Source organism: Saccharothrix sp. DSM 118769 (assembly GCF_052936295.1).
Genome location: NZ_CP193627.1, coordinates 395,805 through 452,617 on the forward strand (window position 1 = coordinate 395,805; position 56,813 = coordinate 452,617).

Consider the following 56,813-nt stretch of genomic DNA (forward strand, 5'->3'; position numbering starts at 1 on the left):
GTCACCAGCACGACGAACTTCGTCGCGTTCGACCGCCACGTGCCGTTGAAGTCCGCGTTCTGCGGGCGACCGGCCGCCGCCCGGTTGTTCACGACCGTGTTCAGGGCCTCGTCGGACGCCTCGGGCTCGCTGCCGCCGGCACCCGCGGCGAGCGTGTTGGTGACGTAGTTGACCACCGGCGCCGCGTTGCCGGGCGCGAGGTTCGTGTGGACGGTGACGTTGTCCTTGAACGTCACCAGGCCGAGCTGGTAGTCGCCGCCGGACGCGGTGACCACGTCGCCGATGATCGAGTTGATGCCGGTCTTCAGGTTGGCGATCGCGCCGCCCATGCTGCCGGTGTCGTCGAGGACGAACGCGACGTCGAGGGGACCGCACCTGGACGCGGCGGGCGCGGCCGGGGCGGGGGCGGGCGCGGCCGGGGCGGCGTTCGCGGGGGAGGTGAGCTGGACGGCGGAGACGGTCAACGCGGCGACCGCTAACAGGACGCCGCGTCTGCGGGAGGGACGCATCTGATCTCTTTCCGCTCGCACTGCCGGGCGCAGGGGCCCGGGCGCCCGGACACCGGTGTCCGGGCACGTCAAGCGGATGGTCGGGAGGTCCGCCGAGTACGTGCCGAGCGGAGCAACTTCCGGGCCGGGCGAGTGCGGCGAACGGAAGCCGCGCGTGCCAAGGTGGGGAGGTGGCCCACCAACCCGCTGAACAGCGCTACGACCGGATGACCTACCGCCGCTGCGGGCGCAGCGGGCTGAAGCTGCCCGCCGTGTCGCTCGGCCTGTGGCACAACTTCGGCGACGACCGCCCCCTGGAGAGCGGGCGCGCCATCGTGCGCCGGGCGTTCGACCTCGGCATCACGCACTTCGACCTGGCGAACAACTACGGGCCGCCCTACGGCAGCGCCGAGACCAACTTCGGCCGGGTACTCGCCGACGACCTGCGGCCGTACCGCGACGAGCTGGTGATCTCCACCAAGGCGGGCTACGACATGTGGCCCGGCCCGTACGGGAACTGGGGCTCGCGCAAGTACCTGCTGTCCTCGCTGGACCAGTCGCTGGGCCGGATGGGCCTCGACCACGTGGACGTCTTCTACTCGCACCGCTTCGACCCGGACACGCCGCTGGAGGAGACGGTCGGCGCGCTGGCGAGCGCCGTGCAGCAGGGCAAGGCGCTGTACGTCGGCGTCTCGTCGTACTCGGCGACCAGGACGCGCGAGGCGGCCGAGCTGCTGCGCGCGGCGGGCGTGCCGCTGCTGATCCACCAGCCGTCGTACTCGATGCTGAACCGGTGGGTCGAGCGCGAGCTGCTCGACGCGCTCGGCGAGCTGGGCGTGGGCTGCATCGCGTTCTCGCCGCTCGCCCAGGGGATGCTGACCGACAAGTACCTGGGCGGCGTGCCGGAGGGGTCGCGGGCGGCGCAGGGCAAGTCGCTGTCCGGCGACCTGCTGAGCGAGGCGAACCTGGCGCACGTGCGGGCGTTGAACGAGGTGGCCGTCGCGCGCGGGCAGTCCCTCGCCCAGCTGGCCCTGTCGTGGGCGCTGCGCGACGAGCGCGTCACGTCCGTCCTGGTCGGCGCGAGCAGCGTGGCCCAGCTGGAGGACAACGTCGCCGCCCTCGACGGCCCGCCGCTGACCGACGACGAGCTGGCCCGCATCGAGGAGCACGCCGTCGACGCGGGCATCGACCTGTGGGCCGAATCCTCGAACGCCGGCTGACCACCCACCCGAGAGTCCAACGCCCAGGCCCCGAGAGTCCAACGCCCAGGACCCCTGAGTTCTACGTTCAGGCCTCACACCGTTAGGCGCGAACGTAGAACTCAGAGGGCCTGGACGTACGACTCTCGGGGCCCGGAGGTTGGACTCTCGGGGTCTGAGCGTTGGACTCTCGCGGGTCAGCGGGGGAGGTGGACGGTGAAGGTGGTCGAGCCGGGGGTGCTGGTCAGCGTCACGGCGCCGCCGTGGGCGGCGACCAGGGAGTGGACCACGGCCAGGCCCAGGCCGCTGCCGCCGCGGTCGCGGGTGCGGGAGTCGTCGACCCGGTAGAAGCGGTCGAAGATGCGCGACTGGTCGGCCCGCGGGATGCCGGGGCCCGAGTCCGACACCCGGAGCACGACCGCGCGCGGCGTCGTGGAGACCGACAGCTGCACGGCGGTGCCCGGCGGCGTGTGCACGGCGGCGTTGGTGAGCAGGTTGTCCACCACCTGCCGCAGGCGCAGCGGGTCGAACGCGAGCGGCACCGGGTCGGGCGGCAGGGACAGGCTCAGCGGGTGGGCGGGGCGGGCCGCGCGGAACGCGTCCGCCGCCTCGCGCGCCAGCGCCGCCACGTCGCCGTCGGCCACCCGCAGCGGGGTCTCCACCTCGGCCGAGTCGAGCCGGGCGAGCAGCAGCAGGTCGTCCAGCAGCACGCTCATCCGCGCCGCCTCCGACCGCAGCTTCTCCAGGTGCGACTCCCGCTCGCCCGGCTCGTTGGCCGCCGCGTACCGGAACAGGTCGGCGTACCCGCGGATCGAGGTCAACGGGGTGCGCAGCTCGTGCGAGGCGTCCGCGATGAACCGCCGCAGCCGCTGCTCGGCGACCGTGCGCGCGGCCAGCGACGCGTCGATGTGCTCCAGCATCGTGTTGAACGCCGAGCGCAGCTCCTCCACCTCCGCGCCGCCGTCACCGCCCTCCGCGCGCACCGCGAGCCGCGCCGAGTCGGTCAGGTCGTGCGAGGTGATGTCGTGCGCGGTGCGCGCCATGTCGCTCAACGGCTGCAACCCGCGCCGCAGCACGGCCCGCCCGATCACCACGAACGCGATCAGCGCCAGCAGGAACGCCGCCACCTCCACCAGCACGAGCTGCCGCACGGTGGTCGTGATGTCGTTCATGGGGGCCGCGCTGACCATGACCACGCCGTCGGCGATCTGGCAGCCGCGCAGCCGGTACGCGCCCAGGCCGTCCAGGTACTCGGTCCCGTACGCGGGCTCCTCGCCGCCCACCACGCGCAGCGCCACGTCCGCGAACTCGGCGAGGTCGCCGGGCAGGCCCTCCGGGTTCACCGGCCGCGCCTGGCCGTCGCGCACCTCGAACAGCACCGAGTACCAGCCGTAGCCGGAACTCTTGAGGCCGTTGTTGCGGTCGTACTCCTTCTTCAGCGATATCTGCGTGCTGGTCATCTGGTCGTCCATGCGGCGGGCCAGGTACTCCTGCATGCTGGTGGCCATCACCGTGCCGACGACCGCGAACACGGCGAGCGCCAGCGCGCCCAGGCCCAGCGCGAGCCGGGTGCCCAGGCGGGTGCGCTTCCACCGCGAGCGCAGGGTCACTCCGCGGCTCTCCGCAGCACGTAGCCGACGCCGCGGACGGTGTGGATGAGCGGTTCGCCGCTGCCGTCGTCCAGCTTGCGCCGCAGGTGCGACACGACCAGCTCGACGACGTTCGACCGGCCGCCGAAGTCGTACTCCCACACGTGGTCGAGGATCTGCGCCTTCGTCAGCACGGCCGGCGAGCGGCGCATCAGGTAGCGCAGCAGCTCGTACTCGGTGGGCGTGAGCGTGACGAGCCGGCCGCCGCGCCGCACCTCGCGGGTGTCCTCGTCCAGGGCGAGGTCCGACACCTTCAGCACGGACCGCTTCCACGTCGGCCCCGTCGACCGCCGCAGCACGGCCCGCAGCCGGGCCATCAGCTCCTCCACCGAGAACGGCTTGACCAGGTAGTCGTCGCCGCCGCGGGTGAGGCCCGCCACGCGGTCCGCCGTGCCGTCGCGGGCGGTGAGGAACACCACGGGCACCATCGCGCCCGCCGACCGCAGCCGGTCGAGCACGGTGAACCCGTCCAGGTCGGGCAGCATCAGGTCGAGCACCACGATGTCCGGGTGGAAGTCGGCGGCCGTCGTGAGCGCCGCCTCGCCGCTGCCCGCCGTCGCCGCCTGCCACCCCTCGTACCGGGCGACCGTCGCCACCAGGTCGGCGATGTGGGGCTCGTCGTCCACCACGAGCAGTCGAACCGGGTTGCCCTTGTCCACGTGCCCATGGTGCGGCACCGCTACGCGGGCGGGCGAGGCGATCCGCCGCCGCCGGGCGGATCAACAGCGTTTCGACAGGTCCGCGACAGCCCGGGCTCAGCTTCCCGAAGCAGGCTCGACCGGGGGACCCCCGCCAGCGAGGAGCGTGCACGTGACGACGACCCAGTTCCCGGCACCGGCCGCCCCGGTCGCGCGCCCACCCGCCGTGCGGCCGGCGGTGGTGGCCCGCGCCGGCCTGTACGGCCTGCTGGCCGCGAACGCCGCCGCGGTGGCGGTGCTGTTCCTCCAGGCGGGCCTCGGCGTGAACGCGCTGATCGCCGTCGGCCGCCTGACCGGGCTGTGCGCGGCGCTGCTGATGGCGTTCCAGCTGCTGCTCGTGGCCCGGCTGCCGTGGCTGGACCGGCGCCTGGGCATGGACCGGCTCACGTCGTGGCACCGGTGGACCGGGTTCTCGCTGCTGTGGCTGCTCGTGGCCCACTTCGTGTTCGTCCTGCTCGGGTACGCGCAGGTCTCGGAGCTGCCGCCGCTCGACGAGCTGGTGCTCGTCACGACCACCGTCGAGGGCGTCCTGCGGGCGGTCGTGGCGCTGGTGCTGATCATGGTGGTGGGCGGGGTGTCGGCCCGGTTCGCGCGGCGGCGGATGGCCTACGAGACGTGGCACTTCATCCACCTCTACACCTACCTGGCCGTGGTGCTGGCGTTCTCGCACCAGGTCGCGGTGGGCACGACGTTCACCGCGTCGCCGTTCGCCACCGCCTACTGGTGGGGCGTGTGGGGCGTCGCGCTGGGCTCGGTGTTCCTGGGCCGGCTCGTGCTGCCGCTGTGGCGCAACCTGCGGCACCGGCTGCGCGTCGAGGCCGTCGTGCCCGAGTCCGACGACGTCGTCTCGATCTACGTCACCGGCCGCGACCTGCACGGGCTGCCCGCGCGGGCGGGCCAGTTCTTCCTCTGGCGGTTCCTGGTCAAGGGCCGCTGGTGGCAGGCGAACCCGTTCTCGCTGTCGGCCATGCCCGATGGCCGGACGCTGCGGCTGACCGCCAAGGCCCTCGGGGACGGCAGCGCGTCGCTGCGGGCGCTGCGGCCGGGCACGCGGGTGTTCGCGGAGGGGCCGTACGGCGCGTTCACCGCGCTGCACCGCACGAAGCGGAACACGCTGCTCGTCGCGGGCGGCGTCGGCGTCACGCCGGTGCGGGCGCTGCTGGAGGAGCTGGACGGGCACGTCGTCGTGGTCTACCGCGTGTCCAGGCCGCAGGACGCCGTGCTGCTGCACGAGCTGCGCGGCCTCGCCCACGCCCGCGGCGCGGTGCTGCACGTCGTGACCGGGCCGTCGAACGCCCCCACGCCGTACGGGCCGCCGCTCGGGCCGGGTGCCATCGGCAGCGCCGTGCCGGACGTGCGCGACCGGGACGTGTTCGTGTGCGGCCCGCCCGGGATGACGAGTGCCGTGCTCCGGACCATGCGCGAACTGGGCGTGCCGAAGAACCAGGTGCACGCCGAGCGCTTCAGCCTGGCGAGTTGAGGGAGAACGACGTGAAACGAGCCGTGCCCGTCCTGCTGCTGACCGCGGCCGGCCTGGTCCCGCTGTGGCGGTTCGAGCCGCAGCCGCAGACCGTGACCGCGGTCGAGGCGACCACCGGGGCCCCGGCGCCCGCGGCGACCGGCGCGCCGCCGCCGTCGTCGTCGTCGTCCGGGGCCGACCCCACCGCGCAGGAGCCCGCACCCGCGAACGCCGTGCAGACCGTGGACGGTGCGCTGATCGGCACCCGGCACGGGGACGTGCAGGTCAGGGTGGTCTTCGAGGGCGACCGGATCACCTCGGTGACGATGCTCCAGCAGCCCGACAGCGCGCCGACGAAGAAGGCCGTGCCGATCCTGGTGCGGGAGGCGCTGACCGCGCAGAGCGCCGACGTGGACACCGTGTCCGGCGCGACCACGACCAGCGAGGCGTACGCGCGGTCCCTCCAGGCCGCCATCGACGCGAAGGACTGAGCCGTGCGCCGCGTGGAGCACGTCATGGGCCTGCCGGTCTCGGTCGACCTGCGCGACGGGGACCCCGCCGCCGTCGAGCGGGCGTTCGCCTGGCTGCGCGAGGTCGACGCGAGGTTCAGCCCGTTCCGGCCGGACAGCGAGGTGTGCCGGCTGGACCGGGGCGAGCTCGACCCGGCCGGGGTCAGCGACGACCTGGCCCACGTGCTGGACCTGTGCGCGCACTACGAGCGGGCCACCGGCGGCGCGTTCAGCGCCCGCGTCCCCGGCCGGCCCCTCGACCCGTGCGCCGTGGTCAAGGGCTGGGCCGTGCAGCGGGCCGCCGACCTGCTCACCGGCGCGGGCGCGACCCGCCTCGTGGTCAACGCGGGCGGCGACGTCGCCACCGCGGGCGGCCCGTGGCGCGTCGGCCTGCGCCACCCCCTCGACCCCACCGCCCTCAGCGCCGTCCTCACCGTCACCGACCGCGCCGTCGCCACCTCCGCCCGCTACGAGCGGGGCGACCACGTCCTCGACGCCCGCACCGGCCGCCCGGTCGTGGACCTGCTCAGCCTGACCGTCGTGGCCCCCGACCTCACCACGGCCGACGCCACCGCCACGGCGGCCTTCGCGATGGGCGCGGAGGGCGTCGAGTGGGCCGCCGCCCAACCGGGCTGCGAGGTCCACGCGGTCGACGCCGCCCACCGCGTGCACCGCACGCCCGGCCTGCCGGTGGCCACCTGACGATCCCGGCACGTGGGCCGCCTGTCACCGGCCGCATGCGCCCTGCTACGGTTCCGCCACGGGTTTTCCCGCTCCACGGCAGGTCAGCCGGGTTTCGCGCTCGGGGCGTGCCCCAGTGCAGACCGCGTGGAGAGCCGGCCTCGGTCGCACGCATTCGGGAACGTGCGTGCCGAGGCCGGCTTTTTCCCGTTACCGGTACCTGCTGTGGTCGAAGTCCTGGCCCGTCACCGAGCGACCCAGGTCCGAGCCCAGCTGGGTGAGCAGGTCCACCAGTTCCAGCCCGGCCAGCCAGTCGCGCGGCAGGGCGGCGGTGCCGTGCAGCGCGCCCAGGACGTTGCCGGTCAGCGCGGCCGTCGCGTCGCTGCCGCCGGAGTGGTTGGCCGCCGCGCGCAGCGCGTCCACGAACTGCGACCGCTTCGGGTACACGAGCACCGTGTGCACGGCGATGGCCAGCGCCTCGGGCCCGGTCCAGCCGCTGCCCAGCCGGTCGACGCGCACCGACTCGAAGCCGAGCGCCCGGTGCTCCTCGGCGAACACCACGGCCCGGTTGAGCGTGTTCGCGGTGTACGGGTCGTCGCGCAGCACCCGGCCGATGACCTGGTCCACGGCCTCCCGGAACGGCCGCCCGCGCACCGCGAGCAGGTGGATGAGCAGCGCGAACGCCCCGCCGGACACCCAGCCGCCGGTGCCGCCGTGGGTGAGCGCGGCGAACCGGCAGCCCAGGTCGTAGGCGATCTCGGCGCTCGGCGCGAACCCGGCGGGCGCGGTGCGGGTCACGCCGTTGCAGCCGGACGACTCGTTGTGCGGCTGCTCCGGGGTGGGCGGCGTGTCGGCGGCCAGCGCGCGCAGGCACGTCAGGCCCGGCGACCGGCTGGAGTACAGCCGCTCGTCGCCGATCAGGCCGGTCGTGCCGGGCTCGGGCGCGGCGAACTGCTGGGTCAGCAGCCACCGGCGGTAGCTGTGCCACACGGTCTCGATCGGTTCCCACTCGCCGGTGGCCTGCCCGTGCACCCACGCCCGCAGGTAGCCGTCCGCCGTGAACAGCGTCAGCTGGGTGTCGTCGGTGACCAGGGCCGGTCGCGGCGGTGCGAGCACGCCCTCCGGCCCGTGGTCGCGCTGGATGTCCGTCCACCCCAGGTACTGGACGGGCGCGCCCAGCGCGTCGCCCAGCGCCCCGCCCAACAGGCAGGCGGCGCCCCGGTCGACCACGGCCATCGCCTCGCGCGGCACTTGCCCTCCTGCACTCGCCCGGAACCCGGCCGGAGGCCGGGACTGTCGGGGCCAGAACCCTAGCCGTCGCGTCGCCGCCCGGTCATGGGAGCACGCTGGTTGAGCATGCAACATCTACTCGCAGGTATCCACCGGGCCCCTTGGTGCACCTGATCCAGTGACCGGGTCGTGAGCCAGTGGCGATGAACGCGGGGCGGGGGAGGGGCATGGCCGACCGGAGCAGGAACGGGCTGGAGTTCGGTGTCCTCGGACCGTTGCAGGTGCTCGCGGACGGCCGGCCGCTCGTCATCGGCCGCAAGGGGATGCGGGGCCTGCTGGCGATGCTGGTGCTGGAGGCCAACCGGGTCGTCACGATCGACGAGATCGTGGACAGCCTGTGGGTGGACGACCCGCCGGCCACCGCGAGGACGATCGTGCACGGGTACGTGTCGCGGCTGCGGCGGATGCTGGAGCAGGCCGACCCGGCCGGGTCCGCGCGCATCCTGACCACCCCGCCCGGCTACCAGCTCGCGGTGGACCCGTGGCGGCTGGACTTCCACCGGGCGCGGCAGCTCGTGTCGTCCGCGCGGGGCAAGCCGGCGGCGATCCGGGCGCAGCTGCTGCGCGAGTCGCTCGGGCTGTGGCGGGGGCAGGTGCTGGCGGACGTGCCGGGCGAGCCGATCACCACGGACCTGGAGGAGCTGCGGCTGGCCGCGCTGGAGGAGCGCGTCGAGGCCGAGCTGGAGCTGGGGCGGCACCTGGAGCTGGTGGGGGAGCTGCGGCAGCTGGTGACCGAGCACCCGTTCCGGGAGCGGCTGGTCGGGCACATGGTGCGGGCGCTGTACCGGTCGGGGCAGCGGGCCGACGCGCTGGAGGCGTACCAGCGGTTCCACCGGCGCGTGGTGGACGAGCTGGGCATCGACCCCGGTCCCGGCCTGCGGGTGCTGCACGAGCAGGTGCTGCGCGACGACCCGGCGCTCAGCTCGCCCGGCGTCGCCGAGCAGGTCGTGCCGCCGCGCGCCGGCGTGGTCGTGCCGGCCCAGCTGCCCGCCGCGGCCAGCGGGTTCGTCGGCCGCGACGAGGAGCTGGCCTGGCTGGACCGGCTGTGCGACTCGCGGAACCCGGCGGCGACCACGATCGTGGTCGTCAACGGCGCGCCGGGCATCGGCAAGAGCGAGCTGGCCGTCACGTGGGGGCACCGGCGGGCCGAGCAGTTCCCCGACGGGCTGCTGTTCGCCCCGCTCAACGGGTTCGCGCCGGACCGGGAGCCGGTGGAGCCGCCGGAGGTGCTGGCCCGGTTCCTGCTGGCGCTGGGCGTGCCCGCGGACGGCGTGCCGCGCGACCTGGACGACCGGGTCGGCCTGTACCGGTCGGTGCTGGCCCGGCGGCGCGTGCTGGTGGTGCTGGACGACGCGTGGGACCCGGAGCACGTGCGGATGCTGCTGCCGCCGGGCGCGGGCTCCGTGGTGCTGGTGACGTCGCGCCGCCGGCTGGAGTCCCTGGTCGTCAGCAACGGCGCGCGGATGCTGACGCTGGACACGCTGTCCGAGGACGAGTCGGTGCGGCTGGTGGACGAGGTGGTCGGCAAGCCGCTGTCGGACCAGGAGCCGGTGGCCACCCGGATGCTGGTCGAGCTGTGCGGGAACCTGCCGCTGGCGCTGCGGATCGCCGCCGCCAAGCTCGTGTTCAGCCCGGAGTGGACGGTCGAGGACCTGGTGGCGCGGCTCGCCGACGACGACTCCCGGCTGCGCGCCCTGGACCTGGCCGACACCGGTGTCGGCGTGGGCCGCGCGCTGGCGGTGTCGTACCGCAACCTGCCGCCGGAGCTGGCCGAGACCTTCCGCGCCGCCGGGCTGGTGCCGGGCCGCTGGGTGAGCCCGCACGCCGTCGCCGCCGTGTGCGGCATCGACCTGGGCACCGCCGCCGGGCGGCTGGCCGACCTCGCCGACGCGCACCTCGTCGTGGAGCAGTGGCGGGGCGGGTTCGTGCTGCACGACCTGGTGCGCCTCTACGCCCGCGAGGTGCTGGGGAAGGACGACCGGCACGGCGCCCTGCGCCGCCTGCTGGAGCACTACCTGGCGGCCTGCGACCACGCGCGGCGGCTCATCCGGCCGGTGTCGGACGGGCTGGAGTTCACCGGCCCCACGGCGGCGCGGCCCGCCACCGCGGCGCAGGCGCTGTCGTGGTTCGACAAGGAGTGGGCCAACCTCACCGCGCTGGTGCACGCCGGCGCCGAGGCGGGCCTGCACGACCACGTGTGGCGGCTCGTGCGGCTCGTGCACACCTACTGCGTGACCAGGCTCGTCGGCCGCGAGTGGCACGCCGTCGCCGAGTTCGGCCTGGCCTCGGCGCGGGTGGTGGGCGACCGGCGCGGCGAGCTGCTCGTGCTGCACGCCACGCAGGACGTCGACAGCCGCACCGGGTCGTTGCGCGGCAGCCTGGAGCGGGCCCGGTTCGCGCACCGCCTCGCCGCCGAGCTGGGCGAACCCCGCTACCTGGTGATGACGCTGGACAAGCTGGCGCTCGCGCTGCGCGCGGAGGGGCGCGACGCGGAGGCCCTGGCGCACCACCGGGAGGCCGTGGAGATCGCCCGCCGCGAGGGCGACGCGATCAGCGAGGCCACCGTGCTCAACAACCTCGCGCAGACCGAGCAGCGCCTGGGGCAGCGGGAGACCGCGGCCCGGCACCAGGTCCAGGCCGTGGAGCTGTACCACCGCAACGGCGACGAGCGCGCCTACGCGGTCGCGGTGAACAACCTGGCCGAGCTGTACGCCGAGCTGGAGCTGCTCGACGAAGCCGAGGAGCACGCCCGGCAGGGCGTCGAGCTGGCGCACGGCGGGTCCATGCAGTTCGAGGAGGCGTTCGGCCGGCAGGTGCTCGGGTCCGTGCTCGCCAGGCGGGGCGAACGCGTCGCGGCGCAAGCGGAGCTGGCGGAATCGCTTCGGCTGTTCGAACGGCTCGGCTCCCCGCGCGCGACGTTGGTCCGAACGGCCCTTGAAGCGGTGACCACCGGGGTTTAGCCACCGTTTAGCACGATGGGGCCGGATCGTGGGAACTTTGAACAGCGCTGATCACCAGTGGTGCGTCGGCGCGGGGTGGCGCTGGGGAGGGGGAACCCAGGGGGGACGGCCACCTCACCCGGTCGGGGCGGCGTTCGGGGGAGAGCGCCGGCCCGGCCGGGGCCCTTCAGCGGTGGCCGGTGCCGGATTCCGGGGGCCGGATTCCGGGGGCCGGGCTCCGCGTGCCGGGCTCCGCGTGCCGGGCTCCGGCGGTGGGTGCCGGGCCTCAGCGGTGGTCGGTGCTGAACGACGTCAGCTCGGGCCGCTTCGGGGCCAGGCCGTCGCCCATCGACTCACCGCGCAGCTGGCGCCCGATCCACGGCACCACGTGCTCCCGCGCCCACTTCAGGTCGTGCCGGCGCTGGGTCATCCAGTGCTCGTCCGCCGGCGGCGGCCACGGGGTGTTCCACCTGTCCTCGGGCGTGAGGCCCAGCACCTCGGCGGCCCGCAGGGCGACCCGGCGGTGGCCCTCGGCGGACAGGTGCAGGCGGTCCCCGCTCCACGCGCGCCGGTCCTGCAGGACGGTCATCGACCACAGGTCGACCACCTTGCAGTGGTACCGCTCCGCCACCGACCACAGGTGGCTGTTGTAGATCGCGACCTTGCCGCGCAGCGAGCGCAGCAGCGGGGTGTGCTTGGTGTCGAAGCCGGTGAAGACGAGCACCTCGGCGCCCGCGGCGCGCAGGTCGGCCACCGCGATCTCGTAGACCTCGGCCACCGCGTCCGGGTCGCTGCCGGGCACCATGATGTCGTTGCCGCCGCCGCAGAACGTCACCAGCTTCGGCTTGAGCGCCACCGCGAGCGGGATCTGCTCGTCGACGATCTCCTGGAGCACCTTGCCCCGGATCGCGAGGTTGGCGTAGCGGAAACCCCGCTGCTGCACGGAGATCATCGCGGCCAGGCGGTCCGCCCAGCCCACGTACGTGCCGTTGGGCCCGGGGTCGTCCATGCCCTCGGTGAAGCTGTCGCCCACGGCGACCAGGCTGTCGAGTTCGCGCATCGTGCCTCCCCTCCGCGCGGCACCCCCACGGCCGCGCGCACGACAGCATGCAACGCCATCTCGGTCCCACGCCACCGGCTATCGGTGACGCTGTCACCGAAGTGTCACCCAATGGTGTTAATCAGTGTCGACATTGGGTGATTCACCAGGTTCAGGACCCTTCGGGTGCGTCGCAGATCACGCCGCCCGCCGGACAGCCCAGCGGGCCAGCCGGCCGGACGGCGGGCCGCGTGGCGGGCCGCTCAGCCGCCGGCCGCCAGGTCCGCCGACGCCCCGTACGCGGCGCGCAACCGCGGTTCGGCGCCCGGCTCGGCGCCCAGCGCGTCCAGGCCGAGCAACGCCGCCCCGACGACCGGCGGCACGTCGACCACGCGCACGCGCGCCGCCGGTGCGGCAACCCGGAGCCGCTCGTCGACCGCGTCCACCACCTGGCCGCCGGTGCCGGTGAGCACCCCGCCGCCGAGCACCACGTCCACCGGCTCGTCCAGCAGCCCGAGCCTGGTCAGCGACACCCGGGCCAGCAGCACGACCTCCTCCACGAGCCGGTCCACCACCGACCGGGCCACCGGGTCGCCGGCCGCCGCCACCCCGAACAGCAGCGGGCACAGCGCGTGCGGGTCGAACTCGACCCGCCGGAGGTGCAGCGCCTCCACCACCTCGGCCAGCGTCGCCGTCCCGTAGTGCGCGAGCAGCGCGCCCACCAGCGCGGTCGGCTCGCCGCGGCCGTCCTCGGCGCGCACCGCGTGCCACAGCGCCTCGGACCCGAGGTGGCCGCCGCCGCCCCAGTCGCCGGAGATGTGGCCCAGCGCGGGGAACCGGTGCGTGCGGCCGTCCGGCGCGACCGCCACGCAGTTGATGCCCGCCCCGCACACCACGGCCACGCCGACGCCGTCCGCCGTGCCCGCCCGCAGCAGCGCGAACGTGTCGTTGCCGACGACCACGCTGCCCGACCAGCCGCGCGCCGCGATGGCCTCGCGCAGGTCGTCCTCCTCCTGGGGCAGGTCGGCCCCGGCCAGGTAGGCGGCGGTGTGCGCGGCGATCGGCCCGTCCGGCGGCAGCCCCGCCCTGCGGGCCGCCTCGCGGGCCAGGCCCTCGAACACCTCCAGGCTGCGCTCCAGGCCGACGTTCTGCGGCGACGCGCCGGGGCCGCGCACCTGTGCGAGCACCCGGCCGGTCACGTCGACGAGGGCCATGGCCGTCTTGCTGTTCCCGCCGTCGACGGCGAGCACCCGGTCCGTCACCGCGCCCCGCCCCGCGCCCACGGCAGGAAGTCGGCGTTGCGCGCGACCAGCTCGTCGGCGAGCCGGTCGGCCAGGGCGTGCTGCCCGACCAGCGGGTGCGCCAGCAGCGCGTCGGCCACCCGGTCCCGCCCGCCGCGCAGCGCCGCGTCCAGGGCGAGGTGCTCGTACGCGGTGACGTGCGCGATCAGCCCCGCGAACGCCGCAGGCACGGGCGGCACGGGCAGCGGCACGGCGCCGTCGCCGTCGACCGAGGCCGGCACCTCCACCACCGCGTCGTCCGGCAGGAACGGCAGCGCGCCGCCGTTGCGCGCGTTCACCACGTGCCGCTCCGGCGCCCCGCCGCCGGTGAGGGCGTGCACCAGCTGCACGGCCGCCTCCGAGTAGTACGCGCCGCCCCGCCGGGACAGCTGCTCCGGCTTGGTCACCACGGCCGGGTCGCGGTAGAGGGCCAGCAGCTCCTCCTCCACGCCCGCCACCACCTCGGCGCGCGGCGGCCCGGTGCGCTGCTCCCGCACGACCTCGTCGTGCTCGTAGAAGTACTTCAGGTAGTACGAGGGCACCGCGCCCAGCCGGCGCAGCAGCGACCCGGGCAGCCCGACGTGCGCGCCGAGGGCGTCGGCGTGGTCGGCGAGCAGGCCGGGCAGCCGGTCGACGCCGTCCACGAGCACGCCGGTCTCCCAGCTGAGGTGGTTGAGGCCGACGTGCTCCAGCCGCACCGAGCCCGGCGGCACGCCGAGCAGGCCGGCCGTCCACCGCTGGAACGTGATGGCCACGTTGCACAGCCCCACCGCGCGGTGCCCGGCCCGCAGCAGCGCCCTGGTCACGATGCCGACGGGGTTGGTGAAGTCCACGATCCACGCGCCGTCGCCGGCGACCCGGCGCACCCGGTCGGCGATGTCGAGCACCACCGGCACGGTCCGCAGCGCCTTGGCCAGCCCGCCCGCGCCGGTCGTCTCCTGCCCGACGCAGTCGCAGACCAGCGGGAACGTCTCGTCGGACGCCCGCGTCGCCTGCCCGCCGACCCGAAGCTGGAGCAGCACGGCCGACGCGCCGTCCGCGCCGCGCTCCAGGTCGGTGGTCGTGGTGACCTCCGCGGGGTGCCCGGCGTGCGCCAGGAGCCGCCGCGAGAACGCGCCGACGACCTCCAGCCGCGACTCGTCCGGGTCGACGAGCACGATCTCGTCCACGGCGAGGTCGGCCCGCCGTCCCGCGATGCCGTCGACCAACTCGGGCGTGTAAGTGGACCCGCCCCCGACAACGGTGAGTTTCACCCTGTGGCTCCAGTGAAGGTGATGCCCCGGACGAAGGAGCGCTGCGCGAACGCGAACAGCACGATCGCCGGGAGCATGATGAGCAGCGTGACGGCCATCGCCAGGTTCCACTGCACGTGGTGCACGCCCTTGAACGAGGACAGCGCCAGCGACAGGGTCCACCGGTCGGGCACCTCGCTCGTGTAGAGCAGCGGTCCGAAGTAGTCGTTCCACGTGGAGAGGAAGCAGAACAGCGCGGTGGCCGCGATGCCGGGGCGCGCCATCGGCACGACGACCCGCAGCAGCGCCTGGAACTCCGAGCACCCGTCCACCCGCGCCGCGTCCACGCAGGACTGCGGGATCGTGAGCAGGAACTGGCGCAGCAGGAAGACGGAGAACGCGTCGAACAGGAAGTACGGCAGGATCAGCGGCCACAGCGAGCCGGTGAGGCCCAGGCCCGACCACGTGTCGTACAGCGGCACGGCGACGACCTGCGGCGGGAGCACCATCGCGCCCACCACGAGCAGGAACGCGGCGTTGCGGCCCCGCCAGCGCAGCCTGGCCAGCGCGTAGGCCGCCGGGATCGAGGACAGCAGCATCCCGGCCGTGGCCAGCAGCGAGTACAGCAGGCTGTTGCCCAGGTACACCAGCAGCGGCGCCTCGTCGAAGACCGCGGCGAAGTTGCCCCAGTGCCACTCGCGCGGCCACAGGTCCGCGGTGAACGCCTGGTCGTCCGACATCACGGCGGTGAGGAGCACGAACACGACGGGCAGCGCGAACATCAGCCCCAGGGCCAGCCCCAGGCTGTGCACGGCGATCCGGTCGAGCGCGCCGCGCCGGTTCCGGGGAGGACGCGCGTCGAGCGCGGTGGTCGTCACGCGCCCCGCCCCCCTTCCTCGTGGTGGGACGCCGTGCGCAGCCGCTGCACGAGCAGGGCGGTGGCCGCGAACGACACGACGAACAGGACGGTCGCCATCGCCGCCGCGTAGCCCATGTCGAAGTACCGGAAGCCCTGCGCGTAGAGCCACACGGGGAACGTCAGCGTCGAGTTCTCCGGGAAACCCAGGTCCTTCGTGCTGCCGGTGACGTCGGCCGAGCCGCTGGCCGCCGAGCCCGCGACGACGGCCTGGGTGAACAGCTGGAGCGCCACGACGATCGAGTTGACCACGCCGAACACCAGCACCGGCGAGATCGTCGGCAGCGTGACGTGCCACCACCGGCTCAGCGGGCCCGCACCGTCCAGCTCGGCCGCCTCGTGCTGCTCCCGCGGCACGGCCAGGATCGCCGCCAGCATGATGATCATCAGGTCGCCGGACACCCACAGCACCACCGCGGCGATGGCGGGCTTCGACCACGCCGGGTCGGCGAACCACAGCGGGCCCTCGATCCCGAACCAGCCGAGGGCGGTGTCCACCGGCCCGTCGTTGGGTCGCATGACCAGGAAGAACACCAGCGTGGCGGCCACCGGCGGGGTGAGCGAGGGCAGGTAGCACAGGGTGCGCACCAGGCCGACGCCCGACCGGAGCCGCGCGACCACCGACGCGACGCCCAGCGCGAACGCCACGCGGGCGACCGTGAGCACGACCACGAACCACAGGGTGTTGCGCACCGCCGTGTGGAACAGCTCGTCGGAGAACATGTACGCGTAGTTCTCCAGCCCGGTCCACTCGGGCGGGTTGATCAGGTCGTACCGGGTGAACGAGAACGCGATCGTGGCGACCAGCGGGTAGCCGAAGAACAGCAGGAAGCCCAGGCCGGCCGGGGCCGTGAACGCCAGGACGGTCAGCCGGTGGCGGGACCGGGCGCGGGACCGCCCCGGCGAGGGGGCGGTGCGCGCCGCGTCCGCGCGGTCGAGCGCGGCCGTCACCGGCCGGACTTCGCGATCTGCTCGTCGATGCGCCGGTCCACTTCCCGCAGCCCGCCCATCAGGTCGGTGACCTCGCCCGCCTGCCACGAGGTGGCGAAGTCGCCGACCGCCTTGACGTGCGCGTCGCCGATGGGCGTCACCGGGTTGCCCTGGAGCCTGCCGGACCTGGCGAGGTCGACGAACGTCCTGAAGTCCTCGTCCACCTCCAGCCGGGGGTCGTCGAGCGCGGCCTTGGTGCTGGGGATGTTCTTGATGCCGTTGGCCAGCTCCACGACGGTCCCGGTGTCGAGCGACAGGTGCTTGATCAGCTCCCACGCCGCGCCGGGGTTCGCCGCGCCCTTGGGGATGCCCATGATCGTGCCGGTGGTGAAGCCGACGCCGTACAGCGCCGGCGTGGCCGTCGGGAACGGCGCGGTGCCGAAGTCCAGGTCGGGCTCCTGGTCCGCGAGGAACGCGGTGCGGTACTCGCCGTCCACCATCATGGCGATCCTGCGCCGGTGGAACGCGTGGTCGGTGGAGTACTCCTGGCCGAGCCCGGCGCGGAACCGCTCCAGCTCGTCGTGGCCGTAGAAGTCGACCAGCTCCTTCTGGAACTCCAGCATCGCGGCCCACTCGGGGCTCGCCAGGCCGGACCGGCCGTCCGGGGTCTCCCACCTCGCGCCGAAGTGCGGCGCCCAGATCGGCGGGCGGTTGGCGTAGAACATCATCGTGGGCAGGAAGCCCGCCACCTCGATCGACCCGTCCGGGGCCTTCCTGGTGGTGCGCTTGGCGAAGTCGAGCAGCTCGGCCGTGGTCCTCGGCGGCGCGGTGATGCCGGCCTCGGCGAGCATGTCCTCGTTGTAGTACAGGCCGTACACGTCGCTGAGCAGCGGCATCGCGCAGCGGTTGCCCTTGTGCTCGGTGTAGGAGCGCACCGCGTCGGTGATCCGCGACAGGTCCACGCCGTCCCGCTCGACGTAGGGCTTCAGCTCCTGGAACGAGCCGGACGAGCAGAACCGGCCGATGTTGTCCGTGGTGAACGACAGCGCGACGTCCGGCGGGTTGCCGCCGCGGATGCCCGCGGTGATCTTGTCGTCGTCCTGGCTGCCCTCGTGCCTGATCCGCGCGTTCGGGAACTTCCCCTTGAAGCTCTCCAGGGCCTTGGTGACCTCGTCCCGCTCACGGCCGGAGTAGTTGCTCCAGACGGTCAACGAGAACTCCTCGTCGGCGCCGGGGGCCGCCGCCGGCCCGGACTGCCCGGTGTCCCTGCCGGAGCCTGCCGCGCAGGCGGTCAGGAAGACCGCCGCGGCCACGCACAGCGACGTCGCGCGGTGTGGCTTGCGCATGTGCTCTCCTTCGTCTCAACGTGCGGGAGGGGACGTCGACGCGCTCCGCTCCTGGTCGTGCCGGCGCGGTGCGCGGAAGGGTTCGGTCGTGGCGGCGGGCAGGCCGAACACCTGTTCCCGGGCGACCGACAGCGCGGAGTGCAGTGCGCCGGAGCGCACCGGTTTCCCGGTCACCAGGGCGAGCTGGACGGGGGTGCGGGGCACCACCAGGCGGCGCAGTTCGGCGGCGACGAGGTCGGCCAGCACCGTGCCGCCGGCCTGTGCGACGTCACCGGCGAGCAGCACCAGTTCGGGGTCGAGCACGGCGACGACGTTGGCGACGCCGGTGGCGACGCGGCGGGCGAGGTCCACCAGGAACTCGCGGCCCGCCGGTCCCTCGCCGAGGGCCTTCGTCACCGCGGCCAGGCCGGTGCGCGCGGACACGCCGTGCGCGCGGGCCAGGCGGGCGGTGGCGGCGCTGTCCAGCAGGTCGCCGTAGCGGACGCCGGTGCGCTCGGTGCCGGTGTCGGCGTGCGCCGCGTCGGGCACGCGCAGCGCGTCGATCTCGCCCGCGCCGCCCGTGGCGCCGCGCAGCAGCACGCCGTTGACGACGACCGCCGCGCCCACCGCGTCCGCGGGCCACAGCAGCACGAAGTCCTTCACGCCGACCGCGCGGCCCGCGATCATCTCCTCCAGGGCCACCAGGTTCACGTCGTTCTCGACGGTGACGGTGGTGCCGAGCAGGGCGCCCAGCTCCTCGGGGACGTCCCGGTCGTTCCAGTCGGGCATGTGCGGGGCGTAGTTGAGCCGGCCGGTGCCCGGGTCGACCGCGCCGGGGCTGCCGACGACCACGTGGTGCAGGGCGTCGGTGGTCAGCCCGGCCTGCGCGGCGGCCTTGGTGACCGCGGCGCGGAACGCCTCGGTCACGCCGGTGCGCGGCATGGGCGCGCGGTGCTCGGTGAGGGTGGCGCCGGAGATGTCGGCGACCGCGATGTCGAGGGAGTCCGGCGTCAGGTCCACCGCGGCGACGTGGGCCAGCGCGCCGTTGACCGTCCACAGCTGCGCGCGCGGACCGCGCCCGCCGCCGCGCAGCCCGTTGCGCAGCACCGTGCCCTCCGCCTCCAGGCGGGTCAGCAGCTGGGCGGTGGCCGGCTTGGAGAGACCGATGATCGCCTCCAGCTCCGACCGGGTCAGCGGACCGTTGCGCAACAGCGCCTCGATGGCGGCGCGGTCGTTGATCTCGCGCAGCAGCCTCGGGCTCCCGGCTCGCATCGACACTCCTGTCTGTTAACTTTCCAGACTATTTCGTGCGACGGTAGTGACGAGGACCACGCGCGGTCAATGGCCCGAGACGGGTCCGTTACGCGGGTGGGTTGGCCGGGTTAGGCAGCCCTAAGGCACCCTGGAACCATGACCGACACCCGCCAGGAGTCGCTGGCCCACCTGCTGGGCGGACGCGGCGGCGCCCTGGACGCCTCGCTGCCGCCGCTGGCGTTCGCGCTCGGGTGGCTGCTCGGCGGGCGCTCCATCGCGGTGGGCGCGGGCGCGGCCGTGGTGTGCGGCCTGGTCGTCGGCATCGCGCGCGTGGTGCGCGGCAGCCGGCCCGGCGCCCTGCTGGTGTCGGTGGGCTTCGTCGTGCTCGCGGCCTACGTCGCCCTGCGCACCGGCCGCCCCGAGGACTTCTTCCTGCTCCAGATCTTCCTCAACGCCGCGTCCGCCCTGCTGTGGGCGGCCTCGATCGTGGTCCGCTGGCCGCTGCTCGGCGTCGTCGTGGGCCTGGCGACCGGGCAGCGGTTCCGCTGGCGGCGCGACCCGGACCTGCTGCGCGCCTACCGCGTCGCCTCCTGGCCGTGGGTGGGCCAGTACCTCCTGCGCGTGGTCGTCTTCGGCGCGCTGTGGCTCGCCGGCCAGGTCGTGCTGCTGGGCGTCATGCGGGTCGCGCTGACCTGGCCGTTGCAGGTCGCCTGCATCGCCCTGTCGTGGTGGGTGCTGCGCCGCGCCCTGCCCGACGACCACCCCGGCCTGCGCCACCCCCGCGTCCCCGACTAGGCCGTGTCCGCGATCAGCTCCACGTGGGCGCGCTGGACCCGTTCCGGCAGCTCGCCCGGGGCGAACCAGCGGGCCTCCAGGATCTCGAACGGGTCCACCCGCAGGGTGCCGCCGACCAGCACGGCCTCGTAGGCGACCTCGACGCGCAGCCGGTAGCCGCTGGTCAGCCGGACCAGGCGGCCGACCTCGACGTCCAGCCCGGTCTCCTCCTTCACCTCGCGGACCACGGTGCCGGTGAACTCCTCGCCGCGCACCGCGAACCCCGTCGGCAGGCCCCACTGGCGGTCCTCGGGCCACATCCGGTGGCGCAGCAGCAGCACGCGCCCCTCGCCGTCGCGGACGACGCCCGTCACGCCCACCATGAACTTCGCGCGCGTCAGCCACAGCACGCGCCACTGGACCGGACCGCGGAGCGACTTCCACAGCCGGGCGACGAATCGGTGCACGCCGGGGATCATGCCCGGTTCACGCGGGGCGCGGCGCGCCGTCCCCCACGACCTCGACCGCCGCCAGCCACGCCGCGCCCGCCGCGCCCTCGCCCGCCGGCAGCACCGGGGCCGCGCAGCGCGCCGCCAGCTCCCGCCGGAGCCGCGCGCCCAGCGGCGGCGCGTGCACTAGGCCGCCCATCAGCACGATCGGCGTGGTGTCGCCGGGCCGCCTGGTCGACGCGGCGAGGTCGACCAGCAGCCGCACCGCCTCGTCCACGATGCCCGACGCCACCGGTGACGTGGTCGCGTGCTCGGTGACCAGCGGCGCGTAGCGGGCCAGCTCGACCGGCGCGGACGCGTTCGCGGCGGTGATGAGCCGCCGCCACCGGTCGCGCGGCGCGCCGTCGGGCACCCCGGCCCGGCGCAGCACGGCGGTGGTGAACGCGTCCGGGGCGGAGCTGTCCGAAGTGGACGTGTCGGGGGTGGACGTGCCGGGGGTGGACGTGCCGGGGGTGGACGTGCCGGGTGCGGGCGCGCGACCGTCGAGCCCGGCGCGCTCCAGCGCCACCAGCGCGGCGCGCACCGCCTCCCGGCCCAGCCAGAACGCCGACCCCTCGTCCCCGAGCAGCCAGCCGTGGCCGCCCGCGGTGGACACCAGCCCGTGGCCCTCGACCCGCGCCGCGATCGACCCCGTGCCCGCCACCAGGACGGTGCCGTCCGGCGACGCCGAGCCCGACGCGAACGCCGCCTCGCAGTCCGTGACCACCCGCATCGGGCAGCGCAGGCCCGCGCCCGCCCAGGCCGCCTCGAACAGCGCCGCCACGGCCGGTTCGGTCAGCTTGCTCGACCCGGCCATGCCCAGCACGCCCGCCTCGACCTTGCCCGCGTCCAGCCCGTCGAGCGCCGCGGCGAGGGCCTGGCCGACGTGCGCGGCGGCCACCTCCGGCGGGTGGGAGTTCGGGTTCGCGCCGCCGCCCACCCCCGCGCCGAGCCGCGTGCCGTCCAGGTCGAGGACCAGCGCCCGGGTGCTCGTGCCGCCGGCGTCCACCCCGATCACGAAGCCCATTCGCCCGAGTATGCCGAGGGGGTCCCGGGTCCGGCACGCCCAACCGGGTTGCGCCGGAACTGGCTCTGCGTGACCGCGGGACCCCGCCCCGGTCAGGCCGGCGGCAGCACCTGCGCCCGCCGGCCCGAGGCGTTGTGGTGGTGCAGCAGCAGCAGGCTGGTGCCCGGCTCGCGCCGCACCTCCACCTCGGCCCCGTCCGCCGCGACGAACGTCGGCCCGCCGACCGCCGCCGTCCCCGGCCGCAGCGGGTCGAACGCCATCGGCTCGCCCTCGACCCGGTCCACGTACCCGTCGGCGTCGCCCGGCGGCGTGTACCCGCCGGACGTGCCCACGGTGTACGTGATCGGCGCGGACGTCCCGTTCTGGTCGATCCCCAGCGCGGCGAGCGCCACCGGCAGCACCACGACGTCGCTGTCCATCACGTTCGTGTCCACGTCGCCGAACCGGCCGTTGAGGGGCAGCTCCGACACCACCTCGCCGTCGGCGGCGCGGGTCGTGACCGAGTACCAGACGTCGGCGGTCACCCCGCCCAGCGCGTTGGTCGGCTTCCCCGCCGTCACGGTGAAGTCGTGCGCGCCGTCGCCGGTGGTGTCGATCCGCACCTCGGGCGTGTTCGTCGCGCCGAGCGTCGCCCAGTCGTGCCAGGTCGCGATGCCGAACGCGAGCTGCGCGCCCTCGCCGGGACCGGTCGACGCGACGCCCGCGTACCGCAGGTCGCCGCCCTTGGCGGTGCGGTTGAGCGCGCAGTCGGTCTTCACCTCGTCGGTGCAGTCGGGCAGCTCCGGGCTCGTGCCGCCCAGCTGGAACACGCTCACCAGCGACCGGTACGCCTCGTCGCCCTCGCCCTGGTCGAGCCCGCGCCCGCGCAGCCGCAGCACGTCGCCGTCCGCCACCGCCTCGACGTCGGCGACCGGCTTGGGCGCGGCGTACACCGGCACCCGCAGCACCCGGCCCGAGGAGCGCACGAGCAGCCGCCCGGACGCCTCGGCGAGGAACTGGCGCGGCAGGCCGCCCTGCGTCTTCGCGAGCGTCGGGTCGGCGGTCTTGCGCAGCTCGTCGGCCTTCACGCGCAGCGTCACCTCCGCCGTCCTCGACCCGCCCGGCGGGACCCGGAGCGTCGGCGGCCACACCTCGAAGCGGGTGCCCGGCACCTCCGTCGCCGCCTGGTAGGACAGGCCGGCGGTGCGCCACGAGGACGACTTGTTGACCACCCGCACGGTCCGGGTCAGCGACGTCGTGCCCGCCGCCCCGACCGGGCCGAACGTGACGCCGACCGCGCCGGGGGAGTCGGCCGACATGACCAGCAGGTCGGTGGCGAGCGCGTCCACGGCGTCCACCCGGCCCGCGCCGACCCGCATCGGGGCCTCGGGCGTGCCCGTGCCGTGGTCGTCGCCGTCGGTCACGTCGCCGCCCGCGGTGTTCACCACGGCGGCCTTCAGCTCCTCCACCGACCAGTCCGGGTGGGCCTGGCGCAGCAGGGCGACGATGCCGGACACGTGCGGCGCGGACATCGACGTGCCGCCCTGGCTCACGCCGCCGTTCCCGGTGCCGCCGGCGGCGGAGAAGATCGTGTCGCCGGGCGCGGCCACGTCGGGCTTCGCGGCGGCCGGCCCGCGCACGCCGCGCGACGAGGACGGGGTCATCGTGTCGGCGATCGGCGGCGTCGCCGTGGGCACGGCCGCGCGCAGGGCGCCGGTCATCCGCACCCGCAGCGCGCCCCCGGCGAGGCTCGGCCGGACCGCCTCGGACGCCTCGGCGGTCAGCTGGAACACCGGGATGGCCGCGTTGCCCGCGATGCCCGCCTTGAACACGTGGCTGGTCGCGGGCAGCACCACGCCCGCCGCGCCCGCCGCCTGCGCGTTGTCCGTGCGCGCGCCCGAGCCGCACCGGCGCGTCGCGTCGTCCTCGTCCCACTCCAGCCACGCGTACCGGCCGGTGAGGTCCTGGGTGATCGGGTCGCAGCCGTCGAGGTTGGCCTGGTCGGTCATCGCCGCCACGGGCAGCTCGCGGTCGAGCGCCGGGTAGCCGGTGTAGGCGACGCTGTACTGGCCGGGCCGCCGCACGCCGTCCGCCTCCACGCCGTCGAGCACGGCGAACGCGTCGCGCGTGTTGGCCACGGCCAGCGCCTCCGGCGTGTTCGCGGGGGAGCCGCCGACGTCGTAGAAGTCGCCGCCGTTGCCCGCCGAGGCGACCACGGCCACGCCGTGCTCGACGACCTTGCGCACGAACAGGCTGTCCGGGTCGTCCGGTGCGCCGTAGTCGGTGCCCACGGACAGGTTGACCACGTCGAGGTGGTCGGTGAAGTCGCCGTCGCCGTTCGGGTCGAGCGACCAGTCCAGGGCCTGCGACACCAGCTCCGTCGCGCCCTCGCAGCCGAACACCTTCAGCGCGTACAGCAGGGCCTTCGGCGCGGTGCCGGGGCCGACGCGCATCGCGTCGAGCCGCTCGTCGGTGAGGGCGGTGTGGTCGCCGGTGAACGTGGTGCCGTCGGCGTTCTCGCCCAGGCCCGCGGCCGTGCCCGCGACGTGCGTGCCGTGGCCCTGGCAGTCCATCGGGTTGCCGTCGGGCGTCGGCGAGGCCGTCGCCGGGGAGTTGGCGTCGTAGGCGTCGCCGGCGAAGTCGTGGCCGCCGACGACCTTCGCGGTCGGCGTCCACGGGCCGGTGCGGTCGACGGCGTCGTGCGCCTCGACCGTGCCGGGGCCGCCGAAGTCGGCGTGCGTGTAGTCGATGCCGGTGTCGACGACGCCGACCCGCACGCCGTCGCCGAGCAGGCCCGTGTCGTGCCACGACCGCACGGCCCTGGTCAGCCGCACCGCGCCGGAGTTGTGCACCACCTTCGGCACGGTCAGCCGCACCGACCTCACCTCGGGCAGCGAGAGCGCGCCGCGCAGGGTCGCCGCGTCGGCGGTGACGACGACGCCGGTCACCGCGTTGCGCGTGGTGGCGACCTCGCGGGTGCCCGCGTCCCGGTCGCGCAGCGCGTCCACGACCCGCTCGACCTGGTCGTCGGTGGCCGCGCGGGCGGCGCGGGCGGCGGCGGCCGGGTCGCCGAGGCCGCGTTCCCGCCGCTCCCCGTACGCCTCCGCGGCCGGGGTGGCGGTCAGCTCGACGAACGCGGTGACCGCGCCGGTGGCCCGCGCCAGCCCCTCGCCGACCACGCCGGTCGCGCCGACCGCCGGTTCCGCCGGGGCGGTGTGGGTACCCGCCGGGCGCGCGACCGGTGGCAGGGGCCGCGCCGCCCGGTCCTCCCGGGCGGAGGCTGGCGCGACGACGAGGGAGGCGAGCAGGGCGACGGCGGCGGATGCCCACACCGCGCGGTGGTGGTTCATCGGGACCTTTCGTGGGCCGGAGTCATCGGACCAATTGGGACTGGGGCTCTGGACAGCGGGGGAGTGGGGCGCTATACACCCGATGTATCGACCGGTTGTCGAGAGGACCTGCCGTGCAGCTGTTGCGTCTGGGACCACCGGGGCGGGAACGCCCCGCCGTCCGCGCCGATGACGGCGTCACGTACGACCTGACCCCGGTGACGGCGGACCTCACGGGCGAATTCCTAGCCGACGACGGCGTCGCGCGGGCCCGCGCCGCGCTGGCGGCGGGCGAGCTCCAACCGATCGTGGTCGAGGGCGTCCGGGTCGGGCCCCCGGTGGCGGGCGTCGGCAAGATCGTCTGCATCGGCCTGAACTACCGCGACCACGCCGAGGAGACCGGCGCCGCGATCCCGGCCGAGCCCGTCGTGTTCCTCAAGACCCCCGACACGATCGTGGGACCGCACGACGAGGTGCTCGTGCCGCGCCGCTCGACCAAGACCGACTGGGAGGTCGAGCTGGGCGTCGTCATCGGCCGCACCGCCCGGTACCTGGAGAGCGCGGAGGAGGCGCTGGCCTGCGTCGCCGGGTACACCGTGTCGCACGACGTGTCCGAGCGCGAGTTCCAGATCGAGCGCGGCGGGCAGTGGGACAAGGGCAAGAACTGCGAGACGTTCAACCCGCTCGGGCCCTTCCTCACCCCCGCCGACGAGGTCCCCGACCCGCAGGCGCTGGGCATGCGGCTGTGGGTCAACGGCACCGCCAGGCAGGACTCCTCCACCGGGAACATGATCTTCCCGGTGGCCGAGCTGGTCCGCTACCTGAGCTGGTTCCTCGTCCTCCGACCGGGTGACCTGGTGAACACCGGCACGCCCGCCGGCGTCGCCCTCGGGCAGCCCGACCCGAAGCCGTACCTGCGCGCCGGCGACGTGGTCGAGCTGGAGATCGACGGCCTGGGCCGGCAGCGGCAAGTCCTCGGGCAGGCGTGATGGCCGAGTTCGAGGGGCTGGTGGCGGTCGTGACGGGCGGCGCGTCGGGCATCGGGCTGGCCACCGCGCGGCTGCTCGCCTCGCGCGGGGCGACGGCGGTCGCGTTCGACGTGCGGCCGGAGGTGGACCCGCCGGTGCTCGGCGTGCGCTGCGACGTCACCGACGACGCGTCCGTCCGGGCGGCCGTCGACGAGGTGGTCGAGCGGTTCGGCCGGCTCGACGTGCTGGTCAACAACGCCGGGATCGGCGCGCAGGGCGACGTGGCCGCCAACGGCGACGACGAGTGGCTGCGGGTGCTGGACGTCAACGTGCTGGGCATCGCCCGGGTGACCCGCGCCGCGCTGCCGCACCTGCGGCGCTCGCCGGCCGCGGCGGTCGTGAACACCGGGTCGATCGCGGCGTGGGCGGGGCTGCCGCAGCGGGCGGTGTACTCGGCCAGCAAGGGCGCGGTGCACGCGCTGACCCTGGCGATGGCCGCCGACCACGTGCGGGAGGGCGTCCGGGTCAACGCGGTCGCCCCCGGCACCGCGGACACGCCGTGGGTCGGGCGGCTGCTCGACGCCGCGCCCGACCCGGCCGCCGAGCGGGCCGCGCTGGAGGCCAGGCAGCCGCACGGCAGGCTGGTCAGCGCGGACGAGGTCGCGGGCGCCGTCGCCTACCTGGCCGGGCCGCTGTCCGGGTCCACCACCGGCACCGTGCTCGCGGTGGACGGCGGGATGCACGGCCTGCGCCTGCGCCCGCCCGGCTCGTGATCCCGCTGACGCGGCTCGGGTTCGGCACCGGACCCCTCGGCAACCTCTACGCCGAGGTGACCGACGAGGACGCGTTCGCCGCGCTGGAGGCCGCCTGGGACGCCGGGGTCCGCTACTTCGACACCGCGCCGCACTACGGGCTCGGCCTGGCCGAGCGGCGGCTCGGCGAGTTCCTGCGGGGCAGGCCGCGCTCGGCGTTCGCGGTGTCCACCAAGGTCGGCCGGCTGCTGGAGCCGTCGTCGGCGGGCGGGGACGACCTGGCGAACGGGTTCGCGGTGCCCGCCACGTCCCGGCGGGTGTGGGACTTCGGCGCGGACGGCGTGCGGCGGTCGCTGGAGTCCTCGCTGGAGCGGCTGGGCCTGGACCGGGTGGACGTGGTCTACCTGCACGACCCCGACGACCACTGGGAGCGGGCCGTCTCGTCGGCGGTGCCCGAGCTGCTGTCCTGGCGGGAGCAGGGCGTGGTGGACGCGGTCGGCGTGGGCATGAACCAGTGGGAGCTGCCGGCCCGGTTCGTGCGCGCCGCCGACCTGGACGTCGTGCTGCTCGCCGGGCGGTACACGCTGCTGGAACGGCCCGGCGAGCCGCTGCTGGACCTGTGCGCCGAGCGCGGGGTGTCGGTGGTGGCGGCGGGGGTGTTCAACTCCGGGCTGCTCGTCGGCGGCGGCACCTACGAGTACCGGCCCGCGCCGCCGGCGCTCGTGGCGCGGGCGCGGCGGATCGCGGAGGTGTGCGCGCGGCACGGCGTGACCCCGGCGCAGGCCGCCGTGCGGTTCCCGCTGCGGCACCCGGCGGTGGCGTCCGTGCTGGTGGGCGTGCGGACGGCGGAGGAGGCGCGGGCGAACGCGGCGGCGCTGTCGGCGGAGGTGCCCGACGCGCTGTGGGAGGAGCTGCGGGAGGTGGCGTGACGGGGCCGCCCGCTCGTCCCCCTGCTCGTCGTGGCCCTGGCGGTCGCGCCCGCGGCGTCGGCCGCGACCGTGCCGGCCCTCGACCCCGCCGCCCTGCGCGAGTCCCTGCGCGGGCTGCCGGACGCGGAGGTGAGCGGCGCGCTCGTCCGCGTCACCGGCTCCGCCGGTCGGTGGGTCGGCAGCGGCGGCACGTCCCGGGTCGGCACGCGCGCGCCGGTCCACCCCGACGGCCGGTTCCGTTGACCGTGCCCGCGGTGGTGCGCGACGAGCCCGGACCGGTGCACGCCCTGGGCATCTCCCGGCCGCCGGCGCCGGGGCTGACCGTGTGGGGCGAGTCCGGCGACCGGCCCGGGTCAGGTCGGCCCGGGTCAGGCCGGCTCAGGTCAGGTCGGACAGCCACTGCTCGACGCCCGCCACGTGCACCGTGCACCAGGACCGGGCCAGTTCGGGCTGGTGGGCGGCCAGCGCGTCGACGATCGCCCGGTGCTCCGCGACGGTCCGCTCCACGGCCCCGCCCTGCGCGATGCCGCGCCAGATGCGCACGCGCACGGTGGGGCCGGCGAGCGTGTCGAGCAGCTGGGCCAGGTAGGCGTTGCCCGAGGCGTGGGCGATGGCGCGGTGGAACGCCAGGTCGTGCTCGACCAGCTCCTCGACCGAGCGGGCCGTCTCGGCGGCGTCGCACAGGGCGCGCAGCGCGGCGACCTCCTCGGGCCCGACGCGCTGGGCCGCCATCGCCGCGGCGGCGGGTTCGAGGATGCGCCGGACCTGGAGCACCTCCAGCACGGAGTCCTCGCCGCGGTGCAGGTCGAGCACGAACGACAGCGCGCCGAGCAGGTCGTCGGCCCGCAGGCTCGACACGTAGGTGCCGTCGCCCTGCCGCACGTCCAGCACCCTGACCAGCGACAACGCCTTGACCGCCTCGCGCAGGGAGTTCCGCGACAGGCCGAGCCGCTCGGCCAGGTCGGCCTCGCGCGGGAGTCGGTCGCCCGGCTTCAGCTCGCCGGAGACGATCATCTCCTTGACGCGCAGGATCGCGTCGTCGGTCACGGCCACGGCGTTCCTCGACTCGTCCGGTGAGACCTCGGATGTCTGGCGCCCAGTATGGAGGCACCGTTCCCGGCCCCGCCCACGACCCGCCGTCCCGGTCTTGACCGGTCCGGCCGCCGATCATTAACCGATCATCACTCTATTCGGTTATCTTATAACCACACGTGACGGCGTCCGTCGCTTGCGGTCATAATGGTCTGGACCATTTGAGGAGGGACCTTGGACACGGTTGTCGCAGCTCCGCGAGCACTGCTCGGTCGCACCATCACCGGTCCCGCCAGCGTGCGCGTGAGGGCGGGTCGGATCGTCGAGGTCGTCCAGGGCGCTCCGCCCGAGGGCGCCGAGGTGCTGACCGACGGCCTGCTCACCCCGGGCCTGGTGGACGTGCAGGTGAACGGGGCGGTCGGCGTCGACTTCGCCGAGGTCGATCCCGTCGGGATGGCCGCGGTCGCGAGAGCGCTCCCGCAGACCGGCGTGACGCGTTTCCTGCCGACCCTGATCACCGCGCCGGTGCCGGTGGCGATCCGGCAGGCCCGCGCCGTGCTGGCCGCCGCCGCGACCCTGCCGGAGCAGGCCGGCGCCAAGCCGCTCGGCGTGCACCTGGAGGGGCCGTTCCTGTCGCCGAAGCGCGCGGGCGTGCACGACCCGGCGCTGATGGTGGAGCCGGGCCCGGCGGTGATCGACCAGCTGCTGGCCGACGAGGTGCTGCGCCGCGCCCTGCGCATGGTCACCCTCGCCCCCGAGCAGCCCGGCGGGATGGAGGCGGTGCGCCGCCTCGCCGAGGCGGGCGTGCTGGTGGCGGTCGGCCACAGCGACGCCACCGGTGAGCAGACCAGGGAGGCCGCCGAGGCGGGCGCCCGCATGGTGACGCACCTGTTCAACGCCCAGCGCCCGCTGGGCCACCGCGAACCGGGCGTGCCCGGCGTCGCCCTGGTGGACGACCGCTTCACGCTGGGGCTGATCGCCGACCTGGCGCACGTGGGCCCGGACGTCTGCCGCCTGGTGTTCAACGCCGCGGGCCACCGCGTGGCCCTGGTGACCGACGCCGTGGCCGCCGCCGGCATGCCCCCGGGCCGCTACCAGCTGGGCGGCGCGGACGTGCTGCTCACCGAGGACGGCGTGCCCAGGTCCCCGGAGGGCACGATCGCCGGCAGCGCCCTCACCCTGGACCGGGCGGTGCGCAACATCGTGTCGGTCGGCGTGGCCGAGGCGGACGCCCTGGCGGCGGCGACGATCACCCCGGCGGACGCCATCGGCGAACCCACGCTCGGCCGCCTGGAGGCGGGCGCGGTGGCCGATCTCGTCTGGTGGGACGACGACCTCCGCCCCCGCAAGGTCTGGGTGGACGGCGAGGTGGTCTTCGACAGCACCGCCGCCCTGGACCAGGCCGCGGTCGGCCTGGCCGCCGCCGGCCAGTAATCCACCGCACGACCCCGAAAGGCCCGAGGGCTCCGCCCCCGGGCCTTTCGCACACCCACCCCCGAACGCAGACCCAAGCGTCCCGAACGCAGAACTCACGGGTCCCGAACGCAGGACTCTCGGGTCGCGAGCGTTGGACTCTCGGGCCCTGAGCGTTGGACTCTCGGGTCGCGAACGCATGACTCGCGAGAGTCCAACGCTCAGGACCGGCGAGTCCAACGCTCAGGACGGGTGAGTCCTGCGTTCGCGACTCGCGAGTCATGCGTTCGCGACTCGCGAGTCATGCGTTCGGGGCGGGTGGGTCAGCGGGTGCGGGTGACCTTGTTCAGGCCGCGCGGGCTGTCGGGGTCGCCGCCGCGGGCCAGGGAGAGGCCGTGGGCGATGCGCTGGACCGGGAGGATCTCCAGGATCGGCGCCACCTCCTCGGCCGTCTCCGCCACGGGCACGCGCAGCGCCGCCGACACGCGGTCCGCGCCCGAGCCGATCGCCACCACGTCGGCGCCCCGCCCGTGCACCACGTCCAGCACGTCGTGCAGCGCGTCGCCGCCCCGCCCGCGGCTGGTGACGGCCAGCACGGCCGTCTCGCCGTCGACCGCCGCCACCGGCCCGTGCAGCAGGTCCGCCCCGCTGTACGCGCGCGCCGCGAGGTAGGAGGTCTCGGCCAGCTTCAGCGCCGACTCCAGCGCCGTGGGCAGCGAGTAGCCGCGCCCCGTCGTGAGCACGCGGTCCACGAAGCGGTAGCGCCGGACGGCCTCGGCCACCGCGTCCGCCGACATCTCCAGGGTCGCCGCGGCCTGCTCGCCGATCGACGCCACGGCCGCGCCGTCACCACCGCGGACCGCGTCGACCAGCAGGTACAGCGCGAGCAGCGTCGCCGAGTACGTCTTGGTCGCCGCCACCGCCCGCTCCACGCCCGCGCCGACGTCCACGGACAGCTCGGCCGCCCCGTTCAGCGGCGAGTCGGCGGTGTTGGTGACGGCCACGGTGAGCGCGCCGCGGGCCCGCGCGGCCTCGGTGACCTCCAGCAGGTCGGGCGACCCGCCGGACTGCGACACCGACACCACGAGCACGTCGCGCAGGTCCGGCCGCGCCCCGTACAGGGTGGTCGTGGAGGGCGACACCAGCCCGGCCGGCAGCTGGAGCAGCACCTCGGTCAGGTACTTCGCGTACAGCGCCGCGTGGTCGGACGAGCCGCGCGCCGCGAACAGCACGAACCGCGGCCCCCGGTCGCGGATGACCTCGGCGACCGAGGCGAACTCGGCCCGCCGCGCGACGAGGTCGGTGAAGATCGCGGGCTGCTGGCCGATCTCGGCCGCCATGTGCCTGCCGGGCTGGTCGGTCATCGGTCTCCCCTGCTCAGGTGCCGGCGGCGATGCGCTCGGCCGCGGCCCGCAGGCACACCCGGGAACCGCCGTGGGTGTCGACGCGGACGGCCGCGCCCAGGTCCGGCCCCGGCACGCCCGTCTCCACGTGGACAAGGTCTAGACCAATCTTAACCAGCGAGGACACCAGTTCGCGAGCCCACGCGTGGCGGTGTGCCTCACGCGTCACCACCACGACGGTGCGACCGGACGCCGCCGCCGCGACCTCGTCGGCGGAGGAGGAGGCCGGCAGCACGGTCGTTCCCGGCACCAGCTCCACCAGGTACGGCCCGAGGCCCCACGGCACGTCGCCCACCGCGATGGACGCCTCCACGGCCAGGTCCAGCACCACCGGCGGACCGGACACCGCCAGCGGCCCCCGCACCTCCAGCGCCGCCCGCGCCGCCCGCAGCCCCAGCGACGGGTCGTGCCCGTCCACCGCGGACGGCGGGGTGCCGAGCACCGCCGTCCGCCGCGCCGCCTCCTCCAGCCGCTCCAGCGGCAGCACGCCCGACTCGACGGCCGCCACGATGCTGTCGACGAGCCACTGGAGCCCGTCGTCGTCGAGCGGCTCGCCGCCCAGGCACAGCGCGTCCACGCCGGCGACCAGCGCCCGCACGGACCCCTGCGCCAGGTCGCCGCCGACGGCCTTCATGTCCAGCCCGTCGGTGATGACCGCGCCGGTGAAGCCCAGGTCCTCCCGCAGCACGCGCAGCGCGCGCGGGTTGAGCGTCGCGGGCTCCGGCCCCCACTCCGGCACGACCAGGTGCCCGGTCATGATCGACCGCACGCCCGCCCGCACGGCCGCCGTGAACGGCACGAACTCCACCGCCGCCAGCTCCGCCGCCGTGCGCGGCAGCACGGGCAGCGCCTCGTGCGAGTCCACCGTGGACGCGCCGTGGCCGGGGAAGTGCTTCGCGCACGCCGCCACGCCCACCGCCTGCATCCCCTCGACGAACGCCGCCACGTGCTCGCCGACCGCCACCGGGTCCGAGCCGAACGACCGCACGCCGATCACCGGGTCGTCCAGGGTCAGCACCAGGTCCGCCGACGGCGCGAGGTTCAGGCTCACCCCGCACGCCGCCAGCCGCGACCCGACGGACGCCGCCACCTCCCGGGTGAGCCGCAGGTCGCCGGCCGCGCCGAGGGCGTGGTTGCCCGGCACCTCGGAGCCCCGCCCGTAGTCGAGCCGGGTGACGTCCCCGCCCTCCTCGTCGATGCCGACGACGACGTCCGCACGCGCACCCCTCAGCTGCGCGTTGAGCGCCGTGACCTGCGCGTCCGTCTCCTCGGAGGTGCCGGCGACGACGTTGCGCCCGAACAGCACCACGCCGCCGAGCCCGTCCGCCACCCGCTTCAACAGCCAGTCCGGGGCCGTGGTCCCGTGGAACCCCGGCAGCAGGACGGCCGACGCGAGCCGGTGCAACGACATGCGGTCCCTACCCCTTCACCGCACCGGCGGTGACACCGGTGACCATCTTGCGCTGCACGATCAGGAAGAACACCAGCACCGGCAGCGTGAACAGGGCCGACGCCGCCATCGCGCCGCCCCAGTCGGTGCCGAAGTTGGTCTGGAACCCCGACAGCCACACCGGCAGGGTCTCCTTCGACTGGTCCTTGACCAGCGACAGCGCGAACAGGAACTCGTTCCACGCCGTGACGAAGGCGAACACCGAGGTGGCGACCAGGCCGGGGCCCAGCAGCGGCAGCGTGACGCGGCGGAACGCGCCCCACCGGCCGCAGCCGTCGACCATCGCCGCCTCCTCCAGCTCCAGCGGGATGCCGTTGACGAACCCGCGCAGCGTCCACGCGCAGAACGGCAGCGTCACCGCGAAGTAGATGAGCGCCAGCGCGGGCAGCCGGTCGAGCAGGTCGAGGTCCCTCATCATCAGGAACATGGGGATGAGCAGCGCCTCGAACGGCGCCATCTGCGCCACCAGCATCATCATCACGAAGCCCTTGCGGCCGCGGAACCGCATCCGGGACAGCGCGACCGCCGCCAGCAGGCCCACGACGAGCGCCGCGGCCACCGCCGACAGCGACACCAGCAGGCTGTTGCCCAGCGAGGTGAGGAACCCGGGCTTGGTCCACGCGGTCACGAAGTTGGTGCTCGTGACCGAGAACGGGATCAGGTCGTAACCGCTGGTCAGCATCTCGCCGCGCGGCTTGAGCGCGGTCGAGACCATCCAGTAGGTCGGGAACGCGAAGAACAGCGCCACGACCAGGGCGGCCGCGTTGGCCGCCACCTTCTTGGCGATCACAGCCCACCCTCCTGGGAACGGACCAGCCGGCGCAGGTACTGGAACGTCAGCAGCGCGAGCAGCGCCACCATCACCACGGACACCGCCGCGGCCACGCCGAAGTGGCTCTGGGAGATGCCCTCCAGGTACTGGTAGACCGCGAGCGTCGTGCTGCCGCCGTCCGGGCCGCCCTTCTTCATGGCCCAGATCTGCGCGAACACCTTGAAGTCCCACAGCAGCGACAGGAACGTCACCATCATCAGCAGCGGGCGCAGCTCGGGCCAGGTCACCGCGCGGAACGTCTGCCACGCGGACGCCCCGTCGATGCCCGCCGCCTCGTACTGGTCCTTGGGGATGCCGACGGCCCCCGCGTACAGCGAGAACGCCAGGAACGGGATCGCCTGCCACACGATCAGCAGCCCGATCACCGCGAGCGTCGACGTGCCGGTGGAGAACCACGAGTACCCGGCGAACGAGTCGAAGCCGACCTTCACCAGGGTCTTGTTGAGGATGCCGTACTGCTGGTCGAAGATCCACTGGTAGACGGTGGTGGCCGCGAGCAGCGGCATCGCCCACGCCAGCAGCATCGCGACCTGGAGCACGATCCGCACCACCGGGCTGACCACCCGCATCAGCAGCGCGATCAGCAGGCCGGCCAGCACGGACGCGGCCACCACGAGCGCGGTGAACACCACCGTGCGCAGCGCGATCATCCAGAACTCGGGGTCGCCGAGGATCTCGGCGTAGTTGTCCAGGCCGGTCCACACGACCTCGCCGCGGGTCAGCTCGCGCAGGTTCAGCTTGCGGAAGCTCGTCACCAGGACGGAGAGGACCGGCCAGCCGATCAGCCAGAGGACGGCCACCAGCGCGGGTGCCAGCAGCAGGTAGGGCAGCGCCCGGTCGAGGGCGCCGCCCCGACGGCGCGGCGCGCCGTCCGGGTGCGCGGCACGCCGCGGTGCCGACGGGGGAACCGTCGGCACCGCGGCGTCGGTCGTGTCAACGGCCGTCATGCGCTCGTCAGCCCGCCAGTGTCTTCGACAGCGACGAGTTGGCGTCCGCGGTGGCCTGGTCCAGCGACTTCGCGCCGGTCAGGTACGCGGTCAGCATGTCCTTCAGCGGGTTCTGGCCCGCCTCGACCGCGGCCCACGCCGGGGTGGTCGGGGTGACCTTGCCGCCGGGGGCGGACTCCGCCAGCGCCTTGCCGACCGGGTTGGTGGCCAGCTTCGCCGTGTCGGTCGAGGTGCCCGGCACCGAACCGCCCTCGGCCAGCATGTCCTGGTACTTCTTGCCGCTGAGCAGCTTCAGGTAGTCCTTGGCCAGGTCGGCGTTCTTGGAGCCGGCCGGGATCGACAGGTTCGAGCCGCCGAGGAACACCGGGGCCGCCTTGCCCGCCGTCTTGGACGGGATCGGGAACGCCGCGGTCTTCTCCTTCAGGTCCGGGTTGGCCTTGACGGCGCCCGCCAGCTCCCACGGCAGGCCGATCATCATGCCGACCTTGCCGGTGCCGAAGACCTCCATCTGCTGCGGGGTGGCCTCGTCGGCGTCCTTCGGGGCCTTGGTGCCCGAGGCGTCGACCAGCTTCTTGTAGAACTCCAGGCCGGCCTTGGCCTGCGGGGTGTCGAGCGAGCCCGCCCAGCCGGAGCCCTGCGGCTTCGCCACGTCGCCGCCCTCGTCCCAGATGAACGACAGCAGCACGTACCAGGACTGGCCCGGCAGGTAGACCGACTGGAACTCCGGGTCGGCCGCGTTGGCCGCCTTCAGCTTCTCGGCCGCGGCGACCCACTCGTCGCGCGAGGTGGGCGGGGTGGCGATGCCGGCGGCCTCGAACAGGTCGGTCCGGTAGATGACCGTGCGGTTCGCCGCGTAGAACGGCAGGCCGTACTGCTTGCCGTCCCAGGTCAGCGAGTCCTTGAGGCCGGCGAGCCACTGGTCGCCGTTGAGGCCCGCGACGTCGCCGGAGAGGTCGGTGAGGGTGTCCTCAGCCGCGAACTTCGCCGTCTGGGTGTTGCCCAGCTCGATGACGTCCGGCGGGTTGTTGCTGGTCAGAGCCGTGGTCAGCTTCTCCTGGATGCCGCCCCACTTCTGCACCTCGTACTTGACGGTGACGCCGGGGTGCGAGTCCTGGAACTCCTTGTTCAGCGCGTCGGTCAGGGTGGTCGGCGCGGAGCCGTCCATCAACCAGACCGTCAGCGTCTTCGGTTCACCGGAGTCGCTGCCGCTGTCGGAGCTCGTGCCACACCCGGCCACGGCCACCGACAGTGCGGCGGCACCTACGGCGAGTCCTCTCCAGCCCTTCACGTGTGCGCCCTTTCCCAATGCCCGGTCCCAACGACCGAAGCGCCCAAAGTGGTGTAGACCAATGCGGCCTAGAGTGTGCCCCGCCACAGGCGGTGTCAAGGCTGTTGCTGGACCGTTGCAAAGTCATCGGACCATTTTCCCGGGGGGCTTGTCGGGGGTTCGGGACCACGGCGCGGCGCGGACAGGGCATCCTGTGTCCGGGAGCGCTAGCAAGGTCGAGGAGGAAGGCATGCTCGAAACGAGCCCTGCATCCGGCGTGGACACCAGGTCCCGCGCGCAGCGCGAGCCGAAGTACTGGGGCCTCAAGCGGCACCTGCTCGACCTCCTGCGCGCGTTGCCGCCCGGGTCGCCGATCCCGACCGAGAGGTCGTTGGCCGCGGAGTTCGACGTCTCGCGCACGACGGTCCGGCAAGCGCTTGCCGAACTGACCGTCGAGGGGCGGTTGCTGCGCGTGCAGGGCAAGGGCACGTTCGCGGCGGAACCGAAGGTGGCCCAGCGCCTCCAGCTGTCCTCGTACACAGAGGACATGAAGGCGCAGGGCAGGCAGCCGTCGTCGCGGCTGATCGAGGCGTCCGAGATGGCCGCGGAGGCCGAGCTGGCCCGCCTGCTGGGGGTCCGGGCCGGCGCCAAGGTGCTGCGCCTGCACCGCCTGCGGCTGGCCGACGGCGAGCCGATGGCGATCGAGACGACCCACCTGGCGCTGGGCCGGTTCCGCGGCCTGCGCCGCTACCTGGCCCCGGGCGCGTCGCTGTACCAGGTGCTGCGCGAGCGGTTCGGCGTCGAGATGGGCCACGCGGAGGAGACGATCGAGACGGCGCTGGCCTCGCCGGAGGAGGCCGAGCTGCTCGGCGCGGACATCGGCCTGCCGATGCTGCTGCTGTCGCGGCACTCGTTCGACACCGAGGGCAACCCCGTCGAGTGGGTGCGCTCGGTCTACCGGGGCGACCGGTACAAGTTCGTCGCCACCCTGAACCGGCCCGCCGACTAGGCGGCCCCGACCGACCCGACCGACCCGACCCGCCGCCCCCGCCGCGCCGGTCCGCCACCACACTGTGCCGGTGGCGCAGACGGTGGTGTGGGGCACGGGGCGGGCCAGGGCGGTGCTGGCCACGACGATCCTCGGCTCGGGCATGGCGATGCTCGACAGCACGATCGTCAACGTCGCCCTGCCGCGGATCGGCGCGGAGCTGGGCGCGTCCGTCGCGGGCCTCCAGTGGGTGCTCGACGGCTACCTGCTGGCGCTGGCCGCGCTGGTCCTGGTCGCCGGGTCGCTGGGCGACCACTACGGCCGCCGCCGCGTGTTCACCGCCGGCGTGCTGTGGTTCGGCGTCGCGTCCCTGCTCTGCGGGCTGGCCCCGACCACGGAGCTGCTGGTGCTCGCCCGCGTCCTGCAGGGCGTCGGCGGCGCGCTGCTCACGCCGGGCTCGCTCGCGATCCTCCAGTCGGTGTTCGCCCGCGGCGACCGGGCGAAGGCGATCGGCGCGTGGTCGGGCCTGTCCGGCGTGGCCACCGCGGTCGGGCCGCTGGTCGGCGGCCTGCTGGTGCAGGCGTGGTCGTGGCGGCTGGCGTTCCTGGTCAACCTGCCGGTGGCCGTGGTCTGCGTGTGGCTCGCCCGCCGCCACGTTCCCGAGTCGCGCGACGAGCAGGTGTCGGGTCATCCGACCATTGGCGGGTCGGTCATCGGAGCACTGGGGCTGACCGGCATCACCGCCGCGCTGGTGGAGGCACCGGTGCGCGGACCCGACGCGCTGGTCCTCTCCGCCGCCGTCCTCGGGGTCGCGGGCCTGGTGGCGTTCGTCGTCCTGCAACGCCGCGGGCGCGACCCGCTCGTCCCGCCGCAATTGTTCAGCGATCGAACGTTCGTCCTGGCCAACGCCCTGACGTTCCTGGTCTACGCGGCCCTGGGCGGGGTGATGGTGCTGATGGTGCTCCAGCTCCAGGTGTCGCTGCACTACCCGCCGACGGCCGCCGGGCTGGCGAGCCTGCCCATCACGCTGATCATGCTGGCGCTGTCCGCGCGCTCCGGGAACCTGGCCCAGCGCATCGGCCCGAAGGCGCAACTCATCGGAGGACCGCTCGTCATCGGCGTCGGGATGCTCATGCTGCGGTGGGCGGAGCCGGGTGCGTCGTACTGGACGGGCGTGCTGCCCGGCGTCGTGGTGTTCGGGCTGGGGCTGGCCGCCGTGGTGGCCCCGGTGACGGCGACCGTGCTGGCCGCCGCCCCGGACCGCTACGCGGGTGTCGCCTCCGGCGTGAACAACGCGGTCGCCCGCACCGGCAGCCTGGTCGCGGTCGCCGTGCTGCCCGCCGTGGCGGGCCTGAGCGGCGCCGGCTACACCGACCCGGCCGTCCTCACCGGGGGCTGGCGGACCGCGCTGCTGGTGTGCGCGGCGGCGTCGGCAGTCGGCGGCCTGCTGGCGATCGGCACCGACAACGGCGTGTTCGCCGCCGCCGCCCGGGAGGACCCGGCGCCGGGGCCGGGGGACTGCCACAGCTGCGGCGTCGACTCGCCCCCGACGCACCTGCGCGCCCGCTCGGGCCCCGGCCGGCCCGGCTAGCCGAGGAGCAGCTCGGCGAACACCTCGGGGTCGACGTTCCCGCCGGACAGCACCACCGCGGTCGGCCCGGCGTACCGCTCCCGCAGGGCTGCCGCGAACGCCACCGCGCCGCTGGGCTCCACGACCAGCCTGGCCTCCCGCGCGAGCCGCCGCACGGCCGCCCGGATCTCGTCCTCCGACACGGTGACCAGGTCGTCCACGTAGGCGCGCAGGTGGGCGAAGGTCAGCTCCGACGGTTCGGCGCGCAGCCCGTCGGCGATGGTCCGCGCCCGGTCGGCGGGGCTCCACCGCACCAGCGACCCGGCCCGCAGCGAGGCGGCGGCGTCGCCGGCCAGCTCCGGTTCGACGCCGACGACCCGCGTGCGCGGCGAGAGCGCCTTCACCGCGGTGGCCACGCCGGAGAGCAGCCCGCCGCCGCTGACCGGCACCAGCACGGTGGCCACGTCGGGCAGGTCGGCCACCACCTCCAGCCCGACGGTGCCCTGGCCGGCGATGACGTCGGGGTGGTCGAACGGCGGCACGAGCGTCGCCCCGAGCTCGGCGACCAGCTCGGCGGCCCGCGACTCGCGCTCGGCCATCGGCACCCGCACCACCCGCGCGCCGTGCGCGAGGGTCGCCTCCACCTTCACCCGCGGCGTCGTGTCGGGCACGACGATCGTCGCGGGCACCCCGAACCGCTTCGCCGCGTACGCCACGGCCTGCGCGTGGTTGCCGCTGGAGTAGGCGACGACGCCGCGCGCCCGCACGTCCTCGGGCAGCCGGGCCAGGGCGTGGTACGCGCCGCGGATCTTGAACGCGCCGACCGGCTGGAGGCTCTCCGGCTTGAGCCACAGCCCGCCGCCGTCCCCGCCGACCCCACCGCCGCCGGCCTCACCGCCGTCGCCGGCGGCGAACCGCAGCAGCGGCGTGCGCACGACGGCCGGGGCGATCAGCCCGGCGGCGGAGCGGATGTCCGAGATCGTCACGAGTGCCATGCCCCGATCCTCGCTCGGAATCGATCCAGTGGACCGACCCCGACCCCGGTGCGACCCCGCCGGCGGTTCCCGCGTCCCGGTTCGATACCGCGTCGAACGCGGAAACTCCTTCGGCATCACCCGCTCAGCCCAGCAGCTTTCACACGTCCGAGGCGGATATCGCCGAATCACTTACATCTGGCAAAACCGCCCGAATCGGTGATCGAATAACTACCTTGAGTGAGAGTTAACTGTCAAACGCTACACAGCGCAGTTGAATCGACGTGCGCTGTGACACACTTTCGCCTCAGATGGCCCGGACCGTCATAGGTAACAGGGTCATAACGTCGCTCGAACGGGTGAGTACTGGTCGGTAGAGACCGGGGAGGAGGGCCTGATGCGGACGCGCAAGGGCCCGCTCACGGCGTTCGAGAGCACTTCGGAGATCGGCCCATGACCGGGACGAGAAAAGGAGGGGTGGGGCGACCCCTGCCGCCGCCCCACCACCCGTCCCCCTAGAGCCCCCGAGAGCGGTCCCTGCAACCAGGCTCTCGGGCACCCTGCACCCGAAGATGAGGGAGACGCCTAATGAACCGCACGAGTGCGGCCCGCCTTGCCGCGGCTGCCTTGCTCGCCGCCGGCGCAGCTACAGCACTAAGCGTACCGGCGATTGCGGACACCGCCGCCCCCTATGGCGGAAGCTCCTCCGACACGGAGAGCTACCCCGCCGAGTTGCTCCAAGCGGCGCAACGCGACCTCGGCCTGACCGCCGAACAGGTCACCGCCCGTCTGGCGAGTGACTCCCGCTCGGGTGAGCTGGAGTCCTCCGCCAAGGCGGCCGTGGGCGCCGCCTACGCGGGTTCCTGGATCAACGCCGCGACGGGCAAGCTCGTCGTCGCGGTGACCGACCCGGCCAAGGCGGACGCGGCCCGCGCCGCGGGCGCCGACGCCAGGTTCGTCGCCTTCTCGCACCAGCAGCTCACCTCCGCCAAGGCGTCGATCGACGCCCTGGCCGCCCCGAAGTCGGTCACCGGCTGGCGGGTGGACGAGCAGACCAACTCGGTCGTCGTCGAGGTCAACCGGCACCAGCGCGACGCCGCGGCCGACGCGTTCGTCGCGTCCGCGAGGTCGGTCAGCGCGTCGGTGCGCGTGGTCGAGGTCGACGAGTCCCCGACCACGCTCTACGACACCCGCGGTGGCGACGCCTACTACATCGGCTCCGGCCGGTGCTCGGTCGGCTTCGCCGTCTCGGGCGGCTTCGTGACCGCGGGCCACTGCGGCCGCACGGGCGCCGCGACGACCGGCTTCAACCGCGTCTCGCAGGGCACGTTCGCGGGTTCCTCGTTCCCCGGCAACGACTACGCCTGGGTGCGCACGAACTCCAACTGGACGTCCCGCCCGTGGGTCAACCGCTACAACGGCTCCAACGTCACCGTGACCGGCTCCACGTCGGCGGCGGTCGGCGCGGCGATCTGCCGCTCCGGCTCCACCACCGGCTGGCGCTGCGGCACCGTCCAGGCCAAGAACTCGACGGTGAACTACCCGCAGGGCACGGTGTCCGGCCTGACCCGCACGAACGCCTGCGCCGAGCCCGGTGACTCGGGTGGTTCGTGGGTGGCGGGCTCCGGCTACAGCCAGGCCCAGGGCGTGACCTCCGGCGGTTCGGGCAACTGCTCCTCCGGCGGCACGACCTACTTCCAGCCGGTCGGCGAGATCCTCAGCGCCTACGGCCTGAGCCTCACCCGCGGCTAGTCCGCCGCACCGCTCCACGGCGCGCGGCCGTCGTCCCCCCAGTGCCGCGCACCACGTCGGGAACACCCCCCGGGCCCGGACTCCTCCCCGGCCCGGGGGGTGTTCCCCTGTGCGGGGGTGTTCCCGTGCACGGCCGGGTCACGCCCCGGCCGGCGGGGGAGCGCCGGTCAGCCGGCCCCTCAGCCACGCCGCGGCCTCGCGGGGGTCCTCGGCCTCGGTGATCGCGCGCACGACCACCACCCGCTCCGCGCCCGCGGCCAGCACCTCGGGCAGCCGCGCCCGGTCGACGCCGCCGATGGCGAACCACGGCCGCCCCGTCGTGCCGGCGGTGGCCCGCACGAGGTCGAGGCCCGGCGCGGGCCGACCCGGTTTCGTCGGCGTCGGCCAGCACGGCCCCGTGCAGAAGTAGTCCACGCCCGGCTCGACCGCCGCCGCCCGCGCCTGCGCCACGTCGTGCGTGGAGCGGCCGATCACCACGTCCTCGCCCACGACGCGGCGGGCGAGCGGCACCGGCAGGTCGTCCTGGCCCAGGTGCAGCACGTCGGCGTCCACGGCCAGCGCCACGTCCGCCCGGTCGTTGACCGCGAGCAGCGCGCCGTGCCGGGCGCACGCCTCCGCCAGCACCTCCAGCGCCGCGATCTCCTGCCGCGCCTCCAACCCCTTGTCCCGGAGCTGGACGACGTCCACGCCGCCCGCGAGCGCCGCGTCGGCGAACTCCGCGAGGTCGGGCCGGTCGGGGGTGCAGAGGTAGAGCCGCGCGTCGGCGAGCCGCCGCCTGATCCGCGTTCCGTCGAGTCCTGGCACGGGCCGCACGGTAACCGCCGGGCCGCCGCGTGCGCTACGGTGGAGGCGGTCCGCACGGGAGCCCGGAGGACACCGGGCTGAGAGGGAGCGTGGTCCGCTCCGACCGTCGAACCTGATCCGGGTCATGCCGGCGCAGGGAGCGTGAGTGCCTTGGTCCATCGGGTGACCGTCGTCGGCGGCGGTGTCATCGGCCTGTCCTGCGCCTGGTCCGCGGCGCGCGCCGGCTACCGCGTCGACCTGGTCGACCACCCCTCCCCGCACGGCGGTTCGTGGGTGGCGGGCGGGATGCTCGCGCCGATCACCGAGGCGTGGCCGGGCGACGAGGACGTGCTGCGGCTCGGCGTCGAGTCCCTGGCCCTGTGGCCGGGCTTCGCCCGCGACCTGGGCGTCGGGCTGAGCCCCGTCGGCACCCTCCAGGTGGCCGTGGACCGCGCCGACGTCGAGGTCCTGGACCAGCTGTGCGCCTACCTGGCCACGATGGGCCGCGCCTCCACCCGCCTGACCCACCGCGAGCTGCGCGCCCTGGAACCCGGCCTCGGCAACGTCCGCGGTGGACTGTCCGTGCCGGGTGACCTGGCGGTGGACAACCGCGCCCTGCTGCGCGCCCTGCGCGACGCCTGCTCCTCCGCAGGGGTGCGCTTCACCGACACCCGCGGCCCCGCCGACGCGACCGTCATCGCGGCCGGCGCGTGGAGCCGCGACCTGCACCCCGCGCTGCGCGACGTGGTCCGGCCCGTGAAGGGCGAGATCCTGCGCCTGGAAGCACGTCCCGGCGCCCTGCCGCCGCCCCGGCACACCCTCCGCGCCCATGTGTCCGGCCGCCCCGTCTACCTGGTGCCCCGCACCGGCGGGCTGGTGCTCGGCGCCACCCAGTACGAGGCCGGCTTCGACACCGCCGTCACCGTCGGCGGCGTGCGCGACCTGCTGCGCGACGCCGAGGTCGTGTGGCCGGGCATCGCCGAGTACGCGCTGGTCGAGACCGCCGCCGGGTTCCGCGCGGGCAGCCCCGACAACGCGCCCGTCGTCCGCTGGCTCGAACCCGGCGTGCTGGCCGCCACCGGCCACCACCGCAACGGCCTGCTGCTCGCGCCCGCCACGGCGCGGCGCGTGCTCACCCTGCTCCGCGAAGGAGGAAACGCTTGATGGAGGCGAAGGTCAACGGCTCGGTGCGGGAACTCGCCGACGGCGCGACCGTGGCGACCGTGCTGGCGCTGCTCGGCGCGCCCGCCACCGGTGTCGCGGTCGCGGTGGACGGCGAGGTCGTGCCGCGCACCGCGTGGGCGACGACCGCGGTGCCGGCCGGCGCCGCCGTCGAGGTGCTGACCGCCGTGCAGGGAGGGTGACGTGGACGACCCGTTGGTGATCGCCGGCCGCGAGTTCGGCTCCCGCCTGGTGATGGGCACCGGGGGCGCGGCGAACCTGTCGGTCCTGGAACGCGCGCTCGTCGCCTCCGGCACGCAGCTGACCACGGTGGCCATGCGCCGCCTCGACGCGTCCGGCGGCGGCGTGCTGGACCTGCTGACCCGCCTGGGCATCGAGGCCCTGCCCAACACCGCCGGCTGCCGCACCGCCGCCGAGGCCGTGCTGACCGCCCGCCTCGCCCGCGAGGCCCTCGGCACGCACTGGGTGAAGCTGGAGGTCGTCGCCGACGACCAGACCCTCCTGCCCGACCCGGTGGAGCTGCTCGACGCCGCCGAGCGGCTCGTCGACGACGGGTTCGTCGTGCTGCCCTACACCAACGACGACCCGGTGCTGGCGCTGCGCCTGGAGCAGGCGGGCTGCGCCGCCGTCATGCCGCTGGGCTCCCCGATCGGCACCGGCCTGGGCATCCGCAACCCGCACAACCTGGAGCTGATCGTGGCGCGGGCGTCCGTGCCGGTGATCCTGGACGCGGGCGTGGGCACCGCCTCCGACGCCGCCCTGGCCATGGAGCTGGGCTGTTCGGCGGTGCTGCTGGCGACCGCCGTGACCCGCGCGCAGGACCCGGAACTCATGGCCGCCGCCATGCGTTGCGGGGTGGAGGCGGGACGGCTCGCGCGGTTGGCGGGGCGCATCCCGAAGCGGTTCTGGGCGCACGCGTCGAGCCCGGCCGTCGTCTGACCGCCGTGCGCCCGCGACCGGGCAGGTCTCAGCGGTAGGACGATTGCGGGGCACGGCATGATGGATGCCCACCGTGTCCGTCTGCCCGAGGAGGAACGTGCCGTGACGGCCGACCAGGTCGACCCGGTGGAGGACGCCACCGCCCGGCTGTACCTCGCCATCGGCAGGCTCTCCCGGCTGCTGCGCCGCACCGGGTCCCCCGGGCTGGGACCCGGCGCGGTGTCCGCGCTCGCCACGCTGGCCCGCTGCGGCCCCATGCGGCTGGGCGACCTGGCCGCGAAGGAGGGGGTCGCCCCGCCGACCCTGTCCCGCATCGTCGCCGCCCTCGTGGAGGCGGGGTACGTCAAGCGCGACCCCGACCCGCAGGACGGCCGCGCCTGGCTCGCCACCCCCACCCCGGAGGGCGAGACGATGGTGTCCGGCGTCCGCTCCGCGCGGGTCCGCGAGCTCCAGCGCCGGATCGAGGACATGACCCCGGCGCACCGCGCGGCGCTGCTCGACGCCCTGCCCGCGCTGGAGGAACTGGTCGGCGAGGTCGGCTGACCCCGCCCCGGCCCCGCCCCGGCCCGTTCCGCCCCGGCCCGGCCCGAACGCCGCCCCCGCACGACGGTCCGTCGTGCGGGGGCGGCGGGCACTACCGCCCCGCGTCCGGCAGCCGCCACAGCGGCGACACCGGCCCGACCCCGCCGCCCAGCGGGTAGGACGCGGCCACCGACCGCACGACGAAGTCCTTGCCGAACCGCACCGCCTCCGGCACCGACTCGCCCCGCGCCAGCCGCGAGCAGATCGCCGACGCCAGCGTGTCGCCCGACCCGTGCGTGTTCTTCACGTCGTAGCGCGGACCGAGGAACTCGTGGAACTCCGACCCGTCGTAGAGCACGTCCAGGCACTCCGGGTCGTCCCACAGGTGACCGCCCTTGACCAGCACCCACGCCGGCCCCAGCGCGTGCAGCGCCTCCGCGGCCTTGCGCTGGTCGGCCCGGCTGCGCACCTCGACACCGGTGATCAGCCGCACCTCGTCCAGGTTCGGCGTGACCAGCGTGGCCCTCGGGAACAGCAGGGTCCGCAGCGCCTCCAGCGCGTCGTCGGCCAGCAGCTGGTGGCCGTGCATCGACGCGGCCACCGGGTCCACCACGAACGGCCCGACGTCCACCCGGTCCAGCGCGCCCGCGACGGCCTCGATGATCGCCGCCGACGCCAGCATCCCCGTCTTCGCCGCGCCCACCCCGATGTCGGTGGCCACCGCCTCGATCTGCGCGGCCACCACCTCCGGCGGGATCTCGGTGAACCCGGTGACGCCCAGCGAGTTCTGCACGGTCACCGCCGTGACCGCCGTCATGCCGTGCACGCCGCACGCGAACAGCGTCCGCAGGTCGGCCTGGAGGCCCGCACCACCGCCGGAGTCGGACCCGGCGATGGTGAGGACCCTGGGGGGCGTCTCCGCCATCAGTCGACCTCCATCAGTCGACCACCGGCAGGTACACCTTGTTGCCGTGGTCGGAGAACTCGTGCGACTTCTCGTCCATGCCCGCCTCGATCGCCTCCACAGTGGACAGCCCGCGCTCCTCGGCGTACCGCCGCACGTCCTGGGTGATCTTCATCGAGCAGAACTTCGGCCCGCACATCGAGCAGAAGTGCGCCGTCTTCGCCGGCGCGGCGGGCAGCGTCTCGTCGTGGTACGACCGCGCCGTGTCCGGGTCCAGCGACAGGTTGAACTGGTCCTCCCAGCGGAACTCGAACCGCGCCTTCGACAGCGCGTCGTCCCAGTCCTGCACCCCCGGGTGCCCCTTGGCGAGGTCGGCCGAGTGCGCCGCGATCTTGTACGTGATCACGCCCGTCTTCACGTCGTCCCGGTTCGGCAGGCCCAGGTGCTCCTTCGGGGTCACGTAGCACAGCATGGCCGTGCCCAACCAGCCGATCTGCGCCGCCCCGATCGCCGACGTGATGTGGTCGTAGGCGGGCGCGATGTCCGTGGCCAGCGGCCCCAGGGTGTAGAACGGCGCCTCGCCGCACCACTCCTCCTCCAACCGCACGTTCTCCGCGATCTTGTGCATCGGCACGTGACCCGGGCCCTCGATCATCACCTGCACGTCGTGGGCGCGCGCGACGTGCGTCAGCTCGCCCAGCGTCCGCAGCTCCGCGAACTGGGCCTCGTCGTTGGCGTCCGCGATCGACCCCGGCCGCAGGCCGTCACCCAGCGAGAACGTCACGTCGTAGGCGCGCAGGATCTCGCACAGCTCCTCGAAGTGCGTGTAGAGGAAGCTCTCCCGGTGGTGCGCCAGGCACCACGCCGCCATGATCGACCCGCCGCGCGACACGATGCCCGTCACCCGCTTCGCGGTCAGCGGCACGTACCGCAGCAGCACGCCCGCGTGCACCGTCATGTAGTCCACGCCCTGCTCGGCCTGCTCCACGACGGTGTCCCGGTACACCTCCCACGACAGCTTCGCCGGGTCGCCGTCCACCTTCTCCAGCGCCTGGTAGATCGGCACCGTGCCGATCGGCACCGGCGAGTTGCGCACGATCCACTCGCGCGTCTCGTGGATGCGCTTGCCCGTCGACAGGTCCATGATCGTGTCGGCACCCCACCGCGACGCCCACACCATCTTCTCCACCTCCTCCTCGATCGAGGAGGACACCGCCGAGTTCCCGATGTTCGCGTTGACCTTCACCAGGAACTTCTTCCCGATGATCATCGGCTCGGCCTCGGGGTGGTTCCGGTTGAGCGGGATCACCGCCCGCCCGATCGCCACCTCGTCCCGCACGAACTCCGGGCTCATCCGCTCCCGCGCGGCCACGAACCGCATCTCGGGCGTGATGACCCCCGCCTTCGCGTACGCCAACTGCGTCACCGCGCCGTTCAGCGGCCCGCGGGCCGCCACCCACCCCTCGCGCAACCTCGGCAGTCCACTGTGGACGTCGATGGTCGCGTTCGCGTCGGTGTACGGCCCGGAAGTGTCGTAGAGGTCCACGTGCTCGCCGTTGGTCAGCTCCACCCGGCGGAAGGGCACCCGCACGTCCTCGTCCACCTGGACGTGGACCTTGTGCGAGCCGGAGATCGGCCCCGTGGTGACGCTGGGCTCCACCGAACGGTCGTCGAGTGCCGTCACGACATTTCCTCCCTACGCCGGCATTACCCGGTCAGGTTCCGGCGGTCGGCGGCACCGGGGTCGCGAACACCCCAGCCGCCCTCTCAGCCCGCTGTGGCGCGAGCTCCCGCGTGTGTTGAGTTGTCCCGGCGACCATAGCCACGCCCGCGTGCCGGTGCCAAGGTGCGGATGCCAAGGAGCACCGTTTGCGCGTACCTTTCACCGCGTGGCTGATCACCAGCCGTTCCCGCCCGGCGCGCGGCGCGTGGCCCGCCCCGCCGCCGTCTCGCCGTGCCCGTCGTGCGGCGACCTCGCGGGTCGCGGCTACCCCGCCTGCCGCTTCTGCGCCGAACTCGTCGACCAGTACTGGCTGCACGACTGGCAGGAGCTGCTCGCCGCCGAGCAGCTCGCCGAGGGCGGCGCGGGCGAGCGCGAACTGGCCGAACTCGTCCTCGCCGACCAGGTCGGCCACCACCCGTGGACCTGCACCGACTGGGCCATGACCCTCATCAGCTGCTCCCAGTGCGGCGACGAGCTGGGCACCGGCCCCGTCGACTGCGTCCGCTGCGCCATGGCCGACGGCCTGCGCTGGTCCTGGGACCACGGCGGCCACCCGAAGGCCATCACGACCGGCGAGCACGCCCTGCGCGTGGCCCGGGCGGCCCTGCGGGCACCCCACCGCCGACGCGGGCCGGTGGTCCTCGCGTGGCGGCTGCTCATGCCGTTCCTGCTGGTCGGGGAGCTGCCCACGGTCGGCCAGGTGCAGCGCGTCCGGGCCGCCGTCCTGGCCGGCGCCTACCCCGAGCTGGCCGCGTGCACCAGCCACGGCGAGCTGGTCGGCCACCCCGAGGTGCCCTGGCGCCGCCCCGAGCGGCCGGTGCGGGCCGAAGCCCACCCGAAGCCATCGCGCGGGCGGGGCGAGGAGGTCGCCGCCGTCACCACGGCTGCGGCTGCGGCTGCGGCTGCGACCACGGCTGCGACCACGGCCGTCGCCGAGCCGCCGCCGGACCGGGTGGAGCCGGTGGTCGAACCGGTGGACCCGGTCGCCGACCCGGTCGCGGAACAGGCGACGGGGAAGGACCCGGACGACCCGGCGGCGGACCCGACCTGACCAGGCCGGACCCGGGCCCGCCGCCCGCCGGTCAGTCGTCGTCCTCGTCGTCCGCGAACGGGTCCTCCGAGGTCGCCGGGTCCCAGCTCAGCCCCGGCACGCCCCACCCGTTGGCCTTGAGCATCCTCTTCGACGCCCGCTTGTACCGCCCCACGAGCCGGTCGAGGTAGATGAACCCGTCGAGGTGGTCGGTCTCGTGCTGGAGGCAGCGCGCGAAGAACCCCGTGCCCTCCACCTCCACCGGCTTCCCGTCGCCGTCGACCCCGGTCACCTTCGCCCACGACGCGCGCCCGGTCGGGTACGCCTCGCCCGGGGCCGACAGGCAGCCCTCGAAGTCGTCGTCCGGGTCCGGCATCCCCAGCGGGACCTCGGAGGTCTCCAGCACCGGGTTCACCACCACGCCCCGGTGTCGCACGCCCTCGTCGTCGGGGCAGTCGTAGACGAACACCCGCAGGTCGATCCCGATCTGGTTCGCCGCGAGCCCCACGCCGTTCGCCGCCGCCATCGTCTCGTACATGTCGTCGACCAGCGCGCGCAACGCCCCGTCGAACACCTCGACGGGGCGGGTCGGGGTGTGGAGCACGGGATCGCCGGCGATCCGGATGGGGTGAACTGCCATGACGCGCAGCCTAACGGCGCGCCCGGGCGGACGCGCCGGGCGATGAACCGACCCCCGTGAAGATCACGTGATTGAATGGCACCCACGCACGGGACACGGCTGAGGAGCCAGATGGACGCCGCAGAGGCACTGGCGCCGGCGGAGGGGCCGGACGACGGTTTGAACGACCGGGAACGCGAGATCCTGGCCTTCGAACGCCAGTGGTGGAAGTACGCGGGTGCCAAGGAACAAGCGATCAAAGAGCTGTTCGACATGTCGGCGACGCGGTACTACCAACTGCTCAACGCGTTGATCGAGAAGGAAGAGGCGTTGGCCGCTGACCCGATGTTGATCAAGAGACTGCGTCGTTCCCGCTCCGGCAGGCTGCGCGCCCGCCTGGCGAAGCGCCTGGGTGTCGAGCGCCGATGACGAACCCGGAACAGCCCGCGGGTTCCGCGCAGCCGGCCCGCGCCGCGGGGTACGTGCTGCTCGGCGTCGCCGCCATCGCCCTGGTCGTCGGTGTGGTCAGCCTGTTCACGGGCGGCCCCGACGACGAACCGCCCGCCGCCCAGTCCACCCCGCCGTCGGCCTCCTCACCCGCCCCCGGCACCGACACCGCCGCGCCGTCGACCGGGTCGCCGACCGGGTCGTCGACCGCGCCCGCCGAGTCCCCGGGCCAAAACCCGACCACCACCGAGCCCCCCGCGACCCAGCCGCCCGCCACCACCCCCGGCGGCCAGGGGACCACCGCGCCGGGCGCGCCGGGCGTCACCGACACCCCGCCGCCACCGGTGACCCCGAAACCCGCGGTGCGCGTCTACAACAACAGCACCATCCCCAACCTGGCCGCCCGCGCGTCCGACGACGTGCAGAAAGCCGGCTGGTCCGTCGCCGAGACCGGCAACTACTCGCAGGGCACCATCCCCACCACCACCGTCTACTACCGGCCCGGCACGGACGAGGAGGAGTCGGCGAAACTGCTGGCCACCACCCTCGGCGCCCGCGTCGAAGCCCGGTTCGACGGCATCAGGGACGCCCACGCCGGCATCATCGTGATCGTCACCAACGACTACCGGGGACCGTCCGGCAAGGTCTCCTGACCCGAGCGCACCACACCTTTCGGAACGCGCCCCGGAACCCCCACGGGTCCGGGGCGCGCCCCGTCAACCCCCCGTCAGGCCCCGCTCCCGTTCCCGCGCGTCACGACCCCGACCTGCTCTCCGCGTACGCGGCCAACGACGCGAGCTGCGCCGGGTCCAACGACGGCCGCACCGCCGCCCGCGCCGCCGCCAGGTGCGCCGCCGTCACCTCCGCCGCCTCCAACGACTCCCGCATCGCCGTCAACGCCGCCTCCCGCACCAGCGCCGAGCAGTCCGCCGCCGAGTACCCCTCCAGGTCCTCCGCCAACGCCGCCAGGTCCACGTCGTCCGCCAACGGCGTGTTCCGCGACGCCGCCCGCAGGATCTCCGCCCGCGCCTCCCCGTCCGGCGGCGGCACGTACACCAGCCGCTCCAACCGGCCCGGCCGCAGCAGCGCCGGGTCGATCAGCTCCGGCCGGTTCGTCGCACCCAGCACGATCACGTCCCGCAACGGCTCCACACCGTCCAACTCGGTCAGCAGCGCCGCCACCACCCGGTCCGCCACACCCGAGTCCGACGACTGCCCGCGCCTCGGCGCCAACGCGTCCACCTCGTCGAGGAACACCAGCGCCGGCGCCGCCTCCGCCGCCCGCCGGAACAACTCCCGCACCGCCCGCTCGGACTCGCCGACGAACTTGTCCATCAGCTCCGCGCCCTTGACCGACAGCACGTTCAACCGGCCCGTCCCGGCCAGCGCGCGCACCAGGAACGTCTTCCCGCACCCCGGCGGCCCGTACAGCAGCAGCCCGCGCGGCGGCGCCACCCCCAGCCGCGCGAACGAGTCCGGGTACTGCAACGGCCACAGCGCCGCCTCGGTCAGGGCCTGCTTCACCTCGACCATGTCGCCGACGTCGGCCAACGTCAACCCGCCCGTCCGCAACGTGTCCGAAGTGGACATCGAGATCGGCCGCACCGTCTCCAGCGCGCCCAGCAGGTCGCCCTGCCCCACCTTCGGCTCGTCCGCACCGCGCTGCCGCAACGCCGCCCGCACCGCCGCCTCGCGCCGCAGAGCCACCAGGTCCGCGGCCACGAACCCCGGCGTCCGGTCCGCCACCGCGCCCAGGTCCACACCGGACCCGACCGGCACGTCCCGCAGCAGCACCCGCAGCAGCTCCGTCCGCGCCGCCCCGTCCGGCAGCGGGAGCACCAGCTCCCGGTCCACCAGCTCCGGCACCCGCAACCGCGGGTCCACCGCCTCCGGGTGCGCGCTGGTCACCACCAGCGCCACCCCCTCGGGACGCCCGCGCAACGCGTCCAGCACGATCGTCGCCACCGGCGGCGGCGAGGACGCGGGCAGCAGCACCTCCACGTCCGTCACCAGCAGCACCGCCGGGGCCTGGGCCGCGGCGATCGCGTCGGCCACCCGCTGAGCCGCCGCGTTCGCCTCCAGCACCGCCACGCTGGGTGCCGCGACCTCGACCACCCCGGCCCCCGCCGCCGCCGCGACCGACCGCACCAACGTGGCCTTGCCGACCCCCTCGGGCCCGCTGACCAGCGCCGCGAGCCGCGACGTCGTCCCCAACCGCGCCAACAGCTCCGGGTGGGTGAAGCTCAGGTCGAACCACTCCGCCAACCGGGTGGCCGCGTCCCGGTGCCCCACGAGGTCGGCCACCGGCACCACCGGCTCGTCAACCCCACCCCCGGGACCACCCGCCACCCGCCCGCCGGCCGCCACCCCCGCCCCGGCCGAGCCGACCACCACCCCGCCGCCGCCCCCGGCCCCGCCGATCCCCCCGCCGCCCCCACCGCTCCCGATCCCCCCACCGCTCCCGGTCCGCGCAGGCCAACCCCCCGCGCCACCCCCCGAACCACCCCCGGCAGACCCACCCGCCCCTCCCGGCCCACCCGGCCCACCCGAACCGGTCATCCCATCACCCGTCCGAGCCCCATCCCGCCACCCGACGACAGTCGAAGGCTGCACCGCCACCGGCCCGTCCGCCGGATCGACCGAGGTGATCGTGAGCAGCTCGTTCGTCCAGGTCATCCCGATCGCGTTGGAGAGCTTGCTCCGCGTGGCGCTCACGTCCGCGCCGGGCGGCGGCGCGAGGTCCTGGGGCAGCAGCGACACGGCGTCGCCGACCGTGAGCACCTTCCCGGTCAGCGCCATGCGCAACGTCTCGGGCGTGAGCGACGTGCTGGCCAACCGCGACCCGGCCACCGTGACCGCGCGGGCGGCGGCGACCTCGACCGGGGCCACGACGATCTCGGAGCCCTCGACGACGCCGAGGTTCGACAGGGTGACGTCGTCCACCAGCACCACGCCGGGCGGACCGTCACCGGCGGCGGCGAGGGCGGCGCTGACCCGCGCGCCGGTGAGGCGCACGGCGTCCCACGCGCGCAGCCCCAGCGCGTCGAGCACTTCGGGGTGCATGCGCACCACGCCGCGGCGGGTGTCCAGGGCCGACGGGGACAGGCGGGCCGTCAGGGTGATCACGCCGTGGAGCGTAGTGCGGGGCCGCGCTCGGCGACGGTTCGTTCCCGGCTCACGCCTACCGGTCGCCGCTCACGCCTGCCGGTCGCCGCTCACGCCTGCCGGTCGCCGCTCACGCCTGCCGGTCGCCGCTCACGCCCGCCGGCTGCCGCTCACGCCCGCTGGTCGCCGCGCGCCGCTGGCCGCCGCCCGCCTGCCCGCCGGCTGCCGCCCGCCCGCCGGCTGCCGCGCACGCTCGTCGGCCGCGGCTCGGGGTGGTCGTTCTCCGTCGTCTGCGGGCGAGAGGCGAAGGAGGCGGGGCGGTGGGGCGGTGGAGGCGGCGGGGTGGGGGAGGCGGGGAGTCAGGGGAGTGGTGGCGGAGGGTGTGGGTGGCGGGTTGACGGGGTGTGGGGGCTGGTCGGCGTCTCCTTCGTTTCCAACCGAGTGCCGAGACCCCCGGTTACGTACATCGATCACCCGATCGTGTCTGGCAAGGGCGGAAAACTCCAGGTCACGCCCCCAAGTTGCCAAACCGGCCCACCCGTCGCAACCCGCCCACCCGCCACCTGTGGACAACTTCGACGACCCCGACCACCCCGACCACCCCGACGACGACTCCGCACCCGCGAAGAAGAGCAGGGCCCGGGGGCGACAGCCCCCGGGCCCTGCTCGGTCACGGCCGGTCCTGCCGGTGCAACCCCATGTGCCGCCACCCGCGCCTCTTGCCCGGGGGGCCGGCTCCGTTCGTCTCGGCCGCCACCTGCGTGGGGTCCACCCGGCGCGGTCGCCGCACGGCGCGCCTCGCCGCGCCCGCCACCCGACCGCCGAGGGGTTGGCGCAGGCCCAGCCGCCGCGCCGCCACGCCGTGGGCGCGCTTGATCGCGCGCCGGTCCGCCGCGGGCACCGACCAGGCTTCCGGGTGCTTCGCCAGCCACCGGTACCGGCGGACCGAGTACGGCAGGTGCCCGAGGTACACGAGCATCGCCGCGATGAGCGCCACCAGCGGGAACGTGATGACGGCCGCGGCGAGCAGGCTCACCAGGACCAGCAGCGGCGCGACGTAGCGGGGCGGGACCTTGATGGTCTTCACCGACAGCGTCGGGATGCGGCTGACCAGCAGCAGCGCGACGGCGACGGTCCACACCGCGACGACCGGGCCGCTGGACCACCACCCGGAGCGGCCGATCTGCTCGTCCACGATGAGCGGCAGCAGGAGCAGCAGGCCGCCGGCGGGGGCGGGGACGCCGACGAAGAACTCCTTCGCGTACGGCGGCTGCTCGACCTCCAGCAGGGTGTTGAACCGCGCCAGCCGCAGCACCATGCACACCGCGAACACGAGCGCGATGACCCAGCCCTGCCGGCTGCCCTCGAACTGCCAGATGTAGATGACGAGCGCCGGTGCGACGCCGAACGAGATGGCGTCGGCCAGCGAGTCCAGCTCGGCGCCCATCTTGCTGGTGGCGTCGAGCAGCCGGGCGAGCCGGCCGTCGAGCCCGTCGAACAGGGCCGCCGCCGCGATGGCGCCGATGGCCGCGCCCCACATGCCGCTCAGGGCGAAGTGCACGGACGACAGCCCGGCGCTCATCGCGAGGACCGTGATGGCGTTCGGCAGCAGCCTGATGCCCGGCCCGCTGGGAGCCATCCGCTCAGCCCTCCGAGGGGAGTTCGGCGAGCACGGTCTCGCCGCCGATGGTGCGCTGCCCGGCCTCGACGAGCACGCGGCTGCCGAGCGGCACGTAGAGGTCGACGCGGGAGCCGAACCGGATGAGGCCGTAGGTCTGCCCGGCGGTCACCTTGTCGCCCTCGGCGACCTGGCACACGATGCGCCGCGCCACGAGCCCGGCGATCTGCACGACGACCACGTCGTGCCCGCCCTCGGAGGTGAGCCAGACGGTGTTGCGCTCGTTGTCCTCGCTGGCCTTGTCCAGGTCGGCGGACAGGAACTTGCCGGGCCGGTACGACACCTGCCGCACGAGGCCGGGCACGGGGACGCGCTGCACGTGGACGTCGAACACGGACAGGAACACGCTGATGCGGGTCATCGGCGCGCTGCCCAGGCCGAGTTCGGCGGGCGGCGCGGCCTCGACGACGTGGGAGACGGTGCCGTCGGCGGGCGCGACCGCGAGGCCGGGGCGGGTGGGGGTGGTGCGCGCGGGCTCGCGGAAGAACCACGCCACCCACGCGGTCAGCAGCGCGCCGGCGACGCCGAGGCGCTTGGAGTACCGGCGCAGCAGCAGCGTCGCGACGGCGGCACCCGCCACGAAGGGGCGGCCCGCGGGGTGCATCGGGGGGACGATCCCCCTGGCGAGCTGGACGAAGTGGGAGACGGCACCACTGTTCTGGTCGCGATCGGAGGTCATGGCTCTTCCGTGGTAGGGCTGTGCTTCCGGCCCGTTACACGCTACGCGGCTCGGCCGGTCCCCGTCCGGCCCGCCCGTGCGTCCCCCGACGAACGCACGCGCGGGCGGAACGGGGATCGGCGCGAGTGTAAGTCCGGTCACAGGCGATGATCAACGCCTGACCGTCACCGTCACACTACTCTCCGTACAGGAGTCGGACGGTCACCTCGTCGCCCTCAGCCAGTGACGTCACGTCCTCCGGCACCTCGATCAGGCAGTTGCTGATCGCCAGCGCCGACAGCAGGTGCGACCCCGGCCCGCCCACCGGCGTCACCACCCGCCCGGACGCCGGGTCGAACAGGCCGCGCCGGAACTGGGTGCGCCCCGCCGGCGACGTCACCGGCGCGCTCAACCGGCCCGTCGCCGTCGGCCGCTCCGCCGACGCGAACCCCATGGCCGCCCGCAGCGCCGGCCGCACGAACACCTCGAACGACACCTGCGCGCTCACCGGGTTCCCGGGCAGCGTCGCCACCGCCACGCCCCGGTAGCGGCCCGCGCCCTGCGGCCCGCCCGGCTGCATCGCGACCTTCGTGAACTCGACCCCGTGCCCGGTGAACGCGTCCTTCACCACCTCGTACGCGCCCGCGCTCACCCCGCCCGAGGTCAGCAGCAGGTCCACCGACCCGAGCCGCGGCTCCAGCGCCGCGCGGAACCGCTCCACGTCGTCCGGCACGAACCGCAGCAGCTCCGCCTCGCCGCCCGCCTCGCGCACCGCCGCCGCCAGCATCACGCCGTTCGACTCGAAGATCTGCCCGCGCTCCAGCACCTCGCCCGGCCCCACCAGCTCCGAGCCGGTCGACAGCACCAGCACCCGGGGCCGCCTGCGCACCGGCAGCGACCCGAACCCCAGCGCCGCCACCAGCCCCAGCTGCGCCGGCCCCAGCACCGTGCCCGCGACCAGCACGGTCGCGCCCGCCGCCACGTCGTCCGCCGCGCGCCGCACGTTCTGCTCCACCGCCACGGCCCGGTCCACCCGCACCGACGACGTGCCGCCGTCCGTCCACTCCACCTGCACCACGGCGTCCGCGCCCGTCGGCAGCGGCGCGCCCGTCATGATCCGGTGCGCCGTGCCGGGCGCCAGCGGCACGTCCGCCGCCGGTCCCGCCGGGACGTCCCGCTCCACCGGCAGCACCACCGGCGGCGACGCCACGTCCGCCGCGCGCACCGCGTACCCGTCCATCGCGGAGTTGTCGAACGGCGGCAGCGGGATCGCGGCCACCACGTCCCGGGCCAGCACCAGGCCCAGGCAGTCGGCCAGCGGCAGGTCGGCCACCGGCATCAGGCCCACGAGGTCCGCGACGCGGGCCTTGTGATCAGCGACTCGGGTCAGCGCGTTCGTCACGCGCCCCATCCTGCCCCGCGCGTGGCAGACTGCCCCGACCGGCTGATCACGACAGGGGGAACGTTGCAGGTCCGGACGCGCCACACCCCCACCTTCGGGGTGGCCAGACTCGTCCTCGCACCGGCTGAGCCGGTGCTCGTCGAGCGGTCCTCCGTCCTCGCCACCAGCTACGGCACCGGCGTCGACACCAAGGTCAAGGCGCCCGGCGTGACCGGCGCCCTGTGCACCGCCGGCCCCGAGGGCGGCTGGGTCGACGTCGCCCCGCCGCTGCCCGGCGACCTCCACGTCCTCGAACTCGACGGCACCACCGGCTGGTGCGTCGCCCGCGACAGCTGGCTCGCCGCCCCCGCCACCGCCCGCCTCGACCCGGCCGCGCCGCCCGTGCGCGCCCTGCACGGCGGCGACAGCGGCTTCCTCGCCTACGCGTTCGGCACCGGCCCCGTCGTGCTGTCCTGCTACGGCACGCTCGACGTCGTCACCCTCGACGCGGGCGAGCTGGTCACCCTCGCCGCCGGGCACGTCGTCGCCTTCGCGGACAGCGTCCAGTGCAGGTTGCGCGCCGTTTCCCCGGACTCCCCGCAATCCGTTCGGAATGGCGAAGGACTCGTCCTGGACTTCGCGGGACCCGGTCTCGTGCTCACCCGGACCCGCAGTCCGCGTTCCCTGGTCTCTTGGTTGCGCGACAACGGATTCAGCGCGCGCTCATGACTCCATAAGGAGGTATCGGCGAACCCCCTCGTGCCTCTAGCGTGGCGGTTCGCTCAGGGTATTTCTCGAAGGAGGACGTCTTGGCTGTCGGCACGGTCAAGTGGTTCAACTCGGAGAAGGGGTACGGCTTCATCGCCGCCGACGGTGGGCCGGACGTCTTCGTCCACTACTCGGCGATCCAGATGGAGGGCTTCCGCACGCTGGCCGAGGGCGACCGCGTGGAGTTCGAGATCCAGGCCGGCCGCGACGGCCGCAGCCAGGCGTCGGACGTCCGGAAGGCACCGTGATCCCCGCCCGGCCCGCTTCGCGGCGGGTCGGGCCGCTCACCGCACACCGCCCCGGGGACGCCGC

At 74.5% G+C, this 56,813-nt stretch carries 52 protein-coding genes and 1 riboswitch (1 of these 53 only partly in view); of the genes, 23 read left to right on the forward strand and 29 right to left on the reverse strand.

Translation table 11 applies throughout. The features are described 5' to 3' along the window. Positions 1-464: the start of a vWA domain-containing protein gene (locus ACRAKJ_RS01945; protein ID WP_447008858.1), read on the reverse strand. 1,123 nt of this gene lie to the left of the window's left edge; only the first 464 of its 1,587 coding nucleotides appear in the window; the start codon lies at positions 462-464; the stop codon falls past the left edge of the window. Positions 465-679: 215 nt separating this feature from the next. On the opposite strand from ACRAKJ_RS01945, the gene mgrA reads away from it, so the two are divergent. After that, complete coding sequence (gene mgrA, locus ACRAKJ_RS01950) at positions 680-1,708, forward strand: L-glyceraldehyde 3-phosphate reductase (RefSeq protein ID WP_438924496.1); 1,029 nt, start codon at positions 680-682, stop codon at positions 1,706-1,708. A 176-nt stretch (positions 1,709-1,884) separates the two neighbouring features. On the opposite strand, the gene ACRAKJ_RS01955 is transcribed toward mgrA, so the two are convergent. After that, on the reverse strand, positions 1,885-3,297 hold the full coding sequence (locus tag ACRAKJ_RS01955; RefSeq protein WP_438924495.1) for an ATP-binding protein: 1,413 nt from the start codon (positions 3,295-3,297) through the stop codon (positions 1,885-1,887). Then, the gene (locus ACRAKJ_RS01960; protein ID WP_438924494.1) at positions 3,294-3,995 is read right to left on the reverse strand and encodes a winged helix-turn-helix domain-containing protein; all 702 of its coding nucleotides are present in this window, start codon (positions 3,993-3,995) and stop codon (positions 3,294-3,296) included. Before ACRAKJ_RS01960 ends, ACRAKJ_RS01955 begins: the two co-directional genes overlap by 4 nt. 151 nt (positions 3,996-4,146) lie before the next feature. Between ACRAKJ_RS01960 and ACRAKJ_RS01965 the strand changes: the two genes are divergently transcribed. From ACRAKJ_RS01965 to ACRAKJ_RS01975, 3 genes are read left to right on the forward strand one after another with little or no spacing between them, the layout of a single operon-like run. Beyond that, positions 4,147-5,514, forward strand: coding sequence for a ferric reductase-like transmembrane domain-containing protein (locus ACRAKJ_RS01965; RefSeq protein WP_438924493.1), 1,368 nt, complete (start codon positions 4,147-4,149; stop codon positions 5,512-5,514). Between the two features lie 11 nt (positions 5,515-5,525). Next, positions 5,526-5,984 carry an FMN-binding protein gene (locus tag ACRAKJ_RS01970; RefSeq protein ID WP_438924492.1) on the forward strand — a complete coding sequence of 153 codons (459 nt, stop codon included), beginning with the start codon at positions 5,526-5,528 and terminating at the stop codon, positions 5,982-5,984. A 3-nt stretch (positions 5,985-5,987) separates the two neighbouring features. Next, positions 5,988-6,704: an FAD:protein FMN transferase gene (locus ACRAKJ_RS01975; protein WP_438924491.1), complete on the forward strand. Its 717-nt coding sequence runs from the start codon at positions 5,988-5,990 to the stop codon at positions 6,702-6,704. 189 nt (positions 6,705-6,893) lie between these two features. Here the strand turns inward: ACRAKJ_RS01975 and ACRAKJ_RS01980 are convergent, their stop codons facing one another. Further along, complete coding sequence (locus ACRAKJ_RS01980; protein WP_438924490.1) at positions 6,894-7,934, reverse strand: ADP-ribosylglycohydrolase family protein; 1,041 nt, start codon at positions 7,932-7,934, stop codon at positions 6,894-6,896. Positions 7,935-8,140: 206 nt separating this feature from the next. Between ACRAKJ_RS01980 and ACRAKJ_RS01985 the strand changes: the two genes are divergently transcribed. Continuing rightward, on the forward strand, positions 8,141-10,933 hold the full coding sequence (locus ACRAKJ_RS01985; RefSeq protein ID WP_438924489.1) for a BTAD domain-containing putative transcriptional regulator: 2,793 nt from the start codon (positions 8,141-8,143) through the stop codon (positions 10,931-10,933). Between the two features lie 265 nt (positions 10,934-11,198). Here the strand turns inward: ACRAKJ_RS01985 and ACRAKJ_RS01990 are convergent, their stop codons facing one another. The 7 genes from ACRAKJ_RS01990 to ACRAKJ_RS02020 all read right to left on the reverse strand — a co-directional run bounded on the left by ACRAKJ_RS01990 (position 11,199) and on the right by ACRAKJ_RS02020 (position 18,906). Beyond that, the gene (locus ACRAKJ_RS01990) at positions 11,199-11,972 is read right to left on the reverse strand and encodes a GDSL-type esterase/lipase family protein (RefSeq protein WP_438924488.1); all 774 of its coding nucleotides are present in this window, start codon (positions 11,970-11,972) and stop codon (positions 11,199-11,201) included. A gap of 242 nt (positions 11,973-12,214) precedes the next feature. Continuing rightward, positions 12,215-13,234, reverse strand: coding sequence for a BadF/BadG/BcrA/BcrD ATPase family protein (locus tag ACRAKJ_RS01995; protein WP_438924487.1), 1,020 nt, complete (start codon positions 13,232-13,234; stop codon positions 12,215-12,217). Further along, positions 13,210-14,484, reverse strand: coding sequence for a family 4 glycosyl hydrolase (locus ACRAKJ_RS02000; RefSeq protein WP_438924486.1), 1,275 nt, complete (start codon positions 14,482-14,484; stop codon positions 13,210-13,212). The genes ACRAKJ_RS01995 and ACRAKJ_RS02000 overlap by 25 nt, the downstream gene beginning before the upstream one ends. Beyond that, positions 14,481-15,341 (reverse strand): ABC transporter permease subunit, encoded by an 861-nt coding sequence (locus tag ACRAKJ_RS02005; protein WP_438924485.1) that lies wholly within the window; start codon positions 15,339-15,341, stop codon positions 14,481-14,483. The genes ACRAKJ_RS02000 and ACRAKJ_RS02005 overlap by 4 nt, the downstream gene beginning before the upstream one ends. Continuing rightward, on the reverse strand, positions 15,338-16,330 hold the full coding sequence (locus ACRAKJ_RS02010; RefSeq protein WP_438924484.1) for an ABC transporter permease subunit: 993 nt from the start codon (positions 16,328-16,330) through the stop codon (positions 15,338-15,340). Before ACRAKJ_RS02010 ends, ACRAKJ_RS02005 begins: the two co-directional genes overlap by 4 nt. Continuing rightward, positions 16,327-17,655 (reverse strand): extracellular solute-binding protein, encoded by a 1,329-nt coding sequence (locus ACRAKJ_RS02015; RefSeq protein ID WP_438924483.1) that lies wholly within the window; start codon positions 17,653-17,655, stop codon positions 16,327-16,329. Before ACRAKJ_RS02015 ends, ACRAKJ_RS02010 begins: the two co-directional genes overlap by 4 nt. Before the next feature lie 15 nt (positions 17,656-17,670). Continuing rightward, a complete protein-coding gene (locus ACRAKJ_RS02020) occupies positions 17,671-18,906 on the reverse strand; it encodes an ROK family protein (RefSeq protein ID WP_438924482.1) in 1,236 nt (411 codons plus the stop codon). Between the two features lie 138 nt (positions 18,907-19,044). On the opposite strand from ACRAKJ_RS02020, the gene ACRAKJ_RS02025 reads away from it, so the two are divergent. Then, complete coding sequence (locus ACRAKJ_RS02025) at positions 19,045-19,683, forward strand: DUF3159 domain-containing protein (RefSeq protein ID WP_438924481.1); 639 nt, start codon at positions 19,045-19,047, stop codon at positions 19,681-19,683. Here ACRAKJ_RS02025 and ACRAKJ_RS02030 read toward each other — a convergent pair. From ACRAKJ_RS02030 to ACRAKJ_RS02040, 3 genes are all read right to left on the reverse strand, one after another. After that, positions 19,680-20,129 carry an NUDIX domain-containing protein gene (locus tag ACRAKJ_RS02030; RefSeq protein WP_438924480.1) on the reverse strand — a complete coding sequence of 150 codons (450 nt, stop codon included), beginning with the start codon at positions 20,127-20,129 and terminating at the stop codon, positions 19,680-19,682. The genes ACRAKJ_RS02025 and ACRAKJ_RS02030 overlap by 4 nt on opposite strands. Before the next feature lie 19 nt (positions 20,130-20,148). Then, positions 20,149-21,177 (reverse strand): BadF/BadG/BcrA/BcrD ATPase family protein, encoded by a 1,029-nt coding sequence (locus tag ACRAKJ_RS02035; protein WP_438924479.1) that lies wholly within the window; start codon positions 21,175-21,177, stop codon positions 20,149-20,151. A 92-nt stretch (positions 21,178-21,269) separates the two neighbouring features. Continuing rightward, on the reverse strand, positions 21,270-24,506 hold the full coding sequence (locus ACRAKJ_RS02040; RefSeq protein ID WP_438924478.1) for a S8 family serine peptidase: 3,237 nt from the start codon (positions 24,504-24,506) through the stop codon (positions 21,270-21,272). Positions 24,507-24,619: 113 nt separating this feature from the next. On the opposite strand from ACRAKJ_RS02040, the gene ACRAKJ_RS02045 reads away from it, so the two are divergent. Genes ACRAKJ_RS02045 through ACRAKJ_RS02060 form a run of 4 tightly spaced genes read left to right on the forward strand, consistent with a single transcriptional unit; the run spans position 24,620 to position 27,377 of the window. Next, positions 24,620-25,474: a fumarylacetoacetate hydrolase family protein gene (locus tag ACRAKJ_RS02045; protein WP_438924477.1), complete on the forward strand. Its 855-nt coding sequence runs from the start codon at positions 24,620-24,622 to the stop codon at positions 25,472-25,474. Next, positions 25,474-26,226, forward strand: a complete 753-nt coding sequence (locus ACRAKJ_RS02050) for an SDR family oxidoreductase (RefSeq protein ID WP_438924476.1) — start codon at positions 25,474-25,476, stop codon at positions 26,224-26,226. The genes ACRAKJ_RS02045 and ACRAKJ_RS02050 overlap by 1 nt, the downstream gene beginning before the upstream one ends. Further along, the gene (locus tag ACRAKJ_RS02055) at positions 26,223-27,134 is read left to right on the forward strand and encodes an aldo/keto reductase (protein WP_438924475.1); all 912 of its coding nucleotides are present in this window, start codon (positions 26,223-26,225) and stop codon (positions 27,132-27,134) included. The genes ACRAKJ_RS02050 and ACRAKJ_RS02055 overlap by 4 nt, the downstream gene beginning before the upstream one ends. Before the next feature lie 30 nt (positions 27,135-27,164). Then, entirely contained in the window at positions 27,165-27,377 is a 213-nt protein-coding gene (locus ACRAKJ_RS02060) for a hypothetical protein (RefSeq protein ID WP_438924474.1), read from the forward strand. 135 nt (positions 27,378-27,512) lie between these two features. Here ACRAKJ_RS02060 and ACRAKJ_RS02065 read toward each other — a convergent pair whose 3' ends face one another. Then, complete coding sequence (locus tag ACRAKJ_RS02065) at positions 27,513-28,187, reverse strand: FCD domain-containing protein (protein WP_438924473.1); 675 nt, start codon at positions 28,185-28,187, stop codon at positions 27,513-27,515. 213 nt (positions 28,188-28,400) lie between these two features. On the opposite strand from ACRAKJ_RS02065, the gene nagA reads away from it, so the two are divergent. Then, on the forward strand, positions 28,401-29,600 hold the full coding sequence (nagA, locus tag ACRAKJ_RS02070) for an N-acetylglucosamine-6-phosphate deacetylase (protein WP_438924472.1): 1,200 nt from the start codon (positions 28,401-28,403) through the stop codon (positions 29,598-29,600). Between the two features lie 302 nt (positions 29,601-29,902). Here nagA and ACRAKJ_RS02075 read toward each other — a convergent pair whose 3' ends face one another. The 5 genes from ACRAKJ_RS02075 to ACRAKJ_RS02095 are packed head-to-tail and all read right to left on the reverse strand — an operon-like array spanning position 29,903 to position 35,499. After that, positions 29,903-30,943, reverse strand: coding sequence for an SIS domain-containing protein (locus ACRAKJ_RS02075; RefSeq protein WP_438927003.1), 1,041 nt, complete (start codon positions 30,941-30,943; stop codon positions 29,903-29,905). Between the two features lie 13 nt (positions 30,944-30,956). Next, a complete protein-coding gene (locus ACRAKJ_RS02080; RefSeq protein WP_438927002.1) occupies positions 30,957-32,393 on the reverse strand; it encodes a glycoside hydrolase family 3 N-terminal domain-containing protein in 1,437 nt (478 codons plus the stop codon). 7 nt (positions 32,394-32,400) lie between these two features. Continuing rightward, positions 32,401-33,222, reverse strand: coding sequence for an ABC transporter permease subunit (locus ACRAKJ_RS02085; protein WP_438927001.1), 822 nt, complete (start codon positions 33,220-33,222; stop codon positions 32,401-32,403). Next, entirely contained in the window at positions 33,219-34,211 is a 993-nt protein-coding gene (locus ACRAKJ_RS02090; protein ID WP_447008859.1) for a carbohydrate ABC transporter permease, read from the reverse strand. The genes ACRAKJ_RS02085 and ACRAKJ_RS02090 overlap by 4 nt, the downstream gene beginning before the upstream one ends. Positions 34,212-34,218: 7 nt before the next feature. Continuing rightward, entirely contained in the window at positions 34,219-35,499 is a 1,281-nt protein-coding gene (locus tag ACRAKJ_RS02095; protein ID WP_438925820.1) for a sugar ABC transporter substrate-binding protein, read from the reverse strand. Between the two features lie 229 nt (positions 35,500-35,728). Between ACRAKJ_RS02095 and ACRAKJ_RS02100 the strand changes: the two genes are divergently transcribed. Both ACRAKJ_RS02100 and ACRAKJ_RS02105 read left to right on the forward strand, forming a co-directional pair. Then, the gene (locus ACRAKJ_RS02100; protein ID WP_438925819.1) at positions 35,729-36,487 is read left to right on the forward strand and encodes a UTRA domain-containing protein; all 759 of its coding nucleotides are present in this window, start codon (positions 35,729-35,731) and stop codon (positions 36,485-36,487) included. A gap of 70 nt (positions 36,488-36,557) precedes the next feature. Continuing rightward, a complete protein-coding gene (locus tag ACRAKJ_RS02105) occupies positions 36,558-38,057 on the forward strand; it encodes an MFS transporter (protein WP_438925818.1) in 1,500 nt (499 codons plus the stop codon). Here the strand turns inward: ACRAKJ_RS02105 and ACRAKJ_RS02110 are convergent. Beyond that, complete coding sequence (locus ACRAKJ_RS02110) at positions 38,054-39,031, reverse strand: pyridoxal-phosphate dependent enzyme (RefSeq protein WP_438925817.1); 978 nt, start codon at positions 39,029-39,031, stop codon at positions 38,054-38,056. The genes ACRAKJ_RS02105 and ACRAKJ_RS02110 overlap by 4 nt on opposite strands. A 711-nt stretch (positions 39,032-39,742) precedes the next feature. On the opposite strand from ACRAKJ_RS02110, the gene ACRAKJ_RS02115 reads away from it, so the two are divergent. Beyond that, positions 39,743-40,762: an alpha-lytic protease prodomain-containing protein gene (locus tag ACRAKJ_RS02115; RefSeq protein WP_438925816.1), complete on the forward strand. Its 1,020-nt coding sequence runs from the start codon at positions 39,743-39,745 to the stop codon at positions 40,760-40,762. A gap of 138 nt (positions 40,763-40,900) precedes the next feature. On the opposite strand, the gene thiE is transcribed toward ACRAKJ_RS02115, so the two are convergent. Beyond that, complete coding sequence (gene thiE / locus ACRAKJ_RS02120; RefSeq protein ID WP_438925815.1) at positions 40,901-41,566, reverse strand: thiamine phosphate synthase; 666 nt, start codon at positions 41,564-41,566, stop codon at positions 40,901-40,903. A 44-nt stretch (positions 41,567-41,610) separates the two neighbouring features. Beyond that, positions 41,611-41,722: riboswitch (TPP riboswitch) on the forward strand. Here thiE and thiO point away from each other — a divergent pair. The 4 genes from thiO to ACRAKJ_RS02140 all read left to right on the forward strand — a co-directional run bounded on the left by thiO (position 41,708) and on the right by ACRAKJ_RS02140 (position 44,209). Continuing rightward, positions 41,708-42,709, forward strand: coding sequence for a glycine oxidase ThiO (gene thiO, locus ACRAKJ_RS02125; RefSeq protein ID WP_438925814.1), 1,002 nt, complete (start codon positions 41,708-41,710; stop codon positions 42,707-42,709). Its footprint overlaps the riboswitch before it by 15 nt. Then, positions 42,709-42,909 carry a sulfur carrier protein ThiS gene (thiS, locus tag ACRAKJ_RS02130; protein ID WP_438925813.1) on the forward strand — a complete coding sequence of 67 codons (201 nt, stop codon included), beginning with the start codon at positions 42,709-42,711 and terminating at the stop codon, positions 42,907-42,909. Before thiO ends, thiS begins: the two co-directional genes overlap by 1 nt. A gap of 1 nt (position 42,910) precedes the next feature. Continuing rightward, positions 42,911-43,666, forward strand: coding sequence for a thiazole synthase (thiG, locus tag ACRAKJ_RS02135; protein WP_438925812.1), 756 nt, complete (start codon positions 42,911-42,913; stop codon positions 43,664-43,666). A 102-nt stretch (positions 43,667-43,768) separates the two neighbouring features. Beyond that, positions 43,769-44,209, forward strand: coding sequence for a MarR family transcriptional regulator (locus ACRAKJ_RS02140; protein WP_438925811.1), 441 nt, complete (start codon positions 43,769-43,771; stop codon positions 44,207-44,209). A 91-nt stretch (positions 44,210-44,300) separates the two neighbouring features. On the opposite strand, the gene thiD is transcribed toward ACRAKJ_RS02140, so the two are convergent. Then, positions 44,301-45,113, reverse strand: a complete 813-nt coding sequence (gene thiD / locus ACRAKJ_RS02145; protein WP_438925810.1) for a bifunctional hydroxymethylpyrimidine kinase/phosphomethylpyrimidine kinase — start codon at positions 45,111-45,113, stop codon at positions 44,301-44,303. A 13-nt stretch (positions 45,114-45,126) separates the two neighbouring features. Then, on the reverse strand, positions 45,127-46,776 hold the full coding sequence (gene thiC / locus ACRAKJ_RS02150; RefSeq protein ID WP_438925809.1) for a phosphomethylpyrimidine synthase ThiC: 1,650 nt from the start codon (positions 46,774-46,776) through the stop codon (positions 45,127-45,129). Between the two features lie 205 nt (positions 46,777-46,981). Here thiC and ACRAKJ_RS02155 point away from each other — a divergent pair, with 205 nt between their 5' ends. Beyond that, positions 46,982-47,866, forward strand: coding sequence for a hypothetical protein (locus tag ACRAKJ_RS02155; RefSeq protein ID WP_438925808.1), 885 nt, complete (start codon positions 46,982-46,984; stop codon positions 47,864-47,866). Between the two features lie 31 nt (positions 47,867-47,897). Here ACRAKJ_RS02155 and ACRAKJ_RS02160 read toward each other — a convergent pair whose 3' ends face one another. Beyond that, the gene (locus ACRAKJ_RS02160; protein WP_438925807.1) at positions 47,898-48,485 is read right to left on the reverse strand and encodes a peptide deformylase; all 588 of its coding nucleotides are present in this window, start codon (positions 48,483-48,485) and stop codon (positions 47,898-47,900) included. A 111-nt stretch (positions 48,486-48,596) separates the two neighbouring features. Between ACRAKJ_RS02160 and ACRAKJ_RS02165 the strand changes: the two genes are divergently transcribed. Then, a complete protein-coding gene (locus ACRAKJ_RS02165; protein ID WP_438925806.1) occupies positions 48,597-48,893 on the forward strand; it encodes a DUF3263 domain-containing protein in 297 nt (98 codons plus the stop codon). Beyond that, a complete protein-coding gene (locus ACRAKJ_RS02170; RefSeq protein ID WP_438925805.1) occupies positions 48,890-49,564 on the forward strand; it encodes a LytR C-terminal domain-containing protein in 675 nt (224 codons plus the stop codon). Before ACRAKJ_RS02165 ends, ACRAKJ_RS02170 begins: the two co-directional genes overlap by 4 nt. 100 nt (positions 49,565-49,664) lie before the next feature. Here ACRAKJ_RS02170 and ACRAKJ_RS02175 read toward each other — a convergent pair whose 3' ends face one another. From ACRAKJ_RS02175 to moeA, 4 genes are all read right to left on the reverse strand, one after another. After that, a complete protein-coding gene (locus ACRAKJ_RS02175; protein ID WP_438925804.1) occupies positions 49,665-52,037 on the reverse strand; it encodes an AAA family ATPase in 2,373 nt (790 codons plus the stop codon). A 649-nt stretch (positions 52,038-52,686) separates the two neighbouring features. Then, entirely contained in the window at positions 52,687-53,655 is a 969-nt protein-coding gene (gene pssA / locus ACRAKJ_RS02180) for a CDP-diacylglycerol--serine O-phosphatidyltransferase (protein WP_447008860.1), read from the reverse strand. A gap of 4 nt (positions 53,656-53,659) precedes the next feature. After that, complete coding sequence (locus ACRAKJ_RS02185; protein ID WP_438923617.1) at positions 53,660-54,373, reverse strand: phosphatidylserine decarboxylase; 714 nt, start codon at positions 54,371-54,373, stop codon at positions 53,660-53,662. A gap of 175 nt (positions 54,374-54,548) precedes the next feature. Continuing rightward, positions 54,549-55,763, reverse strand: a complete 1,215-nt coding sequence (gene moeA / locus ACRAKJ_RS02190) for a molybdopterin molybdotransferase MoeA (RefSeq protein ID WP_438923618.1) — start codon at positions 55,761-55,763, stop codon at positions 54,549-54,551. 54 nt (positions 55,764-55,817) lie between these two features. On the opposite strand from moeA, the gene ACRAKJ_RS02195 reads away from it, so the two are divergent. Both ACRAKJ_RS02195 and ACRAKJ_RS02200 read left to right on the forward strand, forming a co-directional pair. Further along, entirely contained in the window at positions 55,818-56,462 is a 645-nt protein-coding gene (locus tag ACRAKJ_RS02195) for an AIM24 family protein (RefSeq protein ID WP_438923645.1), read from the forward strand. 80 nt (positions 56,463-56,542) lie between these two features. Further along, positions 56,543-56,749: a cold-shock protein gene (locus ACRAKJ_RS02200; RefSeq protein WP_033443686.1), complete on the forward strand. Its 207-nt coding sequence runs from the start codon at positions 56,543-56,545 to the stop codon at positions 56,747-56,749. Positions 56,750-56,813 lie beyond the last annotated feature (64 nt).

Coding starts and splice junctions, on each gene's coding strand:
- ACRAKJ_RS01985 (WP_438924489.1), top strand. CDS start 8,141: ATGGCCGACCGGAGCAGGAACGGGCTGGAGTTCGGTGTCCTCGGACCG.
- ACRAKJ_RS01990 (WP_438924488.1), bottom strand. CDS start 11,972: ATGCGCGAACTCGACAGCCTGGTCGCCGTGGGCGACAGCTTCACCGAG.
- ACRAKJ_RS02015 (WP_438924483.1), bottom strand. CDS start 17,655: ATGCGCAAGCCACACCGCGCGACGTCGCTGTGCGTGGCCGCGGCGGTC.
- ACRAKJ_RS02020 (WP_438924482.1), bottom strand. CDS start 18,906: ATGCGAGCCGGGAGCCCGAGGCTGCTGCGCGAGATCAACGACCGCGCC.
- ACRAKJ_RS02025 (WP_438924481.1), top strand. CDS start 19,045: ATGACCGACACCCGCCAGGAGTCGCTGGCCCACCTGCTGGGCGGACGC.
- ACRAKJ_RS02035 (WP_438924479.1), bottom strand. CDS start 21,177: ATGGGCTTCGTGATCGGGGTGGACGCCGGCGGCACGAGCACCCGGGCG.
- ACRAKJ_RS02040 (WP_438924478.1), bottom strand. CDS start 24,506: ATGAACCACCACCGCGCGGTGTGGGCATCCGCCGCCGTCGCCCTGCTC.
- ACRAKJ_RS02050 (WP_438924476.1), top strand. CDS start 25,474: ATGGCCGAGTTCGAGGGGCTGGTGGCGGTCGTGACGGGCGGCGCGTCG.
- ACRAKJ_RS02075 (WP_438927003.1), bottom strand. CDS start 30,943: ATGACCGACCAGCCCGGCAGGCACATGGCGGCCGAGATCGGCCAGCAG.
- ACRAKJ_RS02080 (WP_438927002.1), bottom strand. CDS start 32,393: ATGTCGTTGCACCGGCTCGCGTCGGCCGTCCTGCTGCCGGGGTTCCAC.
- ACRAKJ_RS02090 (WP_447008859.1), bottom strand. CDS start 34,211: ATGACGGCCGTTGACACGACCGACGCCGCGGTGCCGACGGTTCCCCCG.
- ACRAKJ_RS02100 (WP_438925819.1), top strand. CDS start 35,729: ATGCTCGAAACGAGCCCTGCATCCGGCGTGGACACCAGGTCCCGCGCG.
- ACRAKJ_RS02110 (WP_438925817.1), bottom strand. CDS start 39,031: ATGGCACTCGTGACGATCTCGGACATCCGCTCCGCCGCCGGGCTGATC.
- thiS (WP_438925813.1), top strand. CDS start 42,709: ATGGAGGCGAAGGTCAACGGCTCGGTGCGGGAACTCGCCGACGGCGCG.
- thiD (WP_438925810.1), bottom strand. CDS start 45,113: ATGGCGGAGACGCCCCCCAGGGTCCTCACCATCGCCGGGTCCGACTCC.
- ACRAKJ_RS02160 (WP_438925807.1), bottom strand. CDS start 48,485: ATGGCAGTTCACCCCATCCGGATCGCCGGCGATCCCGTGCTCCACACC.
- ACRAKJ_RS02165 (WP_438925806.1), top strand. CDS start 48,597: ATGGACGCCGCAGAGGCACTGGCGCCGGCGGAGGGGCCGGACGACGGT.
- ACRAKJ_RS02170 (WP_438925805.1), top strand. CDS start 48,890: ATGACGAACCCGGAACAGCCCGCGGGTTCCGCGCAGCCGGCCCGCGCC.
- pssA (WP_447008860.1), bottom strand. CDS start 53,655: ATGGCTCCCAGCGGGCCGGGCATCAGGCTGCTGCCGAACGCCATCACG.
- ACRAKJ_RS02185 (WP_438923617.1), bottom strand. CDS start 54,373: ATGACCTCCGATCGCGACCAGAACAGTGGTGCCGTCTCCCACTTCGTC.
- moeA (WP_438923618.1), bottom strand. CDS start 55,763: ATGGGGCGCGTGACGAACGCGCTGACCCGAGTCGCTGATCACAAGGCC.